Raw genomic sequence first — 54788 nt, forward strand, 5'->3', positions numbered from 1 at the left:
TGTTGCCTGCACCGCCGATGTAGAGCGCCCGGGTGATTTCCGGGAGATCGCTCGCATCATCGGGCGCAATTGCGAAAACAAAGCTTATAGGGCTATTGAGCCCAGGCGAATAAAACGAAAATCGATCTGAAGCCATGGCTTTCCCTCGGGCGCTGTTTTCGTCCACGGCACCAGAAATAAAAAAGCCCCGGCAATTGCCAGGGCTCTATGAACTGTAGAAAGCAAAAAGCCCAACGCACGGCTGGGCTTTATGTGTCGTCTCTCATAACGCGCAAGACCGACATGATGGGGCTAATTTACTGCCACTCTGCCACTACCGTCAAGCAGCATCTATAAAGATTTCTTCTTGATCGAATATCTCAGTAGCACGGATAACAGCAGCCTCCTCTAGCCGCTCTAGCGCCTTATGTAATCCGGACTTCCAGCGGTGACGGGTGCGCTCTGGCGAGCCGGACAAGTCCCAAGTGTTCATGTCGTAAAACTCGGCAGCCAAAACGATCATGTCGGTGGAGCGCTTAGCGACTTGCACGCCTTTTAGCTTGGGAATAGCCCACGCGGTGAGCGCTTTATAGATGAACAATTGAGGCGCAGGTGACGACATGCGACTCACCAAACGGCCGATTGCAGCGACCTTGTTGGCCTTATGCGTGGAGTACTTCGCAACCAGCACGTCCCACTGAGCTGGATCGAGCTGGCGGTGCAGCAGCGCATAGAGGCAGCAGTCGTAATCGAACTTGTCACGCGGCGAGAGAGTGCTGCCGTTCCCACCCTGGCGCAGATCGGCATCGATCAGCTTTTGCCAAGACTGCTTGGTGCTGTTGTCGATGTTGTCGGCGGCCAGCACACGTACCAGGGTGCCCATCACGTCTTTATAGATGCCCATCGATCAATCCCCTGTGTAATTCGAACCACCAGCACCGAGGCGGTTGTTCTGTTGGTATTGCTGCTGAGGGCCGGCGGACTGATTCACTCGGGCACCAAAGGCAAGAATGCGCTGCTGATATATGTTCAGCATCAGTCCGAGCTGGGTGACCAGTATCTCGACTGGTAATGCTTTGCCTGACTCTTCAGCTACCCAGCCTGAGGCGTGGCATTCACTGCAAGGTAAGTCATGAAATATGCCCTTTACGACTGCCTTGCCCTTGCACGCTGAGCACCATTTCAGCGGTATCGGTGAAGCATTGAAGGCGGGTCCATGCTGCTTTCTCATCGTTTTTAAACCTCGCCTATGGTTTGTCGTTGATTTGGCTAGAGGCCACGTAATTCGTGGCCTCTAGCGGAATGCGGGAAACTTCGCATAATGGCTCTGCAATGGTGTGGATCACGCTAAACCCGCGCCCGTCTAACCATTCGTGCCACTTCTCCAGCGCCTCGCGCTTGCCTGCCTCCACCCATGTGTGGATGTATGCCTGCACGTTGTGACCCATAGCGTGGTTCAGAAGTAGCTCACCAATGAGGAAGTCCACACCCAGATCCACCCATCCTGTTCTGGCCACCTTACGCAAGTCATGGCTTGTCCACTCGCCTCCTGCCAAGCGGGTAAACACCGCGCAGGCCTGGCTGTCGGTCAGTGGCTTGCCACCACGGGACGGGAATAGGTATTTGCCCTGATAACCTGTGGCCGCCTGAGCTGCGTGATATCGCTTCAGTAAGGCACACACCTGAGCAGTAAGAGGAAGGGTCAACTGGCACCGGGTCTTCGTGTGCTCCGCCGGGATATGCCACTGGCGCTCTTCGAAACTGAAGTCCGACCATTCAGCCATCCGCGTTTCACCGGCACGTGAGCCATGGCACAGCATCATCAACGCCAACATTGCATCAGCCGGGGCCGAATTGAACTTGGTCGCCAGACCGGTCAGCACCTCCTCCACCTGGACGTCACGCAGGCGCGCCGCCTTAGGCTTGATCTTTGTTTTGGAGAAGTCGCTGAATCGGATCGCATTCATGGGGTTCGTTTCGATCCGGCCGAGACGTGCCGCCTGGCGAAACGCCAACACCAGCAGGCGAAAGATCAGTCGCAGGTATTCAAGCGACAGTTCAGCCTGCAGGGGCCACATCAGTCGCTGATCAATCTCGGACTTGTTCACACTGGACAACAGGAGGTCGCCGAGGCGCGGGCGAAGGTGCTTGCTCATTACAGATCGCGCGGTGGTCTTGCGCTTGGCAGACAGATTACGGTCGCGTCCCATGCGGTCGTCAAACCATTCAAGCAGCTGACCGACTGTCGCCCACGTCCCTATCGCTGTGCCTGCCTCAGGCACAGTGACCAGACGGGCACGGACCGCCGGCAAGGCCGATAGCATTTGTTTGGTATTCAGGTCGGGGTAATTTGCGATCTTGTTCCATGCACTACCCACGACCAGATACCAAGATCCTTTGGTGCGGTCTTTCTTGTACCGAAACCTGAACGCAGGCTGGCGGGCGTCTCGTAGGTCGCGCACCTTGCTGGCCGCATGGCGGCGAATCTCGGCATCAGAGAGAGTTATGGTTAAGGTCTTGGGTTGAGTCATACGGCACCCTTAACGGTGAGAATTCCCACACTGATCAGGGCTTCGTGCGTTTCGGCAATGGCGCGCGGCATGTCCTGCCAGTCGATATCGCCTGCACCCCGACCATCAATCACGTCGTGACAAGCGCTGCAAGCGTACACCGCAACAGTGTCGAAGCCCTTCATGCCCATGCCCTTCTGCCCGCACGGCAAATGCGCAAGCACGGTGGTGGCTGGATTGAAATTGCAGATGCCCGACATGCGTACGGTGCAGTCTTGGCCGTTCGCGGAAGCGCGAAGTTTTTTCGAGGTCACTCGCATGCTGGCCTCCCTGCGATGACATCGACCACTTCATACGTATTCGGCCACATCCAAGCCCCGTAGCGTCTGGCCATTGCAGAGTCAGCAAACAGCGCAAGCGCGTGATCAGGGGGCGAACCCAAGTCAAACTTGAACGAGCAGCAGAACACTGCAAATCGATAGGTGTGAATCTCGGGGACAGCCAGACGACGATCAGTCAAAGGAGCGGTCAGATCACTGCAAACGGTCATTGCGTGATTCCGTTCAAAAGATCGCGAAACTGCTTCAATTTACACAAGGCGTCGGCGTTGGTTTCGCGCTCCGCCTCAACCGACAACGCCACCTCCTCGATGCGGGTGGCCAGCGCTTTCATGCGCTTGTTTAGTTCGTCCGCAAGACCAACAACCTCACCGGAAAGACTGGCCAGAACATCCAACGCGCCAAGGCCAGGATTCTTGATCGAGACTACGGTTTGCTTAGTTACCTGCCCCATGGCTTGCTCCTTGACTCGTTTGGGAGTGAATACATCACGCTGAAACTTGCCGCCGACAGGCTCACGTATAAGACCGGCTTCCTTTAGTTCGCCAAGGGCTCGGCGGATGGCATAAGGGGATGCGCCAGTTGCCTTGGCGGCGGTAGCGGCAATGTGAATTTCGTGGTTGCTCCAAGCCGACTGAATCGGAACAAGAGCGAATATTTTTTGTGCGATTGAGGACTGACCTGCGAGGATTTGGGTCTGTCGGGATGCATTCATCAAAGTCGTTCCTTTTTGGCATATCGACTGGCTAGACTCGCTACTTTTTCTGACTGCTCTACCGGTTCAGGCCGCCATCCAGCAGCAAGGTTTTCGAATCGGTTGTGTTGGCCGACAAAGGCCGTTCGAACAGTGCCCATTTCGATGTCACGGCCTTTGCCGATGATGATTTCGGCAATACCCTTAGCATCGGTTTTTTCGTGATAGACCTCGTCGCGGTAAACGAACAAGATCACGTCGGCGTCCTGTTCGATGGCACCGGACTCCCTCAAGTCCGAGGGGATAGGTCGCTTGTTTGGGCGTTCTTCGCATTTGCGGGAGAGCTGGCTGAGCAGGACAACGGGAATACCCAACTCCTTGGCGAGAAGCTTGCAACCGCGACTGATGCTGCTGACCTCTTCGGTGCGGTTACCGCCCTCGCCTTCCAGCAATTGCAGGTAGTCGATCATCAGGAGGTCCAGGCCGTAACGCAGCTTATGGCGTCGGGCCAGCGAGCGGATGCGACCGATCGACGAGCCTGCACGGTCAGCGATGTACAGCGGAGCACGCCGAAGCACGCTGGCCGCAGCAGAGAGTTCCGCGCCATGGCTCTGGCACGCCGTACCGTTCTTCACCAACGTGAGCGGAATACGTCCCTCAGAAGCCACTGCCCGGTCCAGCAGTTGGCCCTTATTCATCTCCAAGCTGATGACGAGTGCCGACTTGCTCTGGCGCACAGCAGCCTCAATCACAAACCCCATGGCGAGCGTGGTCTTGCCCATCGCAGGACGCCCCGCAACGACGTACAGGTGATCGGGTTGCAGGCCGCCCAGCTTTTCGTCCAGGGCTTTCAGGCCGGTCGATAGCCCTATCAGCGTTTCACCACGGGCATGGCGGTCATGTCGCTCCTGCCACACCTCCAGTTGGTCGGCCAGCACGTCACCCACCTTGACGATATCGTCAGCACCCGAACCACAGTCAATTGCCATCGCTGCTGCCTGAACGGCGGCGATTTTCGCCTGCACATCTTGGTCGCTGTGTGCGATATCCATCGCTTGGGTGCCAAGGTCAAACAGGGAGCGTTCGACCGCGCGGTCTCGGACAATTGCCGCATAGGTTTTGGCGTTGGCAACGCTAGGAGTGCCGTTAACAATTTCGGCGCAGTAGGCGAATGCGGAACTTCCATCGAGCAGAGTGCCGACGTGATCGCCAACTGTTAGAAAGTCGATAGCCTTACCAGCCGAGCGAAGTGCAAGTATTCCCCGGTACACATCGGCATTCTCAGGAAAGAAAAATGATTCTGCGGAAAGGTCGTCGCTCAGGGAGTCGATCAGTTCAGGACGCTGCATCATCGCGCCCAGCAGGCCGTGTTCTGCCTCGATGCTGTGTGGTTCACGCATTGTAATTGCCCTCCACAACCTTGACGAAGCTGGAAGGCGCGATCAGAAAATCAAACGTGGCACGAAAAGGCGCGGAGCCAGGCTTTCCTGTTGAGCGGCCCATCAGAAAGTCCGATTGGGCAACAATCCCGAAGTATTCAACCCAGAAATCCAGGCATTGGTGAACCTCGCTTTGGTTCCAACGGGCGCGAATTTGTTTCTTGCGCGAATCGGATACGAGAACCACCGCAGGGAGCGCCGGAGTGAGTAACTTGTTAAATAAATCAACGATGTCCTGAACCGGGCAAGACGGGGAGCGCGAAACGCGATTCCCATCCTTTGACGGTTCAATTGACGGTTCTATTACGGTTCTGGGTGCGGCTGCTGCGGGGGGGGTGTGCCGCTCCTGCGGGGGTGGGGGTGCATCAGGTGCGGGGTGCAACTCCTGCGGGGGTGCATATGCTGCGGGGGTCAATGTGTACATAGTCGAGCGCCCCATGCGTTCGCGAAACGACAAAATCCCAGATGTACCCAGCCACTTAATTGCCGACTGAACAGTGCGTTCACCCAAGCAAGTGCGCTCAGCGATTCGAGCAACGGAAGGCCAGCAAACACCCTCGTCGTTTGCATTATCGGCGAGCGATATCAAGACAGCTTTCTGTGGGCCGCTCATGCCTTGCAACGGCCAGCACTGGCTCATGATGATGGTACTCATGCGAAAAAATTCCGGGCTGGAACCAAGGAAGCCTTCAAGTGATCAAGGCATTTCCGGCGGAATTTGGTTTTGGATGCGAGCGAGTACTGGCCGCCGATCATGAGGGCGGCATTCATCGCGGCCGTTTGATTCATGGTGATGTGCCGCGACAACTTTTCAGCATTGGCAAAAGGTGTCGCGATGGAGGTATTGCTCGTATTAGGCAAACTGTGCATAATCAGCCCCAGAACGTTGTAAAAAGCAGTTGAAAGAGCCGGGGTCCAGCCCGGCTTTTTTGTGCCTGTGATTCAGGCGACTTTTATTGATGCCTTCAGCTGAGCCAGCGCCTCTTCAGCCTGAGCGATCTCTCTCAAGATCCGGGCACGCTCTACCTGGTCTACGCGACCGTCAGCCATTGCTGCATATGTCTCGACGGTTACTTCAGCGAACTCCAAAGTTGCGCGACTCAGTGCCTCATGAACGCCTACGGCTACTGGTTGTTCCTTTCTAAAGATCGAGTAACCGAACTCACCAGCCAGGGCGGCCAGCGGCCGCATGTCTTGCGTGTGCAGGAGCAGCGCATAAAGGTGCTTCACGTTGAACCACGCACCGTCATAGCTTGCATTGGCACGCTGAAGCAGGCTCACGGGAGGCATGTTCATCAGGGTTGCCAAGCCCTTGGTGTTGGCCTCATCCACCACGCTGTCGCAGGCCTTCAGAAAATCGTGCATCCGTAAAACCTCATATTTTTTTCCGTGGCGCCTTGCTAGTGCGGAGACGATCATTTGTTCGGAGAGTCAAGCGACGGATTTTTTGGGATGTGCTTCTGCAAGAAGCCAGTTGGCCTCGAACGGCTTACCTTGCAAAGCCGCGAGGTGTGCAATTTTTTGGGCGTATTGGGTCTCGCCGGTGTATTCGGTTCGCGGCAATGCGTCCGCTGCGAGCCACTTATAGATAGCTCTGGCAGTTTTTCCGCAAGCCGAGGCAACGGCACAAACGCCACCAGCGGCTTCAATCGATTTTTTGAGCGGCCTCATAAGGCCTCCGAGCAAAAATGAACTTACAGTACATCTTATGTCGGAACTGAAAGTACACGCAAGGCCGTGCGATATTGAACCTATGGTTCAAATCGAAGAAATACGTGCTGCGTTCGCCTCTCGCCTCAAAAAATCGGTTGCCGCAAAAGGCATCGAGCAATGGGGAGCAGGCGCTCGGCTGTCTGAAATAGCCAAGGTCACTCCGAAAGCAGCGAGCAAATGGCTGAACGGAGAGGCAATGCCTGGTCCTGCAAAAATGAAGGCTATAGCTGAGGCGCTCGATGTGAAAATTGAGTGGCTACAGTACGGCTCAGGTGACGAGCCGGGCCCTTCCGGCGTACGCAAGGCTAATGAGCCAGCAAGCGCGGATACGCTATCTGCCGCCGATCTGGTGCTTGAAATGCTTGAAAAGCACGGAAAGGGGTTACCAAAAGAAGTGCGCCAGCGTATTGCGTCCGCATCAAATGAGCCGACGAATAACGTAATCACCGTGGACTTTTCTCGCCCTGGTCAAGTTGGTGATGAGGTGTGGATAGCCCACTACGACGTACGCGCGGCCATGGGTAGCGGGCAGATCCCGCACGAATACCCCGAAATGCTGCAGGACATCAGGGTCAGCCCCAAGCACCTGCGCGACCTAGGTCTCACCTTCAAAGAACACTTTCACCTGAAGATGATCACCGGATGGGGTCAGTCAATGGCGCCAACTATCAAGGATCGTGACCCTCTACTCGTGGACATAACGATCCGGGAGTTCACCGGGGACGGCATTTACCTCTTCTCCCACGACGATATGCTTTATGTGAAGCGGTTGCAGAAGAAAGGTAAGGATCGCTTCAAGATGATCTCAGACAACAAGCACCACGACCCAGAGGATATTCGAGTGGACGACACTCACATCCTGGCTAGGGTGCTTTATGTATGGAATGGAAAACCGGTATAACGGCATGCCCCTCACCAAACCGAACCGGCAACTGCGCCGCGACCTGAAAGAAGCGTCGGCCCTGATTAAGTGGTCGGGCATTGACTTGATGAAAATGGCAATACGGCTGTCCGAGGCCGGTTTTGAAGCCGACGCCAGAGCACTGTTGATGATCATCGAAAGCTTTCCCGACGCCGAGGATAAGCTGGTAGGTTATGCCGATGAGGTTAAGGCGGGAAGGATCGTACGTAGGTAAAACTGTCGGGGCGTGCTCATCGCGCGAGACTCACGCCAACAAAACGGTATGGCCAGAGAGTTTTCATAGGGAATCGAATGTCAGAATCAATACTGCTCGTTGAGCACAAGCTCAGGTACTCTAATAGCCAGCCACTGGCGGTGAAGGACGTTGTCGAATCCTTGCTCGCACTAAACAAGCTTTCGGTGTTTTTCCTGCCCAAGGCTTTGTCAGACCTATCTGACGCAGATGTAATTGCTGCGGAGCTCTTCGTTGAGGGGTTTGAGGAAGGCTCATTCATACAAAAGGTACTTGTGAAACTCGTCTTCAAGGATGACGAGGAGATGAACAAGTTTCTCGACAAGGTTCGCGAGGGTGGCCGTAATATTTACCGCAAGCTGCCAGGAGAGGGAAAACCAGTGCTGAAAGCCGTAGCTGTTACAGCTGTGATTGGCGCCCTGGTGACTGTGGGCGCGGTTTACGCGATTTCAACCAAAACACCTGGTGCGTCAACGTCCAGCATAAACATCGTGAACAGTAACTTCGTCGTAATTGGCGCTGAGTCTTATGAGGTTTCACCTGAGAGGTTTGCGCAGGTAATCGAAGCGACAGCTGCAGTAGACAAGAAAAAGCTTGCTCAGGCATCAGCGAAAATTCTCGCACCAGCAAAAAAAGAAGAAGGGGCAACTGTTGAGCTGGACGGCCTGACGGAAATGACCGTCCCCAACTCTACCATCACTGAGATCCCCGACGAGGTTGATTTCGAGCCATTTGAGATCGATCAGCCCCATCCTGATGTCGACATTGAGATCCGAGCAACAGATTTGGATTCTTCCAGCAAAGGCTGGGCGGCGATTATTCGTGGGCTTGTAGATCGCCGAGTAAAGCTCCTGTTCTCAGATGATGTTAATCCTGAGGATCTTGCTGGAAAATTCAAGGTCCGCGCAGACGTCGAAGTGAAATTTAGGATGTCAGCCAAATCGAAGAAGATGGAGCCAGTATCTATAACGGTGACTCATATCATCAAGGATTAGTCATAAGCCCGACCCAGCGCCGGGCTTCTTGTATCTGCCCTTCCCGATCTGAATCCGTAGCCCGCCATTGAGCGGGCTTTATTATGCCTCAGAAAGGCGCCGCCTCTTCTTCCTGCTCAAACTCAACCTCTGCCCTGCCCTCCGCCTCGACCTCCTGCTGTTCCCACTTCACAGTCACACTGCCGTCGTCATTCAGCGTCAATTCAAGCTCGTCGGTTTCGGCTATCACCCCTAGCACCTCCTCCCACTCCCGATCCCCATCTGTGTCCAGTCGATGGATATTCACCCAGCGCTGAGCCTGCGCAACTGGGTGATTGATCATCGAAGAAATACGCAAGATAAGCCGCTCTACTCCGCTTATTTCTTGCCGTTTTACCAATTTTTCCTGCTTGTCGACCTTACCCATAAGCCCCCAAAAGCTGTATATACGTACAGCTAAAACTTACTATAGCGAATTGAATTTCTAAAGAGAGCGGGCCTCGCGAGTTAGGATTTGTGAATTTTTGCGGCAATATATGTACTTATGGTACTTGACCGATAATGAACCTCTAGTTCATATTGGCGCTGCCGCCGCGATGCAACGGGCTGCATGCTAAAAAATTGCTCTTTAACAACCAGCGCAAAAAACCAACAGACCGCATTGCCTATACCGGCGACCGGCGAGCGGACAGGCCCGAAAGCCTGCCAACGACAGGAACAACCTGGACGGCTGCCCGATGGTGAAACGCCAGAACCGTGTGAACGACCCGGCAAGCAATGCGCCCCGCCCCTTCCGGCGGCAATAGGATGGACAGCATCACTTCTGCACCTTGGCGACAGGGTGCAGCGGGATGTAAACCAAGTACGCGCCGTTCAAATGCGACATGGTAAAGGCGTGTTAGAAACGGACGCTGAGTAGCAAGTTAAAACTCTCCAATACTCACAACTCTGCACCCGAGCGGCCGGGTGCAATAGGATGCAGTACGATGTGAACATTAACTCAATCAAGGAGATGGATCAGTGCTCATTTTGATGCGAAAACCAGGTGAGAGTATCAAGATCGGTGATGCTATTACGATCCGAGTCGTAGCAGTGAATGGCCCCCAAGTAAAGTTAGGCATCGACGCGCCTAAAGAAATAGCAGTGCACCGCGAAGAAATCTTGAATCGTATTAAAGAGAAGACTCAAGCGGGCTACGCCAGAAGCTCAGAGCAAACAGAGCCCCATTAGATAAGAGCCAGCTCTAGGTATCAACGCTTTAGCAGGATAAATTTGACCAAACAATTTACCACTAACATACCTAGGTCCTACAAGCGCTTTATTGCTACTTATTTCAAAATATAGCATCAACATGCAATAGAGCGCGACCATGATGCTTTAGCCCCCCTAACCCACCTGATATATCGCAGCTTAAAACCCCATAATTAACACCAGCTTTATGACTTCACTTTCTTCAAGACTTGCGAGCGATCCACTCAATCAAAAGCACACTCCCGCTTATAGCTTTCTTTAGATATGAACCCTCATTTCAAAGCATTACAACTAGCGCCACGTCAGTATGAAGAAAGCATCACTGCTACACCTTGGCGACAGGGTGTAGTGGGATGCACCTATAGTAAAGTGTCTACAAATGGAGGCTACGTAGCGAATCAAAACTCTCCAATATTCACATTTTTGAACCCGAGCGATGGAGTGCATTAGGATGCAGTATGATTCCGTACGAAGTAGCAATCAGCTCAAGAAAGGAGATGGATCAGTGCTCATTTTGAGGCGGAAAAAAGGTGAAAGCATCGACATTGCTGAAAAAATCACGGTGACTGTAGTACGGGTGAGCGGTAACAAAGTACAAATTGGCATCGACGCCCCAAAAGAAGTAGAAGTTCATCGTGAAGAAATTACAAAGCTCATTAAAGCGAAGAAACAAGCTGGCTACATCAGAAAATTAAAACAGCCCCCCACACCCCAATAGATCAGAGCTACTGGCCGACACCAACGCATTAGTTCAGTCCGCTTTACTAAACGTTAGCACTTGCAAATTCAGCCTACTACAAGCGCCCTGTTCCTATCTTCATTTCAAAAAAGACTATAGGAATTTTAACAGGGCTCTGCCGCCGCCCTATTAATACTAGCCCAACCTAACAAAACACAACAACACCGAGCTAAACCTTAGAACAAAGACAACTAGGAAAATATTACGCCTCTCTAATGTACTTTCCGTGCACAGCTTTTAAGTAAACTTTACCATCTAACCCTTCAAAACTTCGCCTTTGTCGATACCCGACGGCAAAATTTCCGGGTACTGTCTATGCACTTAAATGAGAAGTTTTAACTTTTAACAGTGCAAGCAACGTCAGCCCGACGTTAGCTGCCCGATCCTCTCAGAGAGAGCGCATCGGGGTGTGATTGGAGCGTGCCCAAGCGGGCTGCAGCGCTAGGATCGCAAAGCCCCGGAAATGTCCTGAGCCGGATTTACCGGCCAATACTAAAAACGCGGCGGGAACCAAGCGGGGGTAGCGCCCCGGTGTTCCGATCACACCCCGATGCGGAGAGTACACACCGCGAAAGCGGCCCCTGCATCACCCTCCCCAACTAATACGACCGCATCGGCAGATGTCAGGCTGGCTTTTCACGCCCGGCTTGGTCACCGGTGCCTGGCATCTGGCCAATGCGGTCTTGGAGATTCCTATGAACCAGACAATCAAACAGAGTCAGGCCATCTACCAAGGCCTGCGCGAGCGCTGCACCCTGTCCACTGCCGAGTTCTACGACAAGGTAGGACGGGGCAATCCAGCGTCTGCACCGCGCTTTCAGGTGGTGCCGTGCGGTAACAACGAATTCAGCGTGGTTGATCGCGAGACTGATCAGACCAAAGTTGTTTGCACTGGCGTAGAGAAGGCCGTGCGCTTCGCCAAACGCATCGACGAAACGCCGGCCTCTGTGCAGAAACAGCGTCAAATCAAGAAGCCCGCGGACTTCGCCACCTGGGTGCTGCGCTGGACCTGCACCGTAGCCTTCTGCCTTGGCATCTTCGCCTTCTACGGTGCGCACCGATGACGGCGAAGCGGAAGCCCCACAATATGCGGCTACGCCTTGAACGCTCATGCCGGGCACTGCTTTCAACGAATCACGCAGCAGTCGTGAACATCGATCCACGCGGCCTGCAGGTGATGATCAACTGGAAGAACGGGAAACAGATCCTTGTTCGTCAGGTGGCCGATGCGCTCTGCGATATCCCTCACCGCTGGACCATCTACATCGCAGGCATCTGCCAGCGTCAGACGGAGCCCAGTACATCAAGTCCATCGACATCAGGCCGGACGGCGTCCACCTCGCTGAAAGCCTGACGGACGTCGTAGAGCATTTTTACAACGAGCTAAAAGCTGACTGCAATCCGAACCATCGGATCGGCATGGGCTGGCTGGCAGTGCCTGGCATCGTCGAGATGACAGAAGCTCAGGTGTCTGCAGTGTTTAACGCCTTCGGCGCTTGGAGTCAGGTGAAGGTCGCCGCATGAGACGCCTGCAATGCCGAGCCAACCATCGACGGCGGCCACTTCAATTATCAATCCCACCCAGCGGGCTGAAAGCCCTTCCGGAGAAATCCCCATGTCCACAGCAACAGATACCGCCGAGTTTCTCGAAGAGCTGAACGGCGGCGCTTTCGCCAGCCAAATCGGTCACGCCCTTTCCGAAGTAGCCGCCGGGGTCGTTGACCATGGCAAGGCCGGAAAGCTGGTCATCACCTTGGACTTTTCCCGGATCGGCGAATCGCACCAGGTGAAGATCAAGCACAAGCTCGACTACAAGGTGCCGACAAAGCGCGGCACCCGTAGCGAGAACACAAGCCTCGACACGCCGATGCACGTTGGTAGCGGCGGGCGCATCTCGTTGTTCCAGGAAAAGCACGACCAACTGTTCAGCCGCGACGAAGCGCCAATTAAGCCGCGCACCTGATCTACCGCATAAACCCCTTCCCCACAGAGACCTGAACTATGTCCCTTACCAAAGAAGCTGTACAACTGATCACGGACACCGCGCTGATCGCCTCCGCAAAAGCCCTGGAAACCAATACGCCGACAGTCGTGCTGCCAGAAGGCGCAAAGATTGTCAGCCTGGAACAGTTCGGCGCTGGTCGTAGCCGCTTCCGCGGAACCTTCTCCACCAGCTCCCTAGTTGACTTCAGCAAGTACGTCATCGACCGCAACGTCGCCGAGGCGCAAGGCTTTATCAACCAGGATGAAATGACCTGCTCTGTGCTGTTCAACCTCGGCACAGAAGAAGTGCCAGGTCATGCAGATGACCGCGCCGTGTTGAAGCTCAAGGCGACCGCAGGTTATCAGGCAGTCCAGGCAATCAACGGGCGCGCCATGTCGCAGAAGGATATGAGCGACTGGATCGAGGACTGGCACAGCACCCTGACAGCAGTTGGCGCTGACAATCAGGATATTAGCCTGGTCAAAGCGATCGCCGCAGTGCGAACCATCTCGGTGAAGGCAACATCGGAAAGTGATCACACCGTCAGTGAAACGCGCGCCAGCCGCAGCGCCATGGACGCCATCGAGGCAACCAGCAAAGAAACGCTGCCGACATCGCTGATCTTTACAGTGGTACCGTTCGAAGGCCTGTCGCTGCGCGCGATCATCCTGCGTATTTCGGTCATCACCAGCGGCGCACAACCGGCCCTGAAGCTGCGCTGGGTTGGCGAAGAGGTGCAGCGCGAAGAGATCGCGCAGGAGTTCAAGTCTGTTCTGGATGCTCAGGTCGGAGAAGCCACAACGCTTTCGTTAGGTATGTTCAATACAAACTAACTACCCTACCCCTAAAAATTACCGCCCTAATAGAGGGCGGTACCTAATCAAAGCTACTCGAAGATCGCAGCATGGTTCCCAATCCATGTTTCTTAAGCGTGTTTTCTTGATCCGAAAAGCTTAATCCATAAAGCAAAGCCCCGCTGTTGAAGCCGGTACTCACCCATTTTCGATTCGTTTTTAAGGATAATTTTTCGATTTGTCAACGCACGCAACGCGTCGGTCAACGTTTGATCATCTCCAGAAAAGTGGCTGCGAATCTCACTTTTCTTAATCCATTCATTCATATTATCAGCCATGATACTAAGCACTTGACGATACTCATCCGACTTAATTTTTGAATGATAGTCGCTCGCATAATACCGGGTACCAATAGAGTCAATAGCGCCACCCTCACTGAAAGCGCCATCGAGCACGTCATCCATTGTAATCTCACCATCCACATTACGATCAAATGCTGAATAGGCAAATTGTTGGATGAAATGCGGGTATCCCTCGGACAAAGTAGCGATGTGATCTTTAGCAAGCTCACCAATAGTGGTCTTGACGTCGTTGACCTCGTTCCCCGCAGCCATGCCTCGATCTACTACATACTTTGTATCAGTGAAATTCAATTCTTTAACTTTTAGGTGCGTAAAAATTCGAATAGAGGACTCGTGTGATTTCGCAAGCTTTTCCACAATCTCAGGCAATCCAGCAACTACGAACATAACGTTGCTACATCCATGACTTTGAAGCATCTCAGTCACAGCTTTGAAAAAATAGCCAATATGGAGAGAGGGTGAGGCATTGTCTGCCTCGTCAATCAGAAACACCACGCCATCTTTAGCGTGCTCGCCTTTCTCCGGATTTGCTATCCGCTTGCAAGTCTCTGAAAGAGAATACGCGAAGTCATCAATCAGCAAGTCCGAGTCATCTATGGACAATGACTTTTCAATACTAGAATCTAGAACTTTTATCCGCTGAACAAATGACCATGTTTCACTCAGAAACTTTCGGACAGTTTCAATTTTTCCAAGCTCCCGGCTAATTGACTTTTCAATCAACTTAATAAAAGTAACCAGACTTGTTCGATCAGAGATAACAACGTTAACGGCAACGAAATTAAACTTTTCATAGTTATCAGTCACAGGCGTCACGAGCCCCATTGCGAGACACTTATGAAGGTTCATCAATGAAGACTTTCCTATCCCCCGCTCGCCAGTGATAAGCAGATTCACACCATGCCCATTTTTAGTTTGATGCAGACCTTTCTCAAATGCCTGCATCTCTTTTACACGACCGGCAAACATCCCCGCGGATACTGGGCTATTCGGCTTGAATGGATTGACCTTACTCAAAATTTACCCACCCTCTTTCACCTAAACTGACAGCCCCAAAAAGGGCCCGGAAAATGAGGATCTTTATCCTAGTAAATTCGTCATGAGTCAATGGCGATTACGGTTCAACCTCCGTAAAACGGTGTTCTCCGCTCCACTTGAAGCTACGGACTACAAGAAGAGCGGCACATAGCCACGACCTTAGCTTCCAAGAGCCACATTAGATTCGCCTAAGGCAGCCCAAGGCCTGCAGGTATGGCGGTTTTGCTTTTCGAGTTTGGGCCAGACGATATGTCTTTCCATCGCCCGACTAGTAGATGAGGAACTCACGGCTGCTTCGGGCGCTCACCGGCTTCGATAGCCACAGCCTTTTTACATCCATCACGACTAAGGCGGATGAGGTATCGGTATTGAAATCGTTATGCAGTGGTCCTGGATACATGTCTTGGGCAGACTCAACATTTGAGGCAACAGGGAGGAAGACAAAGGGCCAATAGAATCCTTATCAATCTAAAGCTCTGTTGCCGTCTCCGTGTCAAGCCAGCACTAGTCGCCACTTCAACGAATCACGCCGCACTCGAGCAAATCTACGCGCCAGCAAGATCCCCCTTCACCAAGTCGCGGCAGCACCGAATCTCATGCACCGCACCTGGCTTGAACTGATCGAACCACCCCGCCTCCTCTTCGTCCAGATCACTCGCCGCCTGCTCTGACAGCTCGTCGATATCGATACCCATGCTCGCTGCTGTTGCGAATACAGCTACGAGCGCCTGCTTCAGTTCCATTGCGTGCTTGTCCGTCATGTCGGACCCCTCGTGGGTTGAGATATGAGCTTAGACCGGCAGTGCGCTGCGCCTTAAACGTCGTGGCTATAACGGTTATTCCGAAAAATCACGGGATGATCGCAGCAAGCTGCGGCGGTGGAAGCCCTTGCTTCGCGTCAAGATTTTTAAACACTCTTTTAGCTCTTTCAGGAATTAAATATGTTCCTATTAATATGTGCTCTATCACCTCGAGAGCCAAGAGAAGTTGATCTTTTGAGTGAGCAAGAGCGTCATGCGCAGCACGATTTCCAAGCAATCTGATTTTATGAAGAGTTTCGACGCCTTCTTTAGTAACCAAAGACTTTTGGTGAAGATCGTCAATTTTTAATGAGAGGTTGCGCCCTTTAGCTTTGACGTCGGTGCAAATCGACTCAAGAAGGGCCCTGATTGCTATGCCAGCAATAATAAATAATTCGTTCTCAACAGCTGTGCGAGACTCTTTATATATCTCTCCTATGCCGGAGGGTAATAGCCAGTGATCGATAACCTTGGAGCCTATAACGCGACCAGGATAGTAGGTCACTGACTCCACATAAAATCTCTCCTGTGTATCGTAGTCATGGTCATAGTCTTCAGAATTAGTTGAGCACGTCCGAAAGGATATCTCTTCACATCCTTGGCACTGAATTATTTGGTGATCTTCGGACCAGTCGACGCTGTGGCCTCCACCGCAGTCTTCTGAACCGCGTTCGCTGTAGCACGCCACAACCTTATGGTTAGTCTCGATGCTGCATTTTTTACATGGAAATTTTTGTTGGTTGTCATTCACCACGGTGAATTTGAACGTCTTCGTTACCTTTCCCATATTTGCTTCCCTAGCCAATTACCAGGCAATACCAATACCCCACTTCAACGAATCACGCCACACCGGCGAGGATGATCTATGTCCGAACAACCGATTGACCAGAAGAAGCTCGAGCGGGCCATTCGCAAAATCAAGCACTGCTTGGCGCTTGCTCAAAGTCCCAACGAGAACGAAGCCGCAACCGCAATGCGCCAGGCACAGGGGCTGATGCGTGCATATCAGCTAACTGAAACTGACGTAAAGCTGAGCGATGTGGGAGAGGTCGAGTCATCCATGTCGCGAACTTTAAGGAGACCGGTCTGGGACCAGAACTTGAGCGTACTGGTCGCGCAGGTCTTCAACTGCCAGGCGTTGCGCTACAAGCACTGGTGCAAGCTCAAGGGACGTCGAGTAGAGCGCGCAACATTCGTCGGCGTGAGCCCTTCTCAACATATCGCCCTCTATGCGTACGAGACACTGCTCACAAAGCTCATACAGGCTCGTAAGGAATACATCACCGGAATACGTGCCGGGCGGTATCGCAGTGCCTACTCACCGGCAACGGCAGGTGACCATTTCGCCATAGCGTGGGTAGGTGCGGTTCATAGGAAGCTGCAGGATCTTGTTCCTCGAGGTGAGGAAGACCAATTGCTTGAACAAGACTGCTCAGGTCGCCACCTTGTGGCTGTCGAGGCTAAGCACAAGACATTGATCGCGGAATTCCTTTCCAATCAACAAATCGGCAAACCCAAAAAGGCCAGAGAGATTGAGCTCGATCTGGACGCCCAAATTGCAGGAATGCTTGCAGGTCAAAAAGTCGAGTTACACGCCGGACTGACGTCCGGTGCCGACGACCTACTGGCTCTATCAGCCTGCGCCTAACCATCGCCGACCGCCTGGGCATTCGCGACAGCCCGGCGCACACCATCACCGAATACCATCTGCAAACATGCTCAGCCGTCTAATGGTCACCAAAGATCAAGACGATCAAGGTCGCGACGATTAGCGCGGCGAAGAACAGTATCAAGACAAACCACAAAGCCAGCTCGTGCATGGGATATCCCCAGTTGAACGAGCTTGTACGGCTAGCGGCATCGAAGTCGTGCCACCAAAAGCGACTCGTTTATTACCCGGTCAGCATCCCAGGTGATGAGATTGGAGCTATCTTCGCTTTCTCCATCACCGAGCAATTCCATCTTTGCCTGCAACGCCAAGGCATATGGATCGAAACCCAACCTGAATGCCGCGCAGAATACCGCCACGAGTGTGTGGCAGTAGATGCCTTCCTGTGTGGTGCTCATCATTACTCCCTGATCATCTTCACCGGCTGCCAGCATTCCATTAGCGGCCTCCATTCTTTAGTGAAGCTTGCTTTACCTCTCATCACAAACATTTCACCGGTGCACGTCGCTATTAGTGACGGCCGGTGAAATCCCCCTACTGCTACTTCAAGCCTGCCGGTGATTGGCGGCCGAGGATTCGCTATGCCTACACAATCCTATCCCTTCTACGCCTGGGCACTGACCAAGGATTACGAGCCGCATAAAGTCGAGCTCGTCGGTTCTGCCTCTGGATCAGATGGCAAGCACGTTACAGCCACAGGCAGACGCTACTCAAACCCCGAGCTCCACGGCTGCAAGACGCGCGCAGTTCTGTGGGCACGTGATCGCTTGGCAAAGCAGCAGAAAGATTTGGTAGAGCGCGCATCTCAGCTGGAACGCCGAAAGATTGAGCTGGCGAAACACGCCGACCTTTAACCCCTTCTGCCGCCATAGGGCGGCGTGGAGCAGTACACCATGGCAAAAGTCATTGCCCAGATTACGGTGAAATTGCCGCGCCTCATGGAGGCAGGCGAATACAGGAAGCTGCGTTATGCCGGGGGAAAGCCCAGCTTGCAACAGCTCAAGAAATGGATCGAGGAAGGCGAAGTGATAGGAGAGGTAAAAGGCGGGATGTACTTCGTCGACCTGCAGGCCGCGGTGATGGGGACAAATGACCCGCTGCTCGCTCAGATGCTGGAGACGGCCTGATGGCAGCACGGCCGCGAACCCTGCAAAACAGGAAGCTGCCGCCGAACCTTTACCCTAACGGGAAGTACTGGCGGTACAGAAACCCCATCACTGGCGTCATGACCAGCATCAATAGGCCTTTGGAGGAAGCAATCAAGCTGGCAAAGGCCGCCAACCTAAAGCTCGCGGCGCTGGTAGTTGACGATGGCGCCCTGCTCACGCTGCTCACAGGTGACCGGCTCCCAACCGTGAGCAACCTTCTGAAGCGCTTCGCAGATGAATGGCTGATCGAAAAAGATTATGCCGCACGCACACTGGAGGAAATCGAATTCAAACTCGAGCGTTACCGGCTTGATCTGGGTGATCGCCTGATCGGCCAACTGGATGTGCTGGCCATGGCCGATTACCTCGACAATTTCAGCAACAACGCCTATACGAAACACCGCGGGCTTTGGATTCAGATTTTCGCCTTTGCAGTCGCCAAGGGGTTGGCTGAGCGCAACAACGCAGAGCTGACCCTCGTGAAGAAGGAGGCGGAGAAGAAGCGTCAGCGACACACCCATGATGGCCTGAAGCTGATTATCGGCGCCGTAACCACGCCGCCCTGGCTAAAGCGCGCTATTCGGTTGGCACTGGCCAGCCTGCAGCGACGCGAGGATATCGTCACCTGGTTAAAGTCGGCGGCCGACATGGAGCAGAACACTCTGACGGTATCGCCCGGGAAGACCCAAGGGTATGACAACCCTATTCACCTGAAGATCAAAATGGGCGCGGCCCTGCGCGAAGTTGTCGGCGAGTGCTTGCGCTCCCCGATCGCCTCACCCTACTTGATTCATTACAAGCCCAAGGCTCGCCGCCGGGACTTGATCGAAGCGAAGGATCATTGGACTTCGGTCACGCCGGACTACCTAACTAAAGAGTTCAGCAAAGCCAGGGATGCTGCGCATGCTTACGACCATGTGCCGGCCGGTGAGCGCCCCACTTTTCACGAGATCCGCGCATTAGGTGCTTGGCTTTACGAGCAACAGAAATTCCCGCAAGAGTACATCCAAGCACTGCTGGGGCATGCGGACGAGAAGATGACGCGGCATTATCAGGAGGGACATGACGAGAAGAAAATCGAGTACGTCGAGGTGTGTGCAGAATTGGCGTTCTGAGTGGGGGTTTTGCAAAAGTTTTGCAAAAGTTTTGCAAATCCATTTTTCAAACGGGCAAAGAAAAAGGGTCTACATCTCTGTAGACCCTTCTGTACCGGCAGCAGGACCGGATTTTGTTTGGTAGGCGCGACTGGACTCGAACCAGCGACCCCCACCATGTCAAGGTGGTGCTCTAACCAACTGAGCTACGCGCCTGCTGTGGGTCGGCATTCTACGGATATTCGAATGTGTGTCAACACCTTTTTTCGCGCTAACTCCATGAATATGCGAATTTTTTTGCCTTCTCTGTTTTACCTCTTAGTTTCGTCACTAGCTGGTGGAGATTTTTGATCTCGGGTAGGATCGAGCCATTCGTAAAAAATATTAAACGGAGGTTGAAGGATGGCGAACACTCCTTACCCGCAGTCCTACTACGCGGCTTCGGCGAATCCAGTACCGGAGCGCCCGCAGTTACAGGGTGATGTGGAAACTGACGTTTGTATCATTGGTGCGGGCTACACAGGCCTGTCGAGCGCCCTGTTTTTGCTTGAACACGGATTCAAAGTCACAGTCCTGGAAGCCGCCAAAGTCGGCTTCGGTGCTTCCGGGCGCAACGGCGGCCAGATCGTCAACAGCTACAGCCGCGATATTGATGTCATTGAACGCTCGGTTGGTCCTGAACAGGCACAGCTACTCGGGCAGATGGCGTTCGAAGGCGGTGCGATCATTCGCGAACGTATCGCGAAATACCAGATTCAGTGCGACTTGAAGGACGGTGGTGTGTTCGCTGCCATCACCGACAAGCAAATGGGGCACCTGGAAGCGCAGAAACGTTTGTGGGAACGCTATGGCCATACGCAACTTGAGCTGCTCGACAAGCGTCGCATCGGTGAAATGATCGCATCCGAGCAGTACATCGGCGGCATGCTCGACATGAGCGGCGGACATATTCACCCATTGAACCTGGCGCTGGGCGAAGCGGCCGCGGTGGAATCGCTAGGCGGCGTCATTTATGAACAGTCGGCAGCCGTGCGGATCGAGCGTAGCGCCCATCCTGTTGTGCACACGGAATCCGGCAGGGTTAAAGCGCGCTTTGTGATCGTGGCCGGCAATGCCTATCTGGGTAATCTGGTGCCGGAGCTGGCCGCTAAATCCATGCCTTGCGGCACTCAGGTAATCACCACTGAGCCGTTGAGTGAGGAGCTGGCCAGCACGCTACTGCCTCAGGATTACTGCGTTGAGGACTGCAATTATTTGCTGGACTATTATCGACTCTCAGCCGACAAGCGCCTGATCTTCGGTGGCGGCGTTGTTTATGGTGCACGCGACCCGGCGAATATCGAAGCAATCATTCGTCCCAAAATGCTCAAGGCTTTCCCGCAACTCAAGAACGTAAAGATTGATTACGCGTGGACCGGCAACTTCCTGCTGACCTTGTCGCGCTTACCTCAGGTCGGTCGTCTGGGTGACAACATCTATTACTCGCAGGGCTGCAGCGGTCATGGTGTGACATACACACATCTGGCCGGCAAAGTGCTTGCTGAAGCCTTGCGAGGTCAAGCCGAACGCTTCGACGCATTTGCCGGCCTGCCACACTACCCTTTTCCCGGTGGACAGTTGTTGCGCACTCCCCTTACAGCGTTAGGCGCTTGGTACTACAGCCTTAGAGACAAGTACGGCTTTTAATTGCAACGGCTGCCCAAGGGAGCGGCACCTGGTCTGGCGCCGCTTTATCGGACTATTGTGCTTTCAGGGTTTTGAGCGCTTCGCCGGCGGCCTGCTCTTGCCCTGCTTGAGCCAGATCATTTGCTGCCTTCGACCAGCGCTGCTCATCAAGATTGGCAGGTAATTGACGCGGGTTCTGAATCAGCACCGCCCAACTACCGGCCTTTTCCCACGCGGAGCTGAAGCTGCTGAAGCTCATCAGCAAATGTCGATTCATGCCTGCGTGAAGCAATACGGTCTGCTTGTTGCGGTTATAGCCCACCAGAACGCCGTAACGTGGCTCCGTGAATACCGTGCCTTCGGCGAAACGCAGCATTACCGGATACCCCGCCGAGACCTGCGTCAGTAGCGACTGCAGCCCATCATCCAGGGGGTAAACCAGAAAACCATACTGTCGCGCCACTTGCTGCATGCTCTGCTCAAGTCGTGCCTCACCGCCTGGCAACTGAAGAGACTTATCCAGCAACCCCGGGGTTATTTGCACCCGTTGATAAGACAACATACTCGCCAGCGCGCCCGGTCCGCTTTGGTAAGCGTTGCCGCGAAAAAACGGCACATTATTCAGTTCGACACGGTCAGGCAGACGTTTGATTTCAGGGCTCAAAGCCGAAGCACAGCCCCCGAGAGCCAGAAAAACCGCTGCGAGTACTCCCAACCGCTTCAAGCCAGCGACACGGGAAAAGAAAAATACCGGCGACATTTTTACTCACTTCAAAAAACGCCGGACAACCCGCGGCCCGGCTCGGACAACGATAATAGGACGCACCAGGCACGGGGTATAGCCTCAATGTACAGTCTGCAGCCGTGCATAGATCAAATCGGTCATGACTGTTCGACCATTGGTCAACTAACGGAAACATGCCAGGTACTAGACTGTCGATTATCAGGACCGCAAATGAAAAGAAGGGTCCGTGGAGGACGTATGAGCCTGGAAATGACAATCGTGATGCTGATCGCCGCATGGCTGGCCGTTGCTACCGCCATGCTCTGGGGTGTGATGCGTATTTCTCGTCGTCATCATCACCATCGCAGCGTAGAACCTGCGCCGCCGAAACCAATGAAGCCGATCAAAAGCCGCCGACACGCGCCGGCCCATTGAGATTTCAACTGAGCACTCGTAACTGAAAACGGCCGGTATGGAGGTTATCCATAACGGCCGCTTGCTTGTCAGATTACGTGTGAGCTTTCACTCACAATCATTGACTATCAAGCCTTGGATGCCTGAGCGGCTGATTCTCTTTTGATCTTAGCCCTGCGTGCCCACATGTTCAGCACTTCAATCAAAGCCGAGAAAGCCATCGCCGCATAGATGTAGCCTTTCGGTACGTGAGCACCAAAGCCTTCCGCGATCAACGTCATACCGATCATGATCAGGAAGCCCAGCGCCAACATCACTACGCTCGGGTTTTCATTGATGAACTTGGCCAAAGGCTCAGCAGCCACCAACATCACAATCACAGCAGATACCACGGCGATGATCATGATCGGCAAGTGCTCAGTCATACCTACAGCGGTAATAATGCTGTCGATGGAGAACACCAGGTCGAGGACCAGAATCTGACTGATCGCCGCACCCATGCTGAGGGTGATGGTGGAGTCCAGCTTCTTCTCTTCTTCGGTCTTGATATCGACGCTATGGTGAATCTCGGTCGTAGCCTTCCAGACCAGGAACAGACCACCGGCGATCAGGATCATGTCTTTCCAGGAGAACACCTGCCCCAGAATCTCGATGACCGGCTCAGTGAGTTGCACGATCCAGGCAACGGTGCTGAGCAAGCCCAGACGCAGGAACAGCGCCATACCGATACCCAGGCGACGGGCTTTCTGCTGCTGATGGGCCGGTAGCTTATTGGTCAGGATTGAAATGAAAATCAGGTTATCGATGCCCAGTACGACCTCCATGACCACCAGGGTGGCCAAGGCGATCCAGGCTGCAGGACTTGAAGCGAGTTCTAACAGGTATTCCATGTGTATTGCCCTGATTCAGTCAGTATTAAGGTCAGATTTCTTGCTTGCTTTCGTCGTCTTTCTTCTCAGCTTCGGGCTGCGCCATGGATAGATCCTGTTTGGCATCGTCCAGCGCTTGCGTTGCGGCCTTGTGAGTATCGTCGATAGCCTGCTTGGCAGAATCAGCAGCAGTGCTCAGCAGTTGTTTGCTGGATGTTTCAATCTGGTCGCAACCGGTCAGAACAATGAGCGGCAAGGCCAGTAATACAGCATAAAAGGGTTTGATCATCTAGAGCCTCGAAAATTTAACCGGCTAAATGTGATGCTCCGGCGATAGGCCAGCATTCTAGAGAGGTCTGACTATCAGGAAAATTCGTATTTTTAAGCTGTATACTTCGGCAAAACCGAACTGAGACCTTTTCATGCTCAACTACCGACAGCTGCATTATTTTTGGGTAGTCGCCAAGACTGGCAGCATCGTGCGCGCGTGCGACCAGTTAAACCTCACCGCTCAGACCATCAGCGGCCAGATCAGCCTGCTGGAGCAGTCGCTGGGGGTTGATCTGTTTCAACGTGTCGGTAGGCAGCTGGAGCTTACTGAAGCCGGACGCGTCACCCTGCCCTACGCCGAACAGATGTTCCAGCTTGGCAACGAGCTGGAGTCCGTGCTGCGAGCGCAACCCGATGAGCAGCAGATACTGTTCCGCGTGGGCGTCGCTGACGTGGTGCCCAAGTCCATCGTTTACAGGCTTATCGCACCGACCATGGAGCTAAGCGAGCCCATTCGCATTACCTGCCGCGAAGACAAGCTTGAACGTCTATTGGCCGACCTGGCGATTCAGCGGCTGGATCTGGTGATCTCCGACAGCCCGATGCCTTCACACCTCGACATCAAGGGCTATAGCCAGAAGCTCGGCGAATGCGGGATCAGTTTTTTTGCTACAGCAGAGCTTTTCGAACGCTATGGACAGGATTTCCCCTTCGGCATGCAGGGCGCGCCTCTACTGATTCCCGGACAGGAAACCGTGGTGCGCAGTCGACTGATGCGCTGGTTTGCAGAGTTGAAAATCCAGCCGCGGATCGTCGGGGAGTTTGATGACAGTGCGCTGATGAAGGCTTTCGGCAAATCGGGCAGCGGGATATTCGTCGCGCCGAGCGTGATCGCCGATGAAGTACAGGCGCAGTACGGTGTGCGGCTACTCGGCCAGACAGATGCCGTGACCGAGTCGTTTTACGCCATTTCAGTGGAGCGCAAGGTCAAGCACCCTGGCATCGTTGCGATTACCGAAGGTGCCCGACAGAAGCTGTTTACCGACGCAGCTTAGGCACGCGAGAGCTTATCCAGCGCCTTAGACAGTGCCCATGAAGTCACGCTTGCCGATTTCGATGCCATTGTGACGCAGCAGGTCGTATGCGGTAGTCACATGGAAGAAGAACTGCGGCAAGCTGTAGCTCAACAGGTAGGTCTGACCGGTAAAACGCTTTTCTTTAGGGGTACCCGGGCGAAGGATGATTTCAATTTCTTCGTTGCCGTCGATCTGCTCTGGCTTGATGCTGCCGATGAAGGCCAGAGTCTTGGCCAACAGGGCCTGCAACTCCGCAAAGCTGGTTTCAGTGTCGTCATACTTCGGCATCTCAACCTGAGCCAGACGCGCTGATGCGCCCTTGGCGAAGTCCACGGCGATCTGGACCTGACGAGTAAAATTCAGCATATCCGGATACAGACGTGCCTGTAGCAAGGCTTCAGGCTGGATATTTTTCTCTGTGGCATGAGCTTCAGCCTTGGTCAGGATCTGACTCAACGCGTTAAGCATTTGCTGGAAAACCGGAACGGAAGCGGAGTACAGGGAAATGGTCATGACAGGTCCTTAAAAGAAAGTGCCTGATTATAGGCACGTGCAGCTAACCACGCTGGCTGTTTTCACATCTCACGCAGCGCCTGATGGTTGCTGCTGGAAATATTGTTCGGCACGCCCTAGTCTGGGCGCCCGCCATCGCCTACGGAAAGAGCCATGTCAACAGAACAGTCCTCAAGCAGTCCCTCAGAACAACCCGATGCGTTGAACCTTGGCAGCACTGAAGTACGCATTTTAGGCTGCCTGATCGAAAAGCAGGCCACCAGTCCGGAAACGTATCCGCTGACACTCAACGCGCTGGTCACCGCATGCAATCAGAAAACCAGCCGCGACCCGGTAATGAACCTCAACCCCGGTGCGGTTGGCCAAAGCCTGCGTGCACTTGAAGGCCGCGGCCTGGTTCGCCTGGTCATGGGTAGCCGCGCTGATCGCTGGGAACAGCGCGTCGAAAAAACGCTGGAATTAGTGCCTGCGCAAGTCATCCTGACCGGCCTTCTGTTGCTACGCGGACCGCAAACAGTCAACGAATTGCTGACCCGTAGCAATCGGATGCATGACTTTGAAGACACCGAGCAGGTGATTCATCAACTGGAGCGGCTAATCGCCAGAGGCCTGGCGATTCTATTGCCCCGCCAGTCAGGCCAGCGTGAAGATCGCTATATGCATACGCTAGGCAATGCGGATGACCTGGAGGAAATCATCGCGACCCGGCAAAGCCAGCCCGAACGCTCATCGTCTGGGAGTGCAGCGTCGGCGGAGCGCATGGACGAACTTGAAGCCCGCATCGCCGCACTCGAAGAGCGCCTGTCCAAACTCGAGTAGTCGCTGGCAGATCATCGATCAACAGGGGCGGAATACCGGTCTCATCCTGCCCGGGCAAACGTAGCTGCCTGCTGAAACTGCTCTGCGCTCGGACGTATGCCGGTGTACAACACGAATTGCTCCAGTGCCTGGATCGCTGCCACCTCGTCGCCACTGATGATGCGCTTATTGCGAGCCCGGGCCGCCTCAATCAGCGGCGTATTTGCTGGACTGGCGACGACGTCGAATACGGTGTCTGCCGCCTCGATAGCATCCAGACTGAATGCCAACTCGTCAGCCTGATCTCCGGTCATGCCCAGCGGGGTGACATTGACGAGTAGCGGCGGCCGTTCTTTATCCAGCTCCGCCTGCCAGCGCATACCACAAGACTGCGCCAATGCGCGGCCTGTGCGTTCATTACGGGCGATAATCAACCCATCGGTAAAACCTGAATCACGCATGGCGAAAGCAACAGCCTTAGCCATGCCGCCGCTGCCGCGCACGGCAAATGCAGTCCGTGGAACAGCCCGGCTGCCCATCAACTGGGCGACAGCGATGTAATCGGTGTTGTAGGCCTTCAAATGGCCTGCGGTATTGACGATGGTGTTGATCGACGCAATGGCGGCCGCAGAGGGATCCATTTCGTCAATCAGAGGAATGCTTGCTTCCTTGAACGGCATGGATACAGCACAACCCCGAATGCCCAATGATCGCATTCCTGCTATGGCGGCTGGCAGGTCCGAAGGGCTGAAAGCTTTGTAGTAATAGTTGAGCGCTAACTGCTGATACAGATGGTTATGGAAACGTACACCGAAGTTACCCGGCCTTGCAGCGAGCGACATGCACAGAATGGTTTCCTTGTCAGGGCTCATGGGCATGTTGGTTTCTCCTGAACGGTATTGGTAAAAGCTTCAATGGAAGGCGTACTATTAGCACCGCAATACGGCGTGATGAAACTCGCCCTGCACCTGATACAAAATCTACCTTACACAAAATTTACTTAGCGGCTTCGCAGTTTTTCCGCAAAGCGCTGTCTGAAGAGTTATCCCGTGGCAGTGCTTGAGAGTAATGCAGGCTCGCGACAACGGGTTGAAAGTCGAGGAACAGTCATGATTCGTCAAATCCCCAAGGTTGCCTTGTTGTTAGCTGCTCTGGCCATGGCCGGCCAGGCAAACGCTCATGGTGGCGGTGGTGGCTGGGCAGGCCCTGCTGTTGTGGGTGCAATTGTGGGTGGTGTTGTTGGCGCGGCGGTTTCGTCCGGTCGCGACAGAACGGTCTATGTCGAACAGCAACCCGTGTATGTGCAGCAGCCAGTCTATGTTCAGGCGCCGCCGCAGCCGGTCTACTATCAGCCGGTTTATCAGGTTGTTTCGCCACCGCCAGTGCGTGTCTATGGTCCGCCACGTGGCTATTACGGCCCACCACCGGGTTACTACGGCCCACCTCGCGGCTATTACGATCGCGGCCGCTGGTAATTATTAATAATCAGCCCTGCCTTACCGGCGGGGCTTTTTTTCACCTGTCGATTAACTATCCCCAACATCAAGACTCAAGATTGGTTTGAAAAAGACGATAGCCTGCTAACAGTCAACTCTCGACCTGCGGGTCAAATGGGGCCCGCCTCAACGCAATGGCCCTGGTTACTCAGAATAATAAGGAATTCAATATGCCAACGCAGAACCCACATCGAACCGTTGGACTCTGTACCTCTAATAAAGTCTATAGCGCGTTGACTGAACTCAAGAGTCTGGAAGGCCACCGGGCCGCCAAGTTTGTTGCACTGCTGGCCCAGAATCTGGTCGAGAAAGGTGTGCTGTCTGACGAGGAAGTCATCACTATGCTGGATCAAGTCGTAGACTGACCCTCATTTGTCGATTTGCATGCGCTCCCCTGTTCATCAATGTCCACTATCGAGAGCGTTGATTTCTGCTGTGTCTCATGAGCCCGTAGAGTAGCCCCATAGATTGATGGAGGCACTTATGAATACACTCAAAATCATGTCGGTAGTAGGCAGCGCGGTCCCCCAACCCCTAAGGGCGCAAGGTTTGCTGGCTTGCTGGTACCTGATGCACAACGGCGAGCCAGTCAGCGGCCCGTTTGCATCCTTGAATGCTGCCAAGGCACGTTCCGACCTCTTCGAAGCGGGTCAGTTGAACGGCTGACCACCCCACAGACATCGCCAGTAGCCTTACGAAAGGCTGATGGCCCACATCGTTTCAGCTCCCTGAATCGTGCGTTGCTCCGCACACCCTCTTGCCCGCATTAGTCCCCTGATGCGGGCTTTTTTTGCGTACGATTTATCGCCTGAGCAAATCAGAGACGCTCGGCCATAGCCGCATTGACCTGGCAACGATGCGTCAGTTTCTGCAGACGCTTCTCGAAGCTCATGAACACCACCCGATCCGAACGACCACTTTCCAGTTCATCGATCAAGTCGCTGGCAACCTGACGCAACTCATAAGCGATGACGATACGATCGTCATTCAGGTCCTGCTTGTGGGATTCAAACAGACGGTGCAGATAGTCCTGCAGGTCATATTTCAAGCGGTGCCGATCAGTCGCACGCAGGTGATTAAGGCTCAGGCTGATTTTGCCCAGCAATTCGCTAAGTTCACCACACAGGTATTGCATGCGCCTGGCGTAACCAATCTGGCCTTCGCGCATCGCCTTATGCTGCACTGCCGCCTCCTGGCTGCGCTGAATACCTGGAACTGCAACGGCGACCATCATTCCGATGATCAAGCCCGTTGCTTGAACCCAGCCTGCCCAGTCCGCTGGCCGCGAGAAAAAACCTGCACCCATCAACAGAACGGCTATTACACCGGCAACTATCACTAAAACAACGTAATCCTTGCTGATAAACCCTTTGGGCATCACGCGACTCCTTCGGTCTTTGTCGGCTGCAATCAATGGCATGGGATGCTAATCGGTGCGAGCGCCGGATACCACGACTATTGTCACGATGGGCAATGTTTCAGCCGCCCAAAGCAAAGTTAAATCTTACTTTTATTAGTGAAAGGTCTTACAACACCCATCGACAGTGGTGATGGCGTACTCCTAAAATGGCGGCGAGTTTCTATCCCTCTGTGTGGTAACCCCACTCCATTTCCAGTGAGCCGCGTTCTTGAAAATTCGTCTTCCAATTTTGGGCCTTTTATTTGCACTTACAGGCCCGGCACTTTCCACCAGTGCCTACGCGAACGACCCCGCCCCACTTAATCGTGACCCTTCGCTTCTTCATTTGGCGTCGGGCAGCGCAATGGTTGTCGACCTGCAAACCGATAAGGTTTTGTATTCAAGCAATCCGGATGTAATCGTCCCGATCGCCTCTGTTACCAAGCTGATGACAGCGATGGTGGTATTGGACGCCAAGCAGTCCATGGATGAGGTCATTCCGGTCAATATTTCCCAGACGCCGGAAATGAAAGGCGTGTTTTCCCGGGTCAAGCTGGGGAGCGAACTGCCCCGCCGGGAAATGCTGCTCATCACCCTGATGTCATCCGAGAACCGCGCAGCGGCAAGTCTGGCGCACAGTTATCCAGGCGGTTATGCGGCGTTTATTCTGGCAATGAACGCCAAGGCCAAGGCGCTGGGCATGAAACATACGGTGTATGTAGAACCCACGGGTCTGTCGATTTACAACGTTTCTACCGCTCGCGATCTGACCAAACTGCTGCTTGCATCCCGTAAGTATCCAGCCCTCAGCGAGCTAAGCACCACTGCGGAAAAAACCGTAACCTTCCGAAAGCCCACTTATAGCCTGGGCTTCAGCAACACCGACCATTTGGTCCGTAAATCCAACTGGGATATCAAGCTGACCAAGACTGGCTTTACCAATCAGGCTGGACACTGCCTGGTGCTACTGACCAGCATGGCTAACCGCCCTGTCGCGATGGTGATCCTCGATGCATTCGGAAAATATACGCACTTTGCGGATGCCAGCCGCATCCGCCAGTGGATGGAGACAGGTAAAAGCAACCCGCCGCCAGCCGTTGCTCTGCAGTACAAGAAAGAAAAGAATCTGGTGATGAAGCAACAAGGCCTGCAAGCCAACGAATGACCCACTGAGCACATCCCAAATAAAAAGGCCGCCAACTATTGAATAAGTTGGCGGCCTTTTTGTTGCGGGTGCTAAGTGATTAGAGGTTGAACTGAGTGACCAGCTTGGTATTCAGGTAGGCCTCGATCGCCTCGGTGCCACCTTCGGAACCATAACCGGAATCCTTGATGCCGCCGAACGGCACCTCCGGCAAACCGATGCCCTGATGGTTGATTGAAAGCATACCCGCTTCAATGTAAGTACTCAGCGCATGAGCCGTCTTCATCGATGTGGTGAAGGCATAAGAAGCCAGACCGAATGGCACTCGATTGGACTCGGCTATCGCCTCTTCCACTGTGTCGAATGGCACCAGCAACGCGACGGGGCCAAAAGGCTCCTCGTTCATGATGCGCATTTCACGGGTCAAACCGCTGAGCACAGTGGGCTCGAAGAAATAGCCCGGGCCGTCGATAGCTCGACCGCCTGCGTTCAGCGTCGCACCGGCGGTAGTGGCATCGCTCACCAACGCGGCCAGTGCCGGAATGCGTCGGTCGTTAGCGACCGGCCCCATGGTCACGGTGGAGTCCAGACCGTTACCAACCTTGATTTCGCGGGTCAGACCGACGAACTTCTCCAGAAACGCATCGAACACGCCGCGCTGCACCAGAATACGGGTCGGCGATACACAAACCTGACCGGCATTGCGGTACTTGGCGGCTGTCAGCACACGTGCAGCAAGATCGATGTCTGCATCGTCAAAAACCAGCGCAGGGGCGTGCCCACCTAACTCCATGGTTGCACGCTTCATGTGCTGCCCGGCCAACGCCGCCAACTGCTTGCCAACCGGAGTGGATCCGGTGAAGGTCACTTTGCGGATGACAGGGTGTGGGATCAGGTACGAGGAAATTTCTGCCGGGTCACCGTACACCAGACCAATGACACCAGCCGGGACGCCCGCGTCGGCGAATGCGCGAATCAGCTCTGCAGGCGATGCAGGCGTTTCTTCAGGCGCTTTGATGATGATCGAGCAACCTGCTGCCAGGGCCGATGAAAGCTTGCGCACAATCTGGTTGATCGGGAAGTTCCAAGGCGTGAACGCCGCAACCGGACCGACCGGTTCCTTGACGACTTTCTGCTCTACATTGGCGCCGCGAGAGGGGACGATACGACCATAACTACGACGGCCTTCTTCAGCCAGCCACTCGATGACATCAGCACCTGACAACACTTCAGCTCGAGCTTCAGCCAGTGGCTTGCCCTGCTCCTGAGTCAAGATCCGGGCTATCAGATCAGCACGCTCGCGTAACAACTGCGCGGCTTTCTGCATCGTCTTGTAGCGATCGTAAGCCGAAGTCTTGCGCCACACATCAAAGCCACGCTCGGCTGCGGTCAGCGCTTCATCGAGATCAGAAATACTGGCATGCGCAACAGTACCCAGTTGCTGGCCGGTAGCAGGATCGATAACGGGCTGGGTGCGACCATCTTGGCCTGCACGCCATTGACCGTCGATGAACAGCTGTACATCAGGATACATAGCGATTCTCCAGTTGCATTCGCAGGGATAAAAATGTGCTCTTTTTCAAAAGCGCTACGAGTTCAATGGGGGCACGATGTTTTATATCAAGGCATTGCAACCAATCGATCTCGATAAACCCGGAATCCATCAAGCCTTGGTTCGTTGCTGCCAGGCGGCCGCCAGCCCGCTCAAGCAGATCACGGCAATACCTAACTGCGCCGTCAATGAAGGCGCGTGGCCAAATACGAGATAGCCTAACAGGCCTGCAAACACGATTTGGCAGTAACTGAACGGCGCCAGCATGGCAGGTGCTGCAAAGCGAAAGGCCTGAGTCAACAGCAAGTGAGCGACCATCCCGCACGCCCCCAATGCCAGCATGAATGGCAAATGCTTGAGTTCCGGAACTGTCCAGAAAAAGGGCAATAGCGCCGTCATCACCAGGGTGTTGAATAGACCTGCGAAGAAGTTGCTGGTAGTCGGGCTGTCATGCGCGCTGACCATTCGAGTGAGCAGCTGGTAAGACGCAAATAACGTCGCAGACCCCAGTGGCAGCAAGCTGGCAGGAGTAAACAGCTCGCCACCGGGATGCACGATGATCAGCACACCCGCAAATCCCACCAACACTGCCGCCCATTGTTTTCGCGTGACGTGCTCCCCAAGCAGCGGTACCGACAAAGCAGTGATCAGCAGTGGCGCAAGAAAGTTGACGGCGGTTGCCTCAGCCAGCGGGATATACATCAACCCTGTCGTAAACAATAAGCTGGTGCCCAGTAAGCAGAGCGCCCTCATTATCTGCAGCTTCAGGCGTTTGGTGCGCAGTACCCGCAACCCGGCTGACGGCATGAAGATCCCGGCCATCAACAGTGTATGCACCACGTAACGTATCCAGACCACCATGAAGACCGGGTAAAAACCGGACAGATACTTGGAAATGGTGTCGTGACTTGAAAACAGGAACGTCGCCAGGACAATGAGGGCGATACCCTTGAGTGGCTGATTGACGCCGGAGAGTGGCGTGCTGACGGTACTCATCTGGTTTCCTTGGCATGGCAGAAAACAGGTGCCTGTTCAGATAGCGAATGACTGCGCATCCGATGTCCCTGAATAGCGGATACGAGGAAGAATATAGAAGCAGCCCCGGTTATCCAAACAATGCCGGGGTTAATTACGAAATTAACTGACTGGCCAGTCCGAACGGGACACTCAAGTCCAGATTCGCATTAGCGCTCCGCTTGCCCCGGTGAGTGGGTCGGCCACTGGCAAAGGGACCTCTGCAATCCGCAGTTTGGCAGCTTTCAATTCAACATGATCAGCGCGCTGAATATCGTACTGGCTCTGGTTGGAGGGATAGGCGCCCACTACCAGAAAGTCATCGCTTTGCTCCACGCAGCAGTGACCGGTACCCGCCGGGAGTACCAGCACATCGCCGGATGCCACCGTGATTTCCTGCCCCATCTCGCCCCCCAGTTTGACGCGCGCAGCGCCGCTGGCTACGCCAAGCACTTCATGGGCAGTAGAGTGGTAATGGTGAAAATCAAAAATTACATCGCGCCAAACAGCTGGCCAGTGATTGCCGGTGAAAAGTCGCTCGAACCCGGCTGCCGTATCAGCGTTTTCGAACGAGACATCCCGGTACACCAGAACAGGCAACCGACTGTTGGGAATTTCTCGGTCCTCATCGAAAAACAACTGTTCAGGTGCACGTGAAATCATGATGGCGACTCCTAACCTTTGGGCTCATCACCCATGTCGACTCCTGCTGATCACCCACATTGTCGGCATCAGACAAGTGGACACGCTTAATGCGTAAGCAACGGCACAGTAAAGGTGAATTCGCTGCCCCGCCCTAACTCGCTGCTCACCCAAAGATCACCGCCATGGGCCTTGATGATGCCCATCGAAATGTAAAGCCCCAAGCCAGTACCACTGGGGTTGCCTTGCCGAATTCGCCAGTAACGCTCGAAGACATGGGGGATGTGCGTCGGGGCGATGCCCGCTCCCGTATCAGTCACACTGAACCTGGCATAGCCGCCATCTTTTACAGCCTTGACCGTAACACTGCCTTCCTTTGGGGTGAACTTGATGGCGTTGCCAACCAGATTGGACAGCACCTGGAACAAACGCTCCGGGTCGGCCGAAATGTGCAACTCGGGTTCAGAGACAAAGCTCACCTCGACAAATTTATTAAGCGCCAAGGGCGCGAGAAGAGAGTAACTCTCCTCAAAAATCTGGCTGACATCCATCGGTTGCGCCGTGATGGAATAGCGACCGGCCTCGATCTTCGACGTATCCAGCAAATCCTCCAACAGGTTCGTCATCCGCGTCGTTGCACGTTGCATCGTGTCGATTGCTGAATTGACACGTTTGGATGAGGGGCCGCTATCAGCCCCTATCAACCGCTGCATCATGCCGCACTGCATGACAATAACCGTCATTGGGCTACGCAGGTCATGGGAGACAACCGCCACCAGATCATCCCGCGCGCGAACTGCTTCCTGCTCGCGCAACACCTGCCGGGCAAGATCGGTTTCCAGCGCTGAGCGCCGCAAATCGGCTGCAGCAAACAGGTCACCGCTGCTCCAGCGATGCGCCTTGCCATCAACCTGTTCCTTCCAGATTTCAAAGGACTTGCGCGGCTCGAGCCGGCTACCGGCCCCGGTGTCCGAAAGCTCCATGGGCTTGCTGGGGTCACCACTCCAGTTGACACTTTCTTTGGCCTCAGGACGAAACCACAGCACAGCATTGTCCACCGGCTTGGGCAGAGTAAAACTCAGCAACCCGCTGGCAACGTCCTGATATTCGCGAGCCCCAGGAAAGACCTCACTCAGACTGGACGACTCATAAATACCCGCAGGTTGCTGCTTAACCCAGCCATAAAGAGCCTGTATTTGTTCATCGTTCGGGCAGTTACCCCACGTGTGCAAGCGCTCTTCTACCAGCAACGCGACTCCCGATGCGTCAGTCAGCGTCATCAGACACTCAGGACGTTGCGCCAACGCCTCCAATACATCCTGATCTGTTGCGCGTCGCATCGTATCTGCAAGCTCAGTAAGCAACGCCTCTTTTTTCTTGCGCTGATGGACAACCTCGGCCTCCTCCAGCGCGCTGATCTGCATCGACAGCACCTGGCCGATGGTCTGGCAAGACGCCCGTAATCCATGCGGCACCAGCAGGGGCTGACGATTACCACAACTGATCAGGCCCCAAAGGCGATCGCCCTTGAGTAACGAGATACTCATGGAAGACAGCACGCCCATGTTCTTCATGTATTGGCAATGAATCGGCGAGACGCTACGCAGCAGCGAATGCGTCATGTCCAGCGGCATTAAGGTGTCCGGGCGCAGTAACGGAACCAGCGGTACCGGCATATAGCGGGCGTCGGGGATGATCCGTAGCCAGTTGAGGCGGTATAGCTCTCGTGCCTGACTCGGGATATCGGAAGCTGGAAAAAATAGCCCGTTATAAATGTCCATTCCCGGGCTGGAAGCTTCGGCAATTACTTGACCGTGCCCCTCTTCCTCAAACCGATAAATCAACACTCGGTCATAGCCCGTCAATGCCTGAATTTCACGGACACTTATCTCGTAGAGTTCTGCAAGAGACTTCGCGCCCTGCAAGCGGCGCAAGGTCCGAGCCAGGCCGCGATCCAGTTGCTGCACGCTGGCCGAAGGCAGTTCGCCGGGATTTTCGATCTCCAGCATCAGCAATCCATCGTGGCGATGCACTGCGCAGTCCAACAGAGCACCGCCATAACTCAACGAGAAGGGGTTGATCTCATCCAGCGAGCTGGCGTTCGAAGCGCTGCGAATATGCTGAGCCTCAGCCGTACCCAATACAGTTTCCAGATCCTTACCCGCCAGCTCTGATGCGGGACGGCCAAAAAGCGCTTCAGCATTGGCGCTGAGCTGCTGCACGATCCAGGTTGACTCGTTGACCACCACCAGCACGCCATGAGGCTGAATAGCCCCCGGAATCTGGATGGGTTCATGATCGCAGTTGGCGAGCAACTGATCAAAGACATCCCCGTCATCAATAATCATCGCAAGAGCTCCTCACCCTCTGACCAGCGCTGAACACAAATAAAAGTAGCAAAAACAGCTCGACTGGCACGCCTGCTAATGCGGATATTTCTGGAGATAAGCGAATCACGCTAATGCCATGCGGTCAGTAATCAGCTCCGATAAGCAGTGCCTGCTACTTATTGGATCCAACCTTTTGCACCTGATGAATTGTTCTTTCGAGCGCGCGCGATTGCTGCAACACCGCTGATACACATGAAAATAAACGGCATTTATTGAACGTGAAAGATGTACCCGTAAATCTTCGCGACCGTAACAAGCGTTGCTCAGCGCATTGTTTTGGCAGAGCCGAAAGATGCGCGAAATACCCACAACTGAGGGCATTGCCTGCCATTTGAAGAGGTTGTCGTCAAACAAATTTCAACGCCCGCAACCATGGCACATCAACGAGCCCAACGCACCGTTATATTCCTACAAGTGCCGGATCAGCACGTCGCCTAATCAAAACGCCGGACACTTTACAGCATCGAGTGAATCAGCGAATCACTCGACCAAATCTTTTTCGCATAACGACTTAAGTGAGGACTGATTAACCACTAACAACCCTTGCGTCAGGCTGCGATGCATCGGCATAGTCAGCCTGACAAATCATTGCAGGACCGTCAGAAAATATAATCAGTCGTCAGGAAGCTGGATTCCCGATTACGAATGATATCGCTGATCAGCGCTTTGTTAGCGTCCTGAAACTTGGTTGCGACCAGCGTACGGATTGAGAAAACCCGAAGTGCGTCGTGAACCGACAGAGTTCCTTCGGCCGAATTCTTGCGACCGTTGAAAGGGAATTGATCCGGTCCACGCTGACACTGCGCATTGATATTAATGCGCCCCACCTGATTGGCAAACGCATCGACCAGCCGTCCGACCTGCCCCGAGTCGTTGCCGAAGATGCTCAGTTGTTGGCCGAAGTCAGAATCCAGTACGTAATCGATCACCGACTCCAGATCACGGTAAGCCACAACAGGCACCACCGGACCGAACTGCTCCTCGTGGTAAACCCGCATTGCCGAGGTCACCGGATACAACACCGCCGGATAGAAAAACGTTTCGTTGACCTCACCCCCTCCCTCATTGACGACGCGCGCACCTTTGCTTACGGCGTCGTCAACCAACCCCTTCAGGTAATCGGTCTTGCCCGGCTCGGGCAGTGGAGTCAGTGAAACCCCAGGCTCCCAAGGCATACCCGCTTTCAACTGGGAAAGCTTTTGCTGGAACTTATCCAGAAAGCTATCGACCACACTTTCATGCACAAAAAGGATCTTGAGCGCTGTGCAGCGCTGGCCATTGAAAGATAGCGAGCCCGTTACCGACTCACTGACCGCATTATCCAGATCAACATCCGGCAACACGATGCCTGGATTCTTCGCATCCAGACCCAAAGCAGCGCGCAGGCGATGTGGTTTAGGGTGCAGCTTCTTGAGATCACTGGCCGCCTTATTGGTCCCGATAAACGCAAACACATCCACCTTGCCACTGGCCATCAAGGCACTGACCGTCTCCCGACCACTGCCATAGATGACATTGATGACGCCCGCAGGGAAACTGTCCCGGAACGCTTCCAGCAATGGCCGAATCAGCAACACGCCAAACTTGGCAGGCTTGAACACCACGGTATTACCCATGATCAGAGCCGGAATGAGCGTGGTGAAGGTTTCGTTCAGCGGGTAATTGTAGGGGCCCATGCACAGAGTCACGCCTAGTGGAACCCGGCGAATCTGGCCAAGCGTATCCTGCTCCAGTTCGAAGCGACTTGAACGGCGATCCAGCTCCTTGAGCGCATTGATGGTGTCGACAATGTAGTCGCAGGTGCGATCAAACTCTTTCTCGGAATCTTTGAGGTTCTTGCCGATTTCCCACATCAGCAGCTTGACCACTGCATCGCGCTGCTCGCGCATACGCTTCAGAAATGCCTCGACATGCTGAATACGCTCAACGACGCGCATCGTCGGCCAGGCGCCCTGCCCTCGGTCATAAGCCTGAACTGCCGCTTCCAGCGCTGTCATTGCGGTCGCTGAATCCATTAAAGGCGTGCTGCCCAGAATCACCGACTGGATGCCGTCAGCAGCCTTGAGGCACACCGGACTACGCACCGGCGCCAACGGCCCCTGCCACAGCTGCAATGTACCGTTGACCAGATACTCGCGCTGTTCGATGGCCTTGTCCGGACGATACTGCTCGGGAATTTGCTCAAGGGCGGGAAATAATGTTTCAAGACGATTGCTGGCAGTCACTTCTTTCACCTCTCTGGAGATCAGTCACAAGGAGCATGCCAGCTACACTACGCCAAAGTCCCCCGCATTTGGAAACCAGAGCCGCCAACCTGCTGAATAGTAAAAATATTTTCGGTCCACGCTTGACTAATTCAATTGAAACAGTAACATAGCGCTCATTCCGCGATAGCTCAGTTGGTAGAGCAAGTGACTGTTAATCACTGGGTCCCTGGTTCGAGTCCAGGTCGTGGAGCCACATTCAAGAAGCTGTAGATTCAAGGGTTTCAGCAGGTAGTGTAGGATTTTTTACCGCGATCACTGACTTTGTCACTGAAACGCTGAAAACCTCCAAAAACCACCCAAACCCTCTACCGCTTACCTCTAGATACACTTCAGTTTGTGAGTCAAAGCGCTGTCTCTAATCATTAGACTAGAGGCAAGCATAATGACAATCGCACCGGTCCTTTCGACCAAAGGCGGCCCTGGCAAGACCACGGTATTCGCCAATCCAGGCGCTTTCTGCGCCGACGCTGGCATCCGCACCCTCCCCATAGATCTCGACACACAACCTTCGCTGTCCTCGTTTTATCGCCTTGAGCATGAAGCGCCCGGCGGCACCTACCAGCTGATTTCCCAAAACAACACCCGCGCCGATCAGGTCATTTCACGGACCTGCACCCCCAATCTGTCACTGATCCTCTCCAACGATCCTCCCAACCAGAGCTCGGCAACATGCTGCTTTATGCGGCTGAAAGCGCCGAGCAGAGGCGAAGGAATGAACGTCATCCAGACGATGCAGAACTATGCCTTCGACGGCACAGCTCTGATCGGGCTGGTAATTTCCGCTGCAGCATTTTGCGGTGTTGCTTACCACGCATATGGCACGTTTGCGGAAGTGCAAAGTGTTAAGAGGACTTGGAGCCAGTTCGGGCTTACCTGCACTGTTGGTGCCCTGCTCCTGATGCTCACCATCAGGCTGCTGACCAAAGCTGCCGACATTCTCTAACGCTTGGCGGTTTGGTGATGAGCACTCCGCCTGAGCAGTTGCCGGACGGCACGCTGCGCTTTCTCCCCAATAGGCTCAACCGGCAACCGGTGATCGTGCCGGGGATGACTGCCGATGAGCTTTGGTTGTCTGTCGGCTTGTCGGCATTGGTGGGCCTGGTAATCGGCATCGTGCTGGCGATCGTAACCGAGAGCATAGCCATGACACCGACGACGATAGTCGCTGCAGTTGCGTCAGGGATTTTCTTTGTAGGTAAACTCCTGCGCAGGCTCAAACGAGGTAAACCTCAGACCTGGCTGTATCGCGAGATGCGTTGGCAGATCAGCACCCGGTGGCCGGTATTTCTCGAACGGCATCTTTGGTGTCGTGGATAGTTATGCCAAGGCGGCAGAGATCGACGTGCGGGTTTGGGCGTACATGGCGTGCCCGCCATGGCAGCTACGAATGCCCTGCTGCATTAAGCGGACAGCATTGTTCCGGTTGATGACGCACCGGGCCCTGTTACATGTAGGCATGCAACAGGGCCTTTGGTGCGGATTGTTACGATATATCTGCTAGATGGGGCGTAGCGCTGACCACGCCCACTAAAGTCACTTCTGTCTCTGCTGCAAAAATCATATCGTTTTCGCGCAGGTCCTGGCTCCAGTCGCCGGCAAGGCCAATCTCGAAGCGATGGCCCATGGCATCAGCTTCCACATCCTTAAGATAGGTGCGGTCCAGGTCCTTGTTGTAGGCCACCTTAAGTGTCGTGCCGGTACCGTCACCGAAGCCTGTGTAGCCCAACGCCGAGACGTCGATCTTGTCGTTGTTGTCGGCAAACCGGATGATCAGGTCGACAACGCTTTGGCTGTCGGTACGGTAGCTATCGGTGGTCGCGGTGTAGCGAAACACGTCAGCGTCATTGCCGTTAAGGCCATAGGTCTTGTTCGCGTCGTCGCCACCGGTTAACTGGTCAGCGCCTGCGCCGCCAATGATGATATCGGACCCTCTGCCGCCATCAATACGATCGTTGCCATCCAGGCCGTAGATGACTTCCGACATGGCCGTACCGGTGATGACATCCCGGCCTGCTGTGCCTTCGACAGTGGGGGCCGCGAACACCAGATTAGTGTTGTTCAACTGCCCTGCCAGGTTGCCGTCGAACGCGAGTTCAAAGCGCTGTCCGTTGGAATCGGCATCGAAGCTTTTCAGGTAGGTGCGGGTACCTTCGGCGTTAGTCTGGATGGCCAGCGTACCGTTGTGGCCATCGCCAATGCCAGTGAAGCCCAGCGAAATCAGCTCTACAAAGTCTTGTGAGGCATCGAAGTCGAGAATCCGGTCACTGCCGGTTTCAGTCGCGGTGCGGTAGCTGTCGCTGATCTCGGTGAAGCGAAAGATATCTGCGCCCGCGCCTCCTGTGAGCACATCGCGGCCAGCGCCGCCTTGCAACACATCGTCACCGCCCAGACCACGGATGATCTCGGCGGTGTCATTGCCCAGCAGAATATTGGCGTCGCTGGAGCCATCCACATGGAATTTACCGTCCTGGCTGCCGAAGGTAGTGTCCAGGCTGCCATCGGCATTCAGGCGGGTGATTACGTCTCCAGCGATGAGGATTTTGCCATCGGGCTGGACGATGACCGAATGAGCGTAGTTCGAAGCGCCCAGTGGAACGTTGATCGTGAGCTTGCCGTCGTCGCTGAACGTGGTGTCGAAAGAACCATCCGCATTGAGCCGCAATACGTTAAAAGCGGTATTGTCATTACTTTCACCGGCCACGATGATCTTGCCATCGGTTTGCACGGTTATCGCAGAGCGATAGTCCAGACCCAACGCAGTGTCGAAGTACACCACACCGTCCTCGCCAAACCGAGTATCCAGGTCACCATTGGCTGCGAGTCGCTGAATGGCGTAAACCGGGTCGCCAGGGTCGTGGGGGCCTTGGCTGCCCACATATAACCAGCTGCCCAGCAATACGCTGCCGTCGGACTGAACGACGGTCGCGATATTGCCCGTGCCGTAGTACCCGGTCGGATTGAGGATAAGGGCGCCATTATCACCGAAGTCCTCGGCCGGGTTACCGCTGCTGTCCAGCTTGAACACTATTGCCTGCGACGTGCCGCGAAGGCTCACATACACCGACCCATCTGGCGTGGCATAAATGGCCATCCCGTCGGTTCCAAAGGGGATGTCCAGGCCCGCGGCACCGTTATTGCCAAAATTGGTATCCGGGGTGCCGTCCACATTGAAGCGCTCTACTTTCAAACCGCCCAGCCCCGGCTGCGCCGACAGCACTTTGCCGTCAGCCTGCACCGCCATCACGTAGTAAGCGTCATCCTCCGGGTCCAGGTTGGCGGGCACGAGGGCGATCCCGTCCGCGCTAAAGCTGGTGTCCAGGCTGCCATCCGTATTGAGCCGCACCGCCGTATAACTGCCTCGTGTGCCGTAGCTTTCATCGCCCGGCGAACCTGGATAGCCAATGGCGGTCTGGAAGCTTTCACCTCCGACCAGAATTTTGCCGTCGGGCTGGAGGATGATGCTCCAGTTTGAATCGGCTCCTGTGGAAGGGTCGACCTGCACAGTACCCGGACCAGTTCGCACGGTGTAATTGATACTAGCCTTGCTGTCGGTTGAAGCCATGACATTATCCTTTATACATGGAATCCAAATGGGGGAAGGGTTCGGTGCGAACCCTTTGAGTCCGACCATAGGAGGATGTATGAATTCGAAAGGTTTAACTTCTGTCGAAGGCACACCAAGCTAACTCCTTGCTGGCGAGACTTGCTATCGATGGGTTGAGTCGTCGCTATACCCCACCACGCTGACTCGGCTGGTCAGTTCTATTTCATCGTGCGAGTGGAGCACCTGACGGTTCAACAGCCGGGCACAAAGCTTCGTATAGATGTAGCTAGCAATTTTTTGCCTAAGCTAATGCATAAAAGATATTTAGAAGTCGACTCTTAGAACCATATGCTTGGTCTCTATCGCCTAATCAGCGTAAGCCTTGATGCGGCCTTCTCAAGAAGCCATAAAAGCCCAAGCGTCTAGATGTCGACGGCTCTTCGCATGCCGTGCAAGCAAGGCGCGAGCGCCCACCCCGCACTTCATTTTTTACTCGAGCATCCTTGATGAAAACCCTGAACCCCCTGTCGTTCTCAGCTTTATTTGGATCCGCAGTGTTGTTGAGCGCGGTCTGCTCTTTCTCCGCCATGGCAGGATTACTCGAAAAAGGCCGCGCGGGTGGTCTGACTGCGGGCATCGCCAACGAGCAACCCTATGCCTATATAGGTACAGACGGTAAAGCCACCGGTGCCAACGTTGAGGTGCTGAAAGCCATTCTCGCACCGCTGGGCATAAGCAAGATTGAAACCCCTATTACCGACTTTGGCTCATTGGTCCCCGGGCTCGCCGCCGGCCGCTTCGATTTGATCGGTGCAGGGCTGTTCATCAACCCTGCTCGTTGCAAAGTGATCGGCTATTCCAATCCGGTTACCCGCTCCGGCGGTGCGTTCATTGTCAAAGCTGGTAACCCGCTGAAGCTGCATAGCCTCAAGGACGTTGCAGCGAATGGCAAAGCCCGTCTGGCTACCCAGCCTGGCAGCAACCAGGTGCAGGAAGCCAAGGATAGCGGGATCGCCACCAGCAATGTCGTGCTGTTCGACAAGGACACTGAAGCTCTGGCCGCGCTGCAAGCCGATCGCGTCGATGTGGTGTATTTCCCGGATGCAGAAATTATCAGCCTGCTGAAAAAGGCCAATAGCCCGGCCATTGAGCGGGCGCTGCCTTTCGAGCAGATCCCTGATGCCGAAGGCAAGCCGACCTGGAATTTCCACGCCTATGGACTGCCAAAAAACGATCCTGAATTCACTCTTGCCTTCAACGAGCAACTGGCCAAATTGCGCGCGTCAGGCGAGCTGTTCAAGATCCTGCAGAAATACGGCTACACCGAGAACGAACTGCCGGAACCGACAGTGACCGCAGAGCAACGCTGCAGCCTTTGAAGCGCGATTATCACCCAAGGCGAGTGGCTGACCAGCCTCGCACCGTTGCATGCCAGCACTCTTTGAACATCACACGCTGATCGTTTTCGCCACCGCTGGTGGCGGCATTGAAATCTGAGCGGCAAACGGCCTCAGCCCATACGAGTACAGGCCATGTTTTTCGATCCTTCTGTTGTCGACACCGCAGGTTTCATTGCGCGTCAGCTGGCTTCTGGCGCGCTATTGACCCTGAAAATCACCCTGCTCGCCCAAGCAGTGGTCATCGTGATGTCGTTCGTCATCGCCTTGATGCGCCTGTCGCCCTGGCGCGCACTGCGCTGGGTCGCCACAGTCTATGTGGAGATCCTGCGTGGTATTTCGGCGCTGGTACTGCTGTTTTATCTGTATTTCATACTGCCGTTGTTCGGCATCAGCCTGTCGCCGATGACCACCGGAGTACTCGGCCTGGGCCTGACCTTTTCGGCCTATGGGTCAGAAATCGTGCGTTCGGCACTGGCCAATGTCAGTCATGGCCAGCGCGATGCACTGCGAGCGCTGGACTTTGACCGAATAACAGCTTTTCGCCGGATCATCCTGCCCCAGGCACTGCCCTTCATGTTGCCACCGATGGGCAACCAACTGGTGGAGCTGCTGAAAACCACCTCACTGGTATCACTCATCAGCTTGAGCGACCTGACCTTCTCCGGTGCGCAGTTGATCACTACTCTAGGCCAGCAAACGCTCATCTGGTGCATTGTGCTGGTGTGTTATTTCCTCATGGCCTGGCCTTTGAGCTGGCTGGTGCGGCGTTATGAGCGCCACGTCACGGCCTGGCGCCAGGAGACGTCATCATGAACTTTGATTATTCGTTCGCCTGGTCAATCCTGCCCGAGCTGTTCCTCGGATTGCTGGTGACTCTGCAAGTAGTCGTGCTGGGTTTTCTGTTGGCTGTGTTGGTGGGGCTGGTATTGGCAGTTGCCCAGCGTTCGAAACGCACATGGCTGTTTCGGCTAAGCAGCGGTTACTTGAGCTTCTTTCGCCACACCCCTCTGATGGTCCAGCTTTATGTGCTGTTTTTTGCTTTCCCACTGGCGGGCATTACCCTGCCGGCGATTTCTACCGGCGTGATCGGGCTGGGCCTTTATTACGGAGCCTACATTGCTGAAGCCTACCGTGGCGCCATTGAAGGTGTTCCCGAAGGGCAATGGGAAGCGGCACGAGCCTTGGACTTCGACACGGCCACGACCTGGCAACGAATCATCCTTCCTCAGGCGCTCAGGCCCATGTTGCCAATCCTCGGTAATTACCTGATCGGTATGTTCAAGGAAACCCCGCTGCTGGCAGTGATCACGATTCCCGAGCTGTTCCAGGCGGCCAAGCAGATCGCCGGCATGACTTACCGCTATAACGAGCCTTACACGGTGATGGCACTGATGTTTTTGGCGATCAGCGTACCAACTTCCCTACTCTTCAAACTTCTCGAAAGGCGCAGTCATGTCTGATCTCGCAAACAGCCTTGCAGGTGCCACACCACAGATAATTCTGAAACAGGTGGTCAAAGATTTTGGCAGCACGCGGGTCATCGATCACCTTGACCTGAGCATTCCCCAAGGCCAGAAAGTCGCCTTGATCGGCCCCAGCGGTTCGGGGAAGTCCACTATCTTGCGGTTGATCAAAGGACTGGAAACCTACCAGCAAGGCAGCATAGAGGTTGCCGGCTCACCGGTGCCGAACAAGCACTCAGGCTGGCGCTGGCCGGGATCAAAAAAACCACCGGTGGTGCATCGGGTAGGCATGGTGTTTCAGCAGTTCAACCTGTTTCCGCACCTTACTGTGCAGGAAAACGTCACGGAGGCGCCATTCCGGGTATTGAAGCTCAGCCGCGAAGAAGCCGACGAACGTGCCACTGAATACCTTGGCCTGGTGGGCTTGAGCCATAAAGCGGCTGCCTACCCAGGTCAACTGTCCGGCGGCCAGCAACAACGTGTCGCTATCGCACGGGCGCTGGCCATGCGTCCGCAGGTGATGCTATTCGATGAGGTGACGTCAGCACTGGATCCGGAACTGGTTGGCGAAGTACTGGCCGTCATTCGCTCCATCGCCCACGAGCAACAGATGACAATGTTGCTGGTAACCCACGAAATGAAGTTCGCTCAGGATATCGCCGACCGAGTGCTGTTCATGGAGGCCGGGAAAATCGTCGCTGACGGCAGCGCCAGGCAAATACTGATTAATCCAGACAACGAAAGAACACGACGCTTTTTGAATCTGGTAGAACAGCGTTGAAACAGGGTTGCGCCCTTGCTGACAGTGCCCACCTTCAAATGCTGAGACAATCCAATGCATCTATAAGTCGTGCGGCATGGAACCTGGCCAATCCCGAATAATGCTACCCGGGATCAGGGGTATCACGGATTACGTTTGTCTGTTTGCCTGTTAATGGTATTTCCTGGTCCAATCCCTCGTAAGACTCATCTTCGACTGGAACAGGTCTAGTCCCTAGCCGCTGATAAAATCGCAGCAGGTATCCGTCAGGATCGGCCACTACAAATTGACGATTCCCGCTTTCCTCGGCACCCACGCGGTACCAGCGGTCTTCAATAGGGAGGAAGATTTCTACCTCGTGCTGCGAGAGCGAGTGAAGAAGCGGCCCGACGTCAGGCACCCTAATCTGCACATTCAGCCCCTTCCCAAACGGGTAATGATCGGCTTGATGTCCTTGATCGAATGTTCTTCCCGTTCCGATCTGGTCGATCATTAATTCGGCATCACCCAACTTCAGATAGCAGAATCCCTCCTCGGGACGCTCATACACACACGTGAAACCGAGGATGTCGCAGTAAAAACGCTTTGAACCACGCCAATCAGAAACAGAAAATTCCGGAGCAAGGGCATTGCCCATCACTGAACCCTCTCGTATTTATGGACTGAGTCGGCATATTGGATTTAGAGCGATATTTGAGGATCATCATCCGCGCATCACATCATGATCGCGCACGCTGTACTTCACGACTCCCCAGATCACCAGCTCGTCGCATTCCATCACGTGACGTGGCGGGTACTTGCTGTTTTCGGAGGTGAGCATGCACGTATTCTCACGCATGTGGAGTCGCTTGCAGACTGGCTCGGAATTAAGCGCGGCGATGACTATGTCGCCGTGCTCTGCGTAAAGACTGCGGTCGACGATTACCAGATCGCCAGAATAGATCCCCGCGCCTTGCATGCTATCGCTCTCGACTTTCACCAGGTAGACGTGCGGCTCGCGGACATCGAACAGTTCGCCGAGTGAGAGATGCTCTGCAGCCGGTGACGGGAAGCCCGCAGAGATCTGGGAGGAATAAAGCGGGAGCTTCTCGCCCCCCTCTGATATCGGGCCAAGGATTGTAATACTCATGATAATGACCTTGCGACGAATGACTGTATGAATATACAGTTAACAGTCTTGGCCGCGCGCGGTCAATCTTATATGCAGGAAATTTCGACGGGTGACGCCATGTGAGCGTTACTCGATCTACGCACCGACGGTGCCATTACCTCAGGGAGCTAGCGCCACAGTAGTTCGTGATCAATGGATACGACCCATCGGCGATTGATCGGTAAAACGTCGCGCCCACCCCCAGGGTCGAAATCATGCGACCGTTGGAAGGCGGACTCAGCGTCGACAAGGCGAGTTTTCGGTGGTCGCCATTCTGAGCGAAAGGAAAGCGACCTGGCCCGATCAATGCGAGGGCAGGAATAAAATTCATGGTTTTTGCAGTCGTTGAAAAAGCGCAAGTTGCGATCAGCAACCGATTACGACTCAAGCGCGCAGACAGAGACTCGCCCTCTCATTCCTTCAGGCTAAATGCTGGGCAGCATCACACTGCCACCCAGGCGCAAAGGCTCAGACCAATTCGGCTAAAGATGCCGGATTGAAACCCTTCAGATCTGCGTAATCGCCTTTTTCCACTTTGGCGACCCAATCCTTGTCACTCAGCAGAACACGGCCTACAGCGATCAGATCAAACTCCTCACGCTCCATGCGCTCGACGAGACGTTCCAGACTCGCAGGAGCTGAACCCTCACCGGCGAAAGCATGAGTCACATCATTATCCAGCCCAACCGAGCCGACGCTAATGGTTGTGGCTCCAGTCACCTTCTTGGCCCAGCCCGCGCAGTTCAGCCCGTTCACGCCGTCGATCTCTGGAAACTCGGGGTCCCAGAAGCGTCGCTGCGAGCAATGCAGAACATCAACACCCGCCTCAACCAAAGGTAACAACCACTGCTCCATCAAAGCCGGGGTCTCGGCAAGGCGCACTCCAAAGTCCTGCTGCTTCCACTGGCTAACGCGCATGATGATGGGGAACTCGGCCCCGACTGCATGACGAACTGCAGCCACGATCTCAGCGGCGAAGCGCGATCGCTCTTTGATTGTCAGTCCGCCGTAACGATCAGTGCGCTGGTTGGTACCGGCCCAGAAAAACTGATCGATCAGATAGCCATGAGCCCCATGAATCTCGACCGTGTCGAAACCCAGGCGCTTGGCGTCCGCCGCGGCGCTGGCGAACGCAGCCACTGCGTCTGCAATATCCTCCTCGCTCATGGCCACACCGCGCGGGTTGTTTGGCGAATCAAGGCCGGATGGGCTTTCAACAGGCGCATCAGGCTCCCAGCCGCTCACATCACGCACTGCACCGGTGTGCCACAGTTGCGGCCCCATACGGCCACCCGCGCTGTGAACAGAATCGATCACCTTCTTCCAGCCTGCCAGCGCTGCTTCACCGTGGAAAAAAGGAATGCCGGGGCCGTTACGTGAAGCAGGACGATCGATGACAGTGCCTTCTGACAGGATCAAACCGGCCCGCCCTTCGGCACGCCGCCGATAATAGGCGGCGCTCCCTTCACCAGGAATGCCTTCGGGCGAAAATTGCCTGGTCATTGGCGCCATTACAATCCGGTTTTTCAGTTGAAGCGACCGGAGGGAAAAAGGACGAAATAAAATGCTGGTATCAGGATTTGCCATTGGAAGGACTCCATTTGCTTTCGGAGTTCATATAAGTATATTTTGTAAACTAAATGTCAATTAGGCACCTAGAGTAGCCTAGGTATACGCGAGGAAACTTCGATGCTGGAATTAAAGCCGCAATGTTTTTCATCGGACTGTCCCAGCCGGGCGCTGTTTGACCAGATCGCAGATAAGTGGTCGATGATGGTTCTGGCAGTGCTTGATGACGGGCCGCATCGCTTTAACGCCATCAGACGCCGCCTTGAGGGCGTCACTCAGAAGGCATTGACACAGTGCCTAAGGCGACTGGAACGAAATGGTCTGGTCTCGCGCCAGGTCATCTCGTTCTCGCCCGTGGCAGTCCAGTATGAGATCACCCAACTTGGTCAGACACTACAGCAGCCATTTCGCGAATTGCATAAATGGACGCTGGATAAATTGCCCGAGGTTGAAGCTTCCCGGTTGAAGTTCGACGAGGCGGCTCAGGTCAGCCTGTCAGAATGAATGGCTGACATCGGCATGCGGCCTTGTTTGCTATTCCACTATTACTCGCACTCTTGCCAGATTTCCGACTCGCGCAAACTCCGCCGTGGCGCTGCCCTCACGCTGCGCGGTAGCGCGGAGCACGGGATAGTAGGTGCCAGGTTCCGAGTAAATGAGTGTCTTATGTACCGCAAGCGTTTGTGACGGCTGGTGAGGAAGTGGAGCGTCCAGAAAATCGTCGTTGCCTGTCTGGCTCCATTCTGTTTTCACAATTTTGCCCGCAGATGCCGGGACGGTAATGTCACCCAGCAGCGTGACCGGCTCTCCGACTTTGGCAAGGATTCTCTCACCGCTCCTGGACGTGAGCTTCACAACAGGCTGGATACCCTGCCTTGCTGACGCGTCTGCGGGTAATGAGACCTGGCCGTTATCGAGCGCATACCGAGTGGAGCGAGGCGGCGCTATACCATTTTCCACCCAGGTACTTACGTCCCTGACGGCCTGTTCGAGGATGCCGTTGTAATCGATGAGCCTTACAAACTGATTGTCAGCCGCGCCCGAGGCGACCACGCTGCCATCCAGATGGTCTGCATTGTCGTTTAACCAGATGCGCACCTTCGCGTTGTACTGATCACCCTCTCCTGCCTTCAATCGCTGGCCATACCATTGCGCGTCCCAAGGGTAGGCATCGACATCCAGTGCGTTGGCTATGATTATCATCTTGCTGTTTATTTTGCCGGTGAAGCTACCGCCTCCGCTGACTCCCGCGCTGATTATCGGGCCTACTTCTTGAGGGCGTTGCGGGTAGCGCGGTGAGCCGTTTGCGTCACGGAATTGGTCCCACACAGAAAATCCACCAGACGCCGGAACCTGATGCCGATGGTAGGAGGTCAACGCAATTGCCCAGCGATTATCGATACGAACCCGGGTTCCATTTCTCAGCGCGTTGAGCATATCGGCTTGATTTTGCGGGGACAGCGTAATGACTCCGTGCTCGGCATCCAGCGACCCAAGCAATTGTCGATTGCCCCCTTCCGCCCCTTCGAGGGTAAAGTCCAACCAAGCGCTGTTTTTGACGTGCGACAGCCCGGCCACATGCAAGCGTAATGGCTTACCCGCAGAGTCACGATCTATCCTTTGAACCGACACGACGCGATCAATTTTCGCCCTTCGCACCAGATTGCCGAGAGTGGATTGCTCGGTACCGAGGTAACCAGGTTTATTCCAGAAGTCATCTGCGTAACCGGGATCAATACCCTTGACCGAACTGGCAAACCCCAGTAACCCCTGCGGGTCGTTGAGGCCCAGGATGTATGCGTAATTATCCCAACCGCGCAGGGGTACCCCCATTGCCGTGACCTCCGCAAGAACCGAGGCCTGCGTGGCGTCAAGTGGCGCGAAAGGATCGCCGCTACCTCCCGGTCGCATAGCGTCGGCAATGCGTGACGCCTGGTCTTCGAGTACAAGACGTGCGAAAGCACGAACAAAAAAGTTGGTGGGGATGGATGTTGGAACGCCAATGACGAATGGGACTGCCCCCTCCCATACTCCCGACGAGTTCTCAGCCGCAGCGATGGTTAGATAAGACCCGCCGCTGCCACCATAGATATAGCCGTGGATCTGAGAAGCTGACACTCCATAATATTCCCCGGCGACCCTCTTCGAGAACTTCGCAGCCGCAGCGTTGGCTCGATAGCCAGAGGGCGAAACAGTGTCCACGGTATAAGCACCGCTGTCGGCACCAAATTCGATTACCCGATCGGGAACACTACCGTCTCCCAAGGGATAAACCTTGTGGAAGAAACGCCCCTTCCATTGGGCTTTCGGCGGGAAGAAAAAGCTGAACTTTACATCGGTACCTTCGAAGTGCCCGGAAACGCGATGCATCAGAACAGGACTTTTCAAATCTTCTCGGCTATCAATTACCGGCCGGTCGAACTGCGGATCAATGCAGTCTTGAGTGATGAACATTATCCCGCCCGTTGGTGTTTCACACGACGGGGGCTGGGGTGCGGCCGAAGCTATTGCCGATAGCCCAAGCGACACGGCAAGTATCAGGCATCTGGAGGCAACGAACGTCGCATTGGAACCGCTCCCGCGATGGAAATCCGTGCCAGGGGGCGCAGCCACTAAAGTCAGGTTGTTAGCATTATTCATAATGGCTGTTAAATTCCTTGAAGCGCTTCAATGACTGCAGACCGACACTGCTGGACAAGTTTTCCGGTTTGAGATGCGTGACATGTTCCACCAGGCGTTAGCCTGCCTCTGGACAGAGCCTTAGTGCCTTTCAGTTTTGAAATGTTCAGTACGGTGCATCGCGCTCAACATGCACATCAGTTGACCTAAGCCACCTGCCGCCAGGCAGCCTGGTGCACATCAAAGATAGGTCAGGCACACAGCCCGTCCCCTGGCCCGGTGCCTGTAGCACCGCCAATCACTGTCCCAATGCCTGAGCGAACAAAGATACCAGCAGAGGCTACAGCTCGGCCGCTGGCCAAGGCACCAGAAAGATTGATGAACTCGTTAGTCAAATCGTGCAGCCCGCTGACCCGCTTCAAGCACGGTCGGTTCTGTAACTGCGCATTAGTACCTGTAACCGAATAGAGTTACCAATATCACTATGCCAAGCCTCAGGGCTGCAGATCGCGCTTTATTCGACTCAAGACCGGCATAAACGCTGAACTCTCGCACCCAAGGGCGTTCTAGACCCTTCCGCTGACGGTTAGTTAACATCGGCAAGCATTTTTCGTGACCTTTTGAGATTTTGACGACGCATGTCTATTCAGCAAACACCAGGGCATGTACTGCCCGCTCGCTCGGCAGCCAAAATGGAAGCCGCGATGGCTGTGGGCGCTTTCGCTATTGGTACTGGCGAATTCGCGATTATGGGGCTGATGCCAGACATCGCCAGCAACTTGAAATTGAGCGAACCTCAGGTGGGCCATGCCATCAGTGCTTACGCGCTGGGTGTGATGGTGGGAGCGCCGCTGCTGGCTATCCTGGGAGCCAAGTTGCTACGCAAGCATCTGCTTTTATTGCTCATGGCACTGTATGCCATGGGCAATCTGGCAACTGCATTTACGCCGACGTTCAGCAGCCTGATTACCTTTCGATTCATCAGCGGTCTGCCTCATGGCGCTTATTTTGGCATTGCAGCAGTGGTGGCTTCGAGCATGGTGCCCACCCATAAACGCGCAGGCGCCGTCGCGCGGGTGATGATGGGCCTGACCCTGGCAATGCTGCTGGGCAACCCGATCGCCACGTTCCTCGGCCAGTTTTTTGGCTGGCGATCCGCATTCGCGCTGGTCGGGGCGATCGCGCTCTGCACCATCGCGCTGGTTTGGCGCTTCGTGCCTGATCGCCGTGATGAACCGCGCAGTGATCCGCGTAAAGAGTTGCGCGCCTTCGCCAAACCGCAGGTCTGGATGGCGCTCGCAATTGGTGCCATCGGTTTTGCTGGCATGTTCTGCGTGTTCAGTTACCTGGCACCGACGATGCTCGAAGTCACCCGCGTAACACCTCAATGGATTCCATTCGGTCTAGCGGCTTTCGGCGTGGGCGGCATCATTGGCAACATCGTCGGGGGCAAACTGTTCGACCGCATGCAGTTTCGTGCCGTGGGCCTGTTGCTGGTCTGGTCGATGGCAGTGTTGCTGTTCTTTCCATTGGCAGCGGGTTCAGTGTGGGGAGTCATGCTCGGCATCTGCCTGGTAGGGACGATGGTGGCATTGGCTGCGCCGCTACAGATTCGCTTGATGGACATTGCTCACGAAGCGCCAAGCCTTGCAGCAGCGTCCAACCACGCCGCATTCAATCTGGCGAATGCGCTAGGCCCCTGGTTTGGCGGGATGGCGATCACCGCAGAGCTGGGATGGACAAGCACCGGCTATATCGGCGCAGCCACTGCGCTGGTTGGTCTGGGTGTTTACCTGCTTGCGCGGCGCATGAAGGGTGGTGACTGAGCGGGCGCCACCACAATCTGCCGATCAGGATCACTGATCGCGTCCGGCCGACCGTAGAAGCGGTCGGCGGACGTCTCTGCGGATAGCCCTGCGAAAAGCTCAGAGTGAAAACTTCAGCTCTTTGCCGAAATAGCTCACCGACAGTTCATGGCCCGCACCGACAATATCGAAAGGCTGACACATAGCGCCGGTGGAAATGATCTCTCCTGCCCGCAGCGTGATTTCGTATTCAGCGGCATGCTGATAGAGCGCAGCCAGCGAGTTCAACGGATTGGTCGCCGTCTCGTCAAACAGGCCCTTCGCCTTGGGCACGCCATCCAGATGCACGATTACCGTCTCAGCCAACTCGCGCAGGACGTTTTCATCCAGCCCCGAGCAGGCTGACTCGCCAATCACCAGTGCCTCGAAGCCGACATTGTCAGCCACAAAACTGGGCCAGCCGACGGTCTTGCGGTCGGTGAATCGTGAACGCACCACTTCGAAGGTCACGCAGGTAGCACGAATATCCTGAGGCTCGATTTTGCGCCCTGCAAGGGGCGGTAAATCACGATCCAGAACAAACGCAATTTCACACTCGATAGTCACTTGAGTGGGCGCCGGCATATGCAGATGTGCGCCGCTGCGATGACAGCGGGCCTGCTCAAGTTGCCCTACCAGCGGGCGCGACAAATTAGCACCGCGCATTGCCGCCGGGCTGCCGACTCCGAGCTTCCACCCTGCCCTTACGCCGCCTGACGCCTTGAACAATTCATTTTGCGCCGTATAGCCCTGCTCAAGGGTCTGGGGCTTGATCGCTTCAGACAATGCTGGAAGTAACTCGCCGCTGCGCCAGGTTTCCAGTAGCGTCGATGCGACAGCGGCTGAGTCGAAACGAGTATTTTGCATAGTTGATTCCTGCTTGATCGTGGGGCCCATTAATTGCTGCCAAGATGCTCCTGCCACCACGCTATTTATGGGGTTGACACGAGACAGGCAATAATCGCCCGCTGCGCCTGAAGAACCAGCTTGCGCTAACAACAGCATATCCGCGAAGGCAAGAGGTGCGCTTCGCGATCCCCTTGATTCGCCGGTTCAAAATGCTGCAGCGCCCTCCATAAAGCAAATCCAGCCACCTGATCCGTCCCATTCATGCAAGTGACGACGCGAATCAGAAATTTTGGCCTAAAAATCCTCCCCAATCGTCCGACAACACTTCAACTGCCGCAGTGTGGCCATTAATAATTTGATACTGTGTCATCGGATTTTTGGGGGCGAATGCAGTTCGGCGTTCTTCAGCTCATCACCTGAGTCTGTGCCTACTGTCTCCAAAGCCTTCAAAGGGGGAAGTTTTGACCGCTATCGACAATCACGCATCTCTGCAGGCGGCCATCGATAATTGTGCTCGTGAGCCTATTCGTACGCCGGGCAGCATTCAGCCACAAGGGTTTCTGATCGTTATTGATGAGCCCGCGATGACGATCGTTCAGATCAGCGAGAATATTGCTCAGTGGCTGAATCTCGATACTGCCGAATTGCTGGGTTGTGATCTCGATTCCCTCGTCAAAGGGGGCTCAGCTCTGGTCGATCAGTTAGGTGAGCTGGACGAAGATGAAGCGCAGCCGTACCACGTGGGCGACGTAACCTTCCTCAAAGGTGACCGTACCGGTCAGCCCGTGGCGATGATGTTGCATCGCAACGAAGACGTGCTGATTGCCGAGTTCGAACCAGCCGGGGACACCGTGACTGCGCACGGCAGGTTGTATCCACTGGTCCGTTCGTTCATCAGTCAGATGCGTGAAGAAGAAAGCGTCGACGAGCTGTGTGATCGCTCAGTCCGTTTTATCAAGCGCATTACCGGCTTCGGACGCGTGAACTCCTACCGTTTCGACGAGGACGGTAACGGCGTGGTCAATGCTGAACTGGCTGACGCAGGCATTCCCGGCTATCTGGGCCTGTGTTTCCCGGCGTCGGATATTCCGCCTCAGGCACGCGAGCTGTATTGTCTGAACCGGATTCGGATCATTGCCGACTCCAATTACACCCCGTCAGTGATCATTCCTGATATCAACCCGAAAACCCAGCGTCCACTCGACCTGAGTTACGCGACGTTGCGTAGCGTTTCGCCTGTGCATTTGCAGTACATGCGTAACATGGGCACCGGCGCCTCCATGTCCATCTCGATCGTGGTGGATGGTCGGCTGTGGGGATTGATTTCCTGCCATAACCTCACACCGCATCCGATCAGTTTTCAGACTCGCTCGGCTTGCGAACTGCTTGGCCGGGTTTTGTCGTTGCAGGTGGAAACCAAAGAAGCCCATCTGCGCAACCATCGCATGCTGAGTCTGCGCAAAGACATCGTTCAAATGCTGGCAGCGATGGCCGACCATGACAGCGTATTCAAGGGGCTGAAATCCCTGCCAGACACATTTATCAAATTCGTTGGTGGCTGCGGAGCGGCCGTGGTCTCGGATGAGGAGTGCGACCTTTTCGGCCAGACGCCTCCGGAGCGTGAGGTCCGTGCACTTGCAGAGTGGCTGGCAGAACGTGGTGGTCCCAATGTCTTTC

Annotated in this window: 64 protein-coding genes, 2 tRNA genes and 1 pseudogene (1 of these 67 running past the window's edge); 33 read left to right on the forward strand and 34 right to left on the reverse strand. The window is 54.7% G+C overall.

What is annotated here, in order from left to right:
• From AUC60_RS28650 to AUC60_RS23195, 9 genes are all read right to left on the reverse strand, one after another.
• On the reverse strand, positions 1-136 hold a 136-nt coding region (locus AUC60_RS28650; protein WP_420800759.1), incomplete at its 3' end, for a spike base protein, RCAP_Rcc01079 family.
• 183 nt (positions 137-319) lie between these two features.
• Positions 320-883: a hypothetical protein gene (locus AUC60_RS23160; protein WP_087273258.1), complete on the reverse strand. Its 564-nt coding sequence runs from the start codon at positions 881-883 to the stop codon at positions 320-322.
• Positions 884-886: 3 nt separating this feature from the next.
• Positions 887-1210 (reverse strand): hypothetical protein, encoded by a 324-nt coding sequence (locus AUC60_RS23165; protein ID WP_087273260.1) that lies wholly within the window; start codon positions 1208-1210, stop codon positions 887-889.
• A gap of 16 nt (positions 1211-1226) precedes the next feature.
• Positions 1227-2510 carry a tyrosine-type recombinase/integrase gene (locus AUC60_RS23170; RefSeq protein ID WP_087273262.1) on the reverse strand — a complete coding sequence of 428 codons (1284 nt, stop codon included), beginning with the start codon at positions 2508-2510 and terminating at the stop codon, positions 1227-1229.
• Positions 2507-2809 (reverse strand): nuclease domain-containing protein, encoded by a 303-nt coding sequence (locus AUC60_RS23175; RefSeq protein WP_087273264.1) that lies wholly within the window; start codon positions 2807-2809, stop codon positions 2507-2509. The genes AUC60_RS23170 and AUC60_RS23175 overlap by 4 nt, the downstream gene beginning before the upstream one ends.
• Complete coding sequence (locus tag AUC60_RS28210) at positions 2800-3009, reverse strand: hypothetical protein (protein ID WP_087273397.1); 210 nt, start codon at positions 3007-3009, stop codon at positions 2800-2802. Before AUC60_RS28210 ends, AUC60_RS23175 begins: the two co-directional genes overlap by 10 nt.
• Positions 3010-3035: 26 nt before the next feature.
• A complete protein-coding gene (locus AUC60_RS23185) occupies positions 3036-3542 on the reverse strand; it encodes a hypothetical protein (protein WP_087273266.1) in 507 nt (168 codons plus the stop codon).
• Positions 3542-4921 carry a replicative DNA helicase gene (gene dnaB / locus AUC60_RS23190; RefSeq protein WP_087273268.1) on the reverse strand — a complete coding sequence of 460 codons (1380 nt, stop codon included), beginning with the start codon at positions 4919-4921 and terminating at the stop codon, positions 3542-3544. The genes AUC60_RS23185 and dnaB overlap by 1 nt, the downstream gene beginning before the upstream one ends.
• Positions 4914-5615 (reverse strand): helix-turn-helix domain-containing protein, encoded by a 702-nt coding sequence (locus AUC60_RS23195; RefSeq protein ID WP_087273270.1) that lies wholly within the window; start codon positions 5613-5615, stop codon positions 4914-4916. The genes dnaB and AUC60_RS23195 overlap by 8 nt, the downstream gene beginning before the upstream one ends.
• A 38-nt stretch (positions 5616-5653) precedes the next feature.
• On the opposite strand from AUC60_RS23195, the gene AUC60_RS27735 reads away from it, so the two are divergent.
• On the forward strand, positions 5654-5863 hold the full coding sequence (locus tag AUC60_RS27735; RefSeq protein WP_144443292.1) for a hypothetical protein: 210 nt from the start codon (positions 5654-5656) through the stop codon (positions 5861-5863).
• A 39-nt stretch (positions 5864-5902) separates the two neighbouring features.
• Here AUC60_RS27735 and AUC60_RS23205 read toward each other — a convergent pair whose 3' ends face one another.
• Together AUC60_RS23205 and AUC60_RS23210 are read right to left on the reverse strand one after the other, a co-directional pair.
• On the reverse strand, positions 5903-6325 hold the full coding sequence (locus AUC60_RS23205; protein WP_087273274.1) for a phage regulatory CII family protein: 423 nt from the start codon (positions 6323-6325) through the stop codon (positions 5903-5905).
• Positions 6326-6391: 66 nt separating this feature from the next.
• Positions 6392-6631 carry a helix-turn-helix domain-containing protein gene (locus AUC60_RS23210; RefSeq protein ID WP_087273276.1) on the reverse strand — a complete coding sequence of 80 codons (240 nt, stop codon included), beginning with the start codon at positions 6629-6631 and terminating at the stop codon, positions 6392-6394.
• A 37-nt stretch (positions 6632-6668) separates the two neighbouring features.
• Between AUC60_RS23210 and AUC60_RS23215 the strand changes: the two genes are divergently transcribed.
• The 3 genes from AUC60_RS23215 to AUC60_RS23225 all read left to right on the forward strand — a co-directional run bounded on the left by AUC60_RS23215 (position 6669) and on the right by AUC60_RS23225 (position 8822).
• Complete coding sequence (locus AUC60_RS23215; protein WP_405623386.1) at positions 6669-7574, forward strand: LexA family transcriptional regulator; 906 nt, start codon at positions 6669-6671, stop codon at positions 7572-7574.
• 4 nt (positions 7575-7578) lie between these two features.
• On the forward strand, positions 7579-7809 hold the full coding sequence (locus AUC60_RS23220) for a hypothetical protein (RefSeq protein ID WP_087273278.1): 231 nt from the start codon (positions 7579-7581) through the stop codon (positions 7807-7809).
• Between the two features lie 77 nt (positions 7810-7886).
• Positions 7887-8822 carry a hypothetical protein gene (locus AUC60_RS23225; RefSeq protein WP_087273280.1) on the forward strand — a complete coding sequence of 312 codons (936 nt, stop codon included), beginning with the start codon at positions 7887-7889 and terminating at the stop codon, positions 8820-8822.
• Between the two features lie 88 nt (positions 8823-8910).
• Here AUC60_RS23225 and AUC60_RS23230 read toward each other — a convergent pair whose 3' ends face one another.
• Positions 8911-9228, reverse strand: a complete 318-nt coding sequence (locus AUC60_RS23230; RefSeq protein ID WP_087273282.1) for a DUF1654 domain-containing protein — start codon at positions 9226-9228, stop codon at positions 8911-8913.
• 593 nt (positions 9229-9821) lie between these two features.
• Here AUC60_RS23230 and csrA (AUC60_RS23235) point away from each other — a divergent pair.
• The 6 genes from csrA (AUC60_RS23235) (at position 9822) to AUC60_RS23260 (ending at position 13608) form a co-directional block, all read left to right on the forward strand.
• Positions 9822-10031: a carbon storage regulator CsrA gene (gene csrA / locus AUC60_RS23235; RefSeq protein WP_087273284.1), complete on the forward strand. Its 210-nt coding sequence runs from the start codon at positions 9822-9824 to the stop codon at positions 10029-10031.
• A gap of 472 nt (positions 10032-10503) precedes the next feature.
• Positions 10504-10770, forward strand: coding sequence for a carbon storage regulator CsrA (gene csrA / locus AUC60_RS23240; protein ID WP_455567065.1), 267 nt, complete (start codon positions 10504-10506; stop codon positions 10768-10770).
• 716 nt (positions 10771-11486) lie between these two features.
• Positions 11487-11855 carry a hypothetical protein gene (locus AUC60_RS23245; protein ID WP_087273403.1) on the forward strand — a complete coding sequence of 123 codons (369 nt, stop codon included), beginning with the start codon at positions 11487-11489 and terminating at the stop codon, positions 11853-11855.
• Between the two features lie 83 nt (positions 11856-11938).
• Complete coding sequence (locus tag AUC60_RS28655; RefSeq protein WP_405623390.1) at positions 11939-12145, forward strand: hypothetical protein; 207 nt, start codon at positions 11939-11941, stop codon at positions 12143-12145.
• 261 nt (positions 12146-12406) lie between these two features.
• Positions 12407-12754 (forward strand): hypothetical protein, encoded by a 348-nt coding sequence (locus tag AUC60_RS23255; protein WP_087273286.1) that lies wholly within the window; start codon positions 12407-12409, stop codon positions 12752-12754.
• 38 nt (positions 12755-12792) lie between these two features.
• Positions 12793-13608 (forward strand): YfdQ family protein, encoded by an 816-nt coding sequence (locus AUC60_RS23260; protein ID WP_087273288.1) that lies wholly within the window; start codon positions 12793-12795, stop codon positions 13606-13608.
• A 92-nt stretch (positions 13609-13700) separates the two neighbouring features.
• Here AUC60_RS23260 and AUC60_RS23265 read toward each other — a convergent pair whose 3' ends face one another.
• From AUC60_RS23265 to AUC60_RS23275, 3 genes are all read right to left on the reverse strand, one after another.
• Positions 13701-14948 carry an ATP-binding protein gene (locus tag AUC60_RS23265; protein ID WP_087273290.1) on the reverse strand — a complete coding sequence of 416 codons (1248 nt, stop codon included), beginning with the start codon at positions 14946-14948 and terminating at the stop codon, positions 13701-13703.
• Positions 14949-15514: 566 nt separating this feature from the next.
• The gene (locus AUC60_RS23270; RefSeq protein ID WP_087273292.1) at positions 15515-15730 is read right to left on the reverse strand and encodes an RNA-binding protein; all 216 of its coding nucleotides are present in this window, start codon (positions 15728-15730) and stop codon (positions 15515-15517) included.
• 88 nt (positions 15731-15818) lie between these two features.
• Positions 15819-16556 carry a DUF4145 domain-containing protein gene (locus tag AUC60_RS23275; protein WP_087273294.1) on the reverse strand — a complete coding sequence of 246 codons (738 nt, stop codon included), beginning with the start codon at positions 16554-16556 and terminating at the stop codon, positions 15819-15821.
• 78 nt (positions 16557-16634) lie between these two features.
• On the opposite strand from AUC60_RS23275, the gene AUC60_RS23280 reads away from it, so the two are divergent.
• The gene (locus AUC60_RS23280) at positions 16635-17417 is read left to right on the forward strand and encodes a DUF2786 domain-containing protein (RefSeq protein WP_087273296.1); all 783 of its coding nucleotides are present in this window, start codon (positions 16635-16637) and stop codon (positions 17415-17417) included.
• Positions 17418-17620: 203 nt separating this feature from the next.
• Here the strand turns inward: AUC60_RS23280 and AUC60_RS23285 are convergent, their stop codons facing one another.
• Positions 17621-17872 (reverse strand): hypothetical protein, encoded by a 252-nt coding sequence (locus AUC60_RS23285; RefSeq protein WP_238599629.1) that lies wholly within the window; start codon positions 17870-17872, stop codon positions 17621-17623.
• Positions 17873-18019: 147 nt separating this feature from the next.
• On the opposite strand from AUC60_RS23285, the gene AUC60_RS23290 reads away from it, so the two are divergent.
• Genes AUC60_RS23290 through AUC60_RS23300 form a run of 3 tightly spaced genes read left to right on the forward strand, consistent with a single transcriptional unit; the run spans position 18020 to position 19701 of the window.
• Positions 18020-18292, forward strand: a complete 273-nt coding sequence (locus tag AUC60_RS23290) for a hypothetical protein (protein WP_087273297.1) — start codon at positions 18020-18022, stop codon at positions 18290-18292.
• A 39-nt stretch (positions 18293-18331) separates the two neighbouring features.
• Complete coding sequence (locus tag AUC60_RS23295) at positions 18332-18565, forward strand: hypothetical protein (protein ID WP_087273299.1); 234 nt, start codon at positions 18332-18334, stop codon at positions 18563-18565.
• Complete coding sequence (locus AUC60_RS23300; RefSeq protein WP_087273301.1) at positions 18565-19701, forward strand: tyrosine-type recombinase/integrase; 1137 nt, start codon at positions 18565-18567, stop codon at positions 19699-19701. The genes AUC60_RS23295 and AUC60_RS23300 overlap by 1 nt, the downstream gene beginning before the upstream one ends.
• A gap of 118 nt (positions 19702-19819) precedes the next feature.
• Here the strand turns inward: AUC60_RS23300 and AUC60_RS23305 are convergent.
• Positions 19820-19896 (reverse strand) — tRNA-Val (locus tag AUC60_RS23305).
• 186 nt (positions 19897-20082) lie between these two features.
• Between AUC60_RS23305 and AUC60_RS23310 the strand changes: the two genes are divergently transcribed.
• Positions 20083-21366 (forward strand): NAD(P)/FAD-dependent oxidoreductase, encoded by a 1284-nt coding sequence (locus AUC60_RS23310; protein WP_087273303.1) that lies wholly within the window; start codon positions 20083-20085, stop codon positions 21364-21366.
• A 52-nt stretch (positions 21367-21418) separates the two neighbouring features.
• Here AUC60_RS23310 and AUC60_RS23315 read toward each other — a convergent pair whose 3' ends face one another.
• Positions 21419-22105, reverse strand: coding sequence for a hypothetical protein (locus AUC60_RS23315; protein ID WP_087273305.1), 687 nt, complete (start codon positions 22103-22105; stop codon positions 21419-21421).
• 222 nt (positions 22106-22327) lie between these two features.
• On the opposite strand from AUC60_RS23315, the gene AUC60_RS27985 reads away from it, so the two are divergent.
• Complete coding sequence (locus AUC60_RS27985) at positions 22328-22504, forward strand: hypothetical protein (RefSeq protein WP_167384392.1); 177 nt, start codon at positions 22328-22330, stop codon at positions 22502-22504.
• 107 nt (positions 22505-22611) lie between these two features.
• On the opposite strand, the gene AUC60_RS23320 is transcribed toward AUC60_RS27985, so the two are convergent.
• A complete protein-coding gene (locus tag AUC60_RS23320; RefSeq protein ID WP_087273307.1) occupies positions 22612-23373 on the reverse strand; it encodes a TerC family protein in 762 nt (253 codons plus the stop codon).
• 31 nt (positions 23374-23404) lie between these two features.
• Complete coding sequence (locus tag AUC60_RS23325; RefSeq protein WP_087273309.1) at positions 23405-23641, reverse strand: hypothetical protein; 237 nt, start codon at positions 23639-23641, stop codon at positions 23405-23407.
• A 133-nt stretch (positions 23642-23774) separates the two neighbouring features.
• Between AUC60_RS23325 and nhaR the strand changes: the two genes are divergently transcribed.
• Positions 23775-24677 carry a transcriptional activator NhaR gene (gene nhaR, locus AUC60_RS23330; protein ID WP_087273310.1) on the forward strand — a complete coding sequence of 301 codons (903 nt, stop codon included), beginning with the start codon at positions 23775-23777 and terminating at the stop codon, positions 24675-24677.
• Between the two features lie 24 nt (positions 24678-24701).
• Here nhaR and AUC60_RS23335 read toward each other — a convergent pair whose 3' ends face one another.
• The gene (locus AUC60_RS23335; protein ID WP_087273312.1) at positions 24702-25211 is read right to left on the reverse strand and encodes a DUF1993 domain-containing protein; all 510 of its coding nucleotides are present in this window, start codon (positions 25209-25211) and stop codon (positions 24702-24704) included.
• Positions 25212-25364: 153 nt separating this feature from the next.
• Between AUC60_RS23335 and AUC60_RS23340 the strand changes: the two genes are divergently transcribed.
• A complete protein-coding gene (locus tag AUC60_RS23340) occupies positions 25365-26030 on the forward strand; it encodes a YceH family protein (protein WP_087273314.1) in 666 nt (221 codons plus the stop codon).
• Between the two features lie 41 nt (positions 26031-26071).
• On the opposite strand, the gene AUC60_RS23345 is transcribed toward AUC60_RS23340, so the two are convergent.
• On the reverse strand, positions 26072-26887 hold the full coding sequence (locus AUC60_RS23345) for a shikimate 5-dehydrogenase (RefSeq protein ID WP_087273316.1): 816 nt from the start codon (positions 26885-26887) through the stop codon (positions 26072-26074).
• Between the two features lie 231 nt (positions 26888-27118).
• Between AUC60_RS23345 and AUC60_RS23350 the strand changes: the two genes are divergently transcribed.
• From AUC60_RS23350 to AUC60_RS23360, 3 genes are all read left to right on the forward strand, one after another.
• Entirely contained in the window at positions 27119-27484 is a 366-nt protein-coding gene (locus tag AUC60_RS23350; protein ID WP_087273318.1) for a hypothetical protein, read from the forward strand.
• A gap of 191 nt (positions 27485-27675) precedes the next feature.
• Complete coding sequence (locus tag AUC60_RS23355) at positions 27676-27870, forward strand: hypothetical protein (protein WP_087273320.1); 195 nt, start codon at positions 27676-27678, stop codon at positions 27868-27870.
• Between the two features lie 118 nt (positions 27871-27988).
• Entirely contained in the window at positions 27989-28171 is a 183-nt protein-coding gene (locus AUC60_RS23360; protein WP_087273322.1) for a hypothetical protein, read from the forward strand.
• Between the two features lie 151 nt (positions 28172-28322).
• On the opposite strand, the gene AUC60_RS23365 is transcribed toward AUC60_RS23360, so the two are convergent.
• Positions 28323-28883, reverse strand: a complete 561-nt coding sequence (locus tag AUC60_RS23365; RefSeq protein WP_087273324.1) for a hypothetical protein — start codon at positions 28881-28883, stop codon at positions 28323-28325.
• Between the two features lie 250 nt (positions 28884-29133).
• Between AUC60_RS23365 and pbpG the strand changes: the two genes are divergently transcribed.
• Positions 29134-30069 (forward strand): D-alanyl-D-alanine endopeptidase, encoded by a 936-nt coding sequence (gene pbpG / locus AUC60_RS23370; RefSeq protein WP_087273326.1) that lies wholly within the window; start codon positions 29134-29136, stop codon positions 30067-30069.
• Positions 30070-30148: 79 nt separating this feature from the next.
• Here the strand turns inward: pbpG and AUC60_RS23375 are convergent, their stop codons facing one another.
• From AUC60_RS23375 to AUC60_RS23395, 5 genes are all read right to left on the reverse strand, one after another.
• Positions 30149-31582: an NAD-dependent succinate-semialdehyde dehydrogenase gene (locus AUC60_RS23375; RefSeq protein ID WP_087273328.1), complete on the reverse strand. Its 1434-nt coding sequence runs from the start codon at positions 31580-31582 to the stop codon at positions 30149-30151.
• A 129-nt stretch (positions 31583-31711) separates the two neighbouring features.
• Complete coding sequence (locus AUC60_RS23380; RefSeq protein ID WP_087273329.1) at positions 31712-32596, reverse strand: DMT family transporter; 885 nt, start codon at positions 32594-32596, stop codon at positions 31712-31714.
• 171 nt (positions 32597-32767) lie between these two features.
• On the reverse strand, positions 32768-33277 hold the full coding sequence (locus tag AUC60_RS23385; protein ID WP_087273331.1) for a cupin domain-containing protein: 510 nt from the start codon (positions 33275-33277) through the stop codon (positions 32768-32770).
• Between the two features lie 86 nt (positions 33278-33363).
• Complete coding sequence (locus AUC60_RS23390; protein WP_087273333.1) at positions 33364-35604, reverse strand: ATP-binding protein; 2241 nt, start codon at positions 35602-35604, stop codon at positions 33364-33366.
• 641 nt (positions 35605-36245) lie between these two features.
• A complete protein-coding gene (locus tag AUC60_RS23395) occupies positions 36246-37871 on the reverse strand; it encodes an NADP-dependent glyceraldehyde-3-phosphate dehydrogenase (protein WP_087273407.1) in 1626 nt (541 codons plus the stop codon).
• A 159-nt stretch (positions 37872-38030) separates the two neighbouring features.
• On the opposite strand from AUC60_RS23395, the gene AUC60_RS23400 reads away from it, so the two are divergent.
• The 3 genes from AUC60_RS23400 (at position 38031) to AUC60_RS23410 (ending at position 39230) form a co-directional block, all read left to right on the forward strand.
• Positions 38031-38106: transfer RNA gene (locus tag AUC60_RS23400), tRNA-Asn, on the forward strand.
• Between the two features lie 189 nt (positions 38107-38295).
• Positions 38296-38856, forward strand: a complete 561-nt coding sequence (locus AUC60_RS23405; RefSeq protein ID WP_087273335.1) for a TIGR03745 family integrating conjugative element membrane protein — start codon at positions 38296-38298, stop codon at positions 38854-38856.
• Positions 38857-38873: 17 nt separating this feature from the next.
• Positions 38874-39230 carry a TIGR03750 family conjugal transfer protein gene (locus tag AUC60_RS23410; protein ID WP_087273336.1) on the forward strand — a complete coding sequence of 119 codons (357 nt, stop codon included), beginning with the start codon at positions 38874-38876 and terminating at the stop codon, positions 39228-39230.
• Between the two features lie 166 nt (positions 39231-39396).
• Here AUC60_RS23410 and AUC60_RS23415 read toward each other — a convergent pair whose 3' ends face one another.
• A complete protein-coding gene (locus tag AUC60_RS23415) occupies positions 39397-41475 on the reverse strand; it encodes a calcium-binding protein (protein WP_087273337.1) in 2079 nt (692 codons plus the stop codon).
• 488 nt (positions 41476-41963) lie between these two features.
• Here AUC60_RS23415 and ehuB point away from each other — a divergent pair, with 488 nt between their 5' ends.
• The 4 genes from ehuB to AUC60_RS23435 all read left to right on the forward strand — a co-directional run bounded on the left by ehuB (position 41964) and on the right by AUC60_RS23435 (position 45101).
• Complete coding sequence (gene ehuB / locus AUC60_RS23420) at positions 41964-42836, forward strand: ectoine/hydroxyectoine ABC transporter substrate-binding protein EhuB (RefSeq protein WP_087273339.1); 873 nt, start codon at positions 41964-41966, stop codon at positions 42834-42836.
• Between the two features lie 153 nt (positions 42837-42989).
• Positions 42990-43670: an ectoine/hydroxyectoine ABC transporter permease subunit EhuC gene (gene ehuC / locus AUC60_RS23425; protein ID WP_087273342.1), complete on the forward strand. Its 681-nt coding sequence runs from the start codon at positions 42990-42992 to the stop codon at positions 43668-43670.
• Entirely contained in the window at positions 43667-44317 is a 651-nt protein-coding gene (ehuD, locus tag AUC60_RS23430) for an ectoine/hydroxyectoine ABC transporter permease subunit EhuD (protein WP_087273344.1), read from the forward strand. The genes ehuC and ehuD overlap by 4 nt, the downstream gene beginning before the upstream one ends.
• Positions 44310-45101 (forward strand): amino acid ABC transporter ATP-binding protein, encoded by a 792-nt coding sequence (locus tag AUC60_RS23435; protein ID WP_087273346.1) that lies wholly within the window; start codon positions 44310-44312, stop codon positions 45099-45101. Before ehuD ends, AUC60_RS23435 begins: the two co-directional genes overlap by 8 nt.
• Before the next feature lie 103 nt (positions 45102-45204).
• Here AUC60_RS23435 and AUC60_RS23440 read toward each other — a convergent pair whose 3' ends face one another.
• The gene (locus tag AUC60_RS23440; protein WP_202973083.1) at positions 45205-45717 is read right to left on the reverse strand and encodes a bleomycin resistance protein; all 513 of its coding nucleotides are present in this window, start codon (positions 45715-45717) and stop codon (positions 45205-45207) included.
• A gap of 66 nt (positions 45718-45783) precedes the next feature.
• Positions 45784-46209, reverse strand: a complete 426-nt coding sequence (locus AUC60_RS23445) for a LexA family protein (protein ID WP_087273348.1) — start codon at positions 46207-46209, stop codon at positions 45784-45786.
• Positions 46210-46300: 91 nt separating this feature from the next.
• Here AUC60_RS23445 and AUC60_RS28215 point away from each other — a divergent pair.
• Positions 46301-46505 (forward strand): annotated as a pseudogene (locus tag AUC60_RS28215) (hypothetical protein); the annotation flags it as partial.
• A 193-nt stretch (positions 46506-46698) separates the two neighbouring features.
• Here AUC60_RS28215 and AUC60_RS23450 read toward each other — a convergent pair.
• Positions 46699-47817, reverse strand: a complete 1119-nt coding sequence (locus AUC60_RS23450; RefSeq protein ID WP_087273350.1) for an NADH:flavin oxidoreductase — start codon at positions 47815-47817, stop codon at positions 46699-46701.
• Between the two features lie 102 nt (positions 47818-47919).
• Between AUC60_RS23450 and AUC60_RS23455 the strand changes: the two genes are divergently transcribed.
• Positions 47920-48303: a winged helix-turn-helix transcriptional regulator gene (locus AUC60_RS23455; RefSeq protein WP_087273352.1), complete on the forward strand. Its 384-nt coding sequence runs from the start codon at positions 47920-47922 to the stop codon at positions 48301-48303.
• Between the two features lie 30 nt (positions 48304-48333).
• Here the strand turns inward: AUC60_RS23455 and AUC60_RS23460 are convergent, their stop codons facing one another.
• On the reverse strand, positions 48334-50253 hold the full coding sequence (locus tag AUC60_RS23460; protein WP_087273409.1) for a Tat pathway signal sequence domain protein: 1920 nt from the start codon (positions 50251-50253) through the stop codon (positions 48334-48336).
• A gap of 803 nt (positions 50254-51056) precedes the next feature.
• Here AUC60_RS23460 and AUC60_RS23465 point away from each other — a divergent pair.
• Positions 51057-52244, forward strand: a complete 1188-nt coding sequence (locus AUC60_RS23465) for an MFS transporter (protein ID WP_087273354.1) — start codon at positions 51057-51059, stop codon at positions 52242-52244.
• Positions 52245-52343: 99 nt separating this feature from the next.
• Here AUC60_RS23465 and AUC60_RS23470 read toward each other — a convergent pair whose 3' ends face one another.
• Positions 52344-53129: a 2-keto-4-pentenoate hydratase gene (locus tag AUC60_RS23470; RefSeq protein ID WP_087273356.1), complete on the reverse strand. Its 786-nt coding sequence runs from the start codon at positions 53127-53129 to the stop codon at positions 52344-52346.
• Between the two features lie 443 nt (positions 53130-53572).
• On the opposite strand from AUC60_RS23470, the gene AUC60_RS23475 reads away from it, so the two are divergent.
• Positions 53573-54788 carry the 5' portion of an ATP-binding protein gene (locus AUC60_RS23475; RefSeq protein ID WP_087273358.1) on the forward strand. It continues 1061 nt past the right edge of the window, so the window shows 1216 of its 2277 coding nt (coding positions 1-1216); it begins with the start codon at positions 53573-53575; its stop codon lies off the right edge, out of view.

Source organism: Pseudomonas caspiana (assembly GCF_002158995.1).
GTDB classification, from domain to species: Bacteria; Pseudomonadota; Gammaproteobacteria; order Pseudomonadales; family Pseudomonadaceae; genus Aquipseudomonas; species Aquipseudomonas caspiana.

Bases quoted from the DNA above. Each gene is read 5' to 3' on its own strand.
- AUC60_RS23195 (WP_087273270.1), bottom strand. From the start codon at position 5,615: ATGAGTACCATCATCATGAGCCAGTGCTGGCCGTTGCAAGGCATGAGC.
- AUC60_RS23390 (WP_087273333.1), bottom strand. From the start codon at position 35,604: ATGATTATTGATGACGGGGATGTCTTTGATCAGTTGCTCGCCAACTGC.
- AUC60_RS23470 (WP_087273356.1), bottom strand. From the start codon at position 53,129: ATGCAAAATACTCGTTTCGACTCAGCCGCTGTCGCATCGACGCTACTG.
- AUC60_RS23290 (WP_087273297.1), top strand. From the start codon at position 18,020: ATGCCTACACAATCCTATCCCTTCTACGCCTGGGCACTGACCAAGGAT.
- ehuC (WP_087273342.1), top strand. From the start codon at position 42,990: ATGTTTTTCGATCCTTCTGTTGTCGACACCGCAGGTTTCATTGCGCGT.
- AUC60_RS23440 (WP_202973083.1), bottom strand. From the start codon at position 45,717: ATGGGCAATGCCCTTGCTCCGGAATTTTCTGTTTCTGATTGGCGTGGT.
- AUC60_RS23350 (WP_087273318.1), top strand. From the start codon at position 27,119: ATGATTCGTCAAATCCCCAAGGTTGCCTTGTTGTTAGCTGCTCTGGCC.
- AUC60_RS23445 (WP_087273348.1), bottom strand. From the start codon at position 46,209: ATGAGTATTACAATCCTTGGCCCGATATCAGAGGGGGGCGAGAAGCTC.
- AUC60_RS23385 (WP_087273331.1), bottom strand. From the start codon at position 33,277: ATGATTTCACGTGCACCTGAACAGTTGTTTTTCGATGAGGACCGAGAA.
- AUC60_RS23205 (WP_087273274.1), bottom strand. From the start codon at position 6,325: ATGCACGATTTTCTGAAGGCCTGCGACAGCGTGGTGGATGAGGCCAAC.
- AUC60_RS23365 (WP_087273324.1), bottom strand. From the start codon at position 28,883: ATGCCCAAAGGGTTTATCAGCAAGGATTACGTTGTTTTAGTGATAGTT.
- AUC60_RS23460 (WP_087273409.1), bottom strand. From the start codon at position 50,253: ATGTTCATCACTCAAGACTGCATTGATCCGCAGTTCGACCGGCCGGTA.
- AUC60_RS23410 (WP_087273336.1), top strand. From the start codon at position 38,874: ATGAGCACTCCGCCTGAGCAGTTGCCGGACGGCACGCTGCGCTTTCTC.
- nhaR (WP_087273310.1), top strand. From the start codon at position 23,775: ATGCTCAACTACCGACAGCTGCATTATTTTTGGGTAGTCGCCAAGACT.
- AUC60_RS23325 (WP_087273309.1), bottom strand. From the start codon at position 23,641: ATGATCAAACCCTTTTATGCTGTATTACTGGCCTTGCCGCTCATTGTT.
- AUC60_RS23230 (WP_087273282.1), bottom strand. From the start codon at position 9,228: ATGGGTAAGGTCGACAAGCAGGAAAAATTGGTAAAACGGCAAGAAATA.
- AUC60_RS23160 (WP_087273258.1), bottom strand. From the start codon at position 883: ATGGGCATCTATAAAGACGTGATGGGCACCCTGGTACGTGTGCTGGCC.
- AUC60_RS23450 (WP_087273350.1), bottom strand. From the start codon at position 47,817: ATGGCAAATCCTGATACCAGCATTTTATTTCGTCCTTTTTCCCTCCGG.
- AUC60_RS23225 (WP_087273280.1), top strand. From the start codon at position 7,887: ATGTCAGAATCAATACTGCTCGTTGAGCACAAGCTCAGGTACTCTAAT.
- AUC60_RS23360 (WP_087273322.1), top strand. From the start codon at position 27,989: ATGAATACACTCAAAATCATGTCGGTAGTAGGCAGCGCGGTCCCCCAA.
- csrA (WP_455567065.1), top strand. From the start codon at position 10,504: ATGCAGTATGATTCCGTACGAAGTAGCAATCAGCTCAAGAAAGGAGAT.
- AUC60_RS23270 (WP_087273292.1), bottom strand. From the start codon at position 15,730: ATGACGGACAAGCACGCAATGGAACTGAAGCAGGCGCTCGTAGCTGTA.
- AUC60_RS23280 (WP_087273296.1), top strand. From the start codon at position 16,635: ATGTCCGAACAACCGATTGACCAGAAGAAGCTCGAGCGGGCCATTCGC.
- AUC60_RS23260 (WP_087273288.1), top strand. From the start codon at position 12,793: ATGTCCCTTACCAAAGAAGCTGTACAACTGATCACGGACACCGCGCTG.
- AUC60_RS23310 (WP_087273303.1), top strand. From the start codon at position 20,083: ATGGCGAACACTCCTTACCCGCAGTCCTACTACGCGGCTTCGGCGAAT.
- ehuD (WP_087273344.1), top strand. From the start codon at position 43,667: ATGAACTTTGATTATTCGTTCGCCTGGTCAATCCTGCCCGAGCTGTTC.
- AUC60_RS23275 (WP_087273294.1), bottom strand. From the start codon at position 16,556: ATGGGAAAGGTAACGAAGACGTTCAAATTCACCGTGGTGAATGACAAC.
- AUC60_RS23340 (WP_087273314.1), top strand. From the start codon at position 25,365: ATGTCAACAGAACAGTCCTCAAGCAGTCCCTCAGAACAACCCGATGCG.
- AUC60_RS23315 (WP_087273305.1), bottom strand. From the start codon at position 22,105: ATGTCGCCGGTATTTTTCTTTTCCCGTGTCGCTGGCTTGAAGCGGTTG.
- AUC60_RS23415 (WP_087273337.1), bottom strand. From the start codon at position 41,475: ATGGCTTCAACCGACAGCAAGGCTAGTATCAATTACACCGTGCGAACT.
- AUC60_RS23285 (WP_238599629.1), bottom strand. From the start codon at position 17,872: ATGCTGGCAGCCGGTGAAGATGATCAGGGAGTAATGATGAGCACCACA.
- AUC60_RS23220 (WP_087273278.1), top strand. From the start codon at position 7,579: ATGCCCCTCACCAAACCGAACCGGCAACTGCGCCGCGACCTGAAAGAA.
- AUC60_RS23405 (WP_087273335.1), top strand. From the start codon at position 38,296: ATGACAATCGCACCGGTCCTTTCGACCAAAGGCGGCCCTGGCAAGACC.
- AUC60_RS23380 (WP_087273329.1), bottom strand. From the start codon at position 32,596: ATGAGTACCGTCAGCACGCCACTCTCCGGCGTCAATCAGCCACTCAAG.
- AUC60_RS23295 (WP_087273299.1), top strand. From the start codon at position 18,332: ATGGCAAAAGTCATTGCCCAGATTACGGTGAAATTGCCGCGCCTCATG.
- AUC60_RS27985 (WP_167384392.1), top strand. From the start codon at position 22,328: ATGAGCCTGGAAATGACAATCGTGATGCTGATCGCCGCATGGCTGGCC.
- AUC60_RS23175 (WP_087273264.1), bottom strand. From the start codon at position 2,809: ATGCGAGTGACCTCGAAAAAACTTCGCGCTTCCGCGAACGGCCAAGAC.
- AUC60_RS23185 (WP_087273266.1), bottom strand. From the start codon at position 3,542: ATGAATGCATCCCGACAGACCCAAATCCTCGCAGGTCAGTCCTCAATC.
- AUC60_RS23455 (WP_087273352.1), top strand. From the start codon at position 47,920: ATGCTGGAATTAAAGCCGCAATGTTTTTCATCGGACTGTCCCAGCCGG.
- AUC60_RS23465 (WP_087273354.1), top strand. From the start codon at position 51,057: ATGTCTATTCAGCAAACACCAGGGCATGTACTGCCCGCTCGCTCGGCA.
- AUC60_RS23165 (WP_087273260.1), bottom strand. From the start codon at position 1,210: ATGAGAAAGCAGCATGGACCCGCCTTCAATGCTTCACCGATACCGCTG.
- AUC60_RS23345 (WP_087273316.1), bottom strand. From the start codon at position 26,887: ATGCCCATGAGCCCTGACAAGGAAACCATTCTGTGCATGTCGCTCGCT.
- AUC60_RS23355 (WP_087273320.1), top strand. From the start codon at position 27,676: ATGCCAACGCAGAACCCACATCGAACCGTTGGACTCTGTACCTCTAAT.
- AUC60_RS23320 (WP_087273307.1), bottom strand. From the start codon at position 23,373: ATGGAATACCTGTTAGAACTCGCTTCAAGTCCTGCAGCCTGGATCGCC.
- dnaB (WP_087273268.1), bottom strand. From the start codon at position 4,921: ATGCGTGAACCACACAGCATCGAGGCAGAACACGGCCTGCTGGGCGCG.
- AUC60_RS23335 (WP_087273312.1), bottom strand. From the start codon at position 25,211: ATGACCATTTCCCTGTACTCCGCTTCCGTTCCGGTTTTCCAGCAAATG.
- AUC60_RS23170 (WP_087273262.1), bottom strand. From the start codon at position 2,510: ATGACTCAACCCAAGACCTTAACCATAACTCTCTCTGATGCCGAGATT.
- AUC60_RS23245 (WP_087273403.1), top strand. From the start codon at position 11,487: ATGAACCAGACAATCAAACAGAGTCAGGCCATCTACCAAGGCCTGCGC.
- AUC60_RS23210 (WP_087273276.1), bottom strand. From the start codon at position 6,631: ATGAGGCCGCTCAAAAAATCGATTGAAGCCGCTGGTGGCGTTTGTGCC.
- AUC60_RS23300 (WP_087273301.1), top strand. From the start codon at position 18,565: ATGGCAGCACGGCCGCGAACCCTGCAAAACAGGAAGCTGCCGCCGAAC.
- ehuB (WP_087273339.1), top strand. From the start codon at position 41,964: ATGAAAACCCTGAACCCCCTGTCGTTCTCAGCTTTATTTGGATCCGCA.
- AUC60_RS23435 (WP_087273346.1), top strand. From the start codon at position 44,310: ATGTCTGATCTCGCAAACAGCCTTGCAGGTGCCACACCACAGATAATT.
- AUC60_RS23215 (WP_405623386.1), top strand. From the start codon at position 6,669: ATGTCGGAACTGAAAGTACACGCAAGGCCGTGCGATATTGAACCTATG.
- AUC60_RS23375 (WP_087273328.1), bottom strand. From the start codon at position 31,582: ATGTATCCTGATGTACAGCTGTTCATCGACGGTCAATGGCGTGCAGGC.
- AUC60_RS23255 (WP_087273286.1), top strand. From the start codon at position 12,407: ATGTCCACAGCAACAGATACCGCCGAGTTTCTCGAAGAGCTGAACGGC.